Here is a 41610-nt window from a genome sequence, read left to right on the forward strand (position 1 = left end):
CCATCGGTGAGTCGCTTGCGGACGACCACGCAGAATCCCCTGAAGTGCTGATTCACGGTGCTGAAATCGAAACGCTGTTGCGCACCTGGATCGACATGCTCAACGAGAAGCAGCGTCTGGTCATCCGTCACCGCTACGGCATCGACGAATGCGAAATGCTGACCCTCGAAGAACTCGCCGCCCGGCTTGAGCTTACGCGTGAGCGGGTGCGCCAGATCCAGCTCGAGGCGCTGGGGCAGCTCCGGCGCACGCTTCGGCGCCGCGGCATCTCCAAGGACGCCCTGTTCTGAGCGTTTGCGCGCCAGCGCACCGTGCCGGCGCGCCCGCCGAGGCGGGCACCTTCCGTTCATGTTTGCTGTGGCGCGCTCCTGCGGCCCGGAACTAGCCTGAGACCGCCAGGTTGCGGGCCAGTCTGCGCGCGCGGATGGTCTGCGCGAGCTCGAAGACCGACATTGCATAGAAGCTGCTGCGGTTGTAGCGGGTGATGACGTAGAAGTTGCGGTAACCCAGCCAGTATTCGATATCCGCGCCCGGGGTTTCAAGGTCGACAAGCGTGACGGGCGCAGTGACCGCTTCGCCATCGGCTGCCATGATGCCCGCGTCGCGCAGCATGTCGGCACTCAGGGTCGGTTCGATTCCCGCAGCCACCAGCGGAGCGGGGCTTGCGTCCAGACTCAGGCGGGCACGCACCGCCACCGGCGCCTGCGGCTGCCATCCGTGGGCGTGGAGATAGTTGGCCACGCTACCAATGGCGTCGAGCGGGTTATCCTCGAAATCGATCACGCCGTTGGCGTCAAAGTCCACAGCGTAGGCACGCATGCTGCTGGGCAGGAACTGCGGGTAGCCGAGTGCGCCGGCATAGGAGCCCGAGTAGCTCGTCGGCTCGCGCCCCTGTTCCCGAGCGAGCAGGAAGAGCTGCTCGAGTTCGCGGCGAAACAGGTCGGCACGCGGCGGGTAGTCGAATGCGAGCGTGGTCAGCGTCGACAGGGTTTCGAAATTGCCGGTATGGCGGCCGTAAACGGTCTCCACACCGATGATGGCGACGATGATCTCGGCCGGTACGCCATAGCGTTCTTCGGCAGCCTGCAGGATGGGTGCGTACTCATCCCAGAAGTCGAGTCCGCGCTCGATGCGAACGCGCTCAATGAACCGCGAACGGTAGCGTTCCCATGAGCGCACGCCACGTTTGGTGGGTGGGGTGATCAGCGAGATTACACGGGGGAGCTTCTGGGCCTGGCCGATCGTCCTGCTCAGCTGCCCGGCATCGAAGCCATGGCGCGCGGACAGGTCGCTGATGAAAGCCTGCACATCCTCGCGTTCTGCATAGTTTTCGGTATCTGCGCTGGCGCTGCCGAGTCCGAATGACAGGCTCAGTGCGAGGGTGCAGGCGAGGCGGGAGAGGGGCAGGTGTGCAGTGATTCCAGTCATGTCAGTTTCAGTATCCGGATGCGTCGTTTCAGTTCGCGAACAGCCTCGGGGCTGGCAGGCGGTCGGTAGCGTAGGTTTGCATAGCGCGTCGTAATGTCGGTGATCTCGGCTGCGTGGTCCGGCAGGGCCAGCGCAAGGCGGCGACCGTAATCGAGCGGACCTTCGGCCGGATGCCGGCTCAGTCCGCGGCGGGCAAGCCTGGCGGAAAACGCGGCCCAGGCCCGGTCAAGCGGGTCGGCCGCACGTGCCTGTCTGAGCGCCCATGCAAAAAGCAGCCCCATCAGACCGGCAGCCGTGACGCCCAGAACACCGATCCAGGTCGACCAGCTGAGTTCGCCCAGGCCCAATCGTGACAGAAATTCGCGCTGCCGTTCAGGATTGTAGCCAAGAACCCATTGGTTCCAGCTGTTCGACACGGCTTCCCAGCGGAAACGCAGATCACGCAACCACGAAAGATGTGGGCGCATGAACAGCGGGAGAACTTCGCCTGCCGGCAGCGCGCCAGCCATGCCGGACTCGATGCGTCCGGGGGCGGCAAGTGCGGTGGGGTCGACCCGCATCCAGCCGCGCTGTGGCAGCCATACCTCGGCCCAGGCGTGCGCATCCGACTGGCGCACGATCATGCTGCCGTCCACCGGATTGATCTCGCCGCCCTGATAGCCGGTGACCACGCGCGCCGGGACGCCGGCGGCACGCATCATGAACGTGAAGGCCGATGCGAAGTGCTCGCAGAAACCGCGACGGGTGTCGAACAGAAAGGCGTCCACGCCATTGCTGCCGGTCAGTGGCGGGCGCAGGGTGTAGGTGAGGTCGATCTCGCGCATGCGGGTCAGCGCCCGCGCGAGGATGTCTTCGGGCGATGTCGATCCGGCGGCGAGTTGCTGCGCCAGCGCCCGGGTGCGCGGGTTGCTGTCGGGCGGCAGGCGCAGCGCGGTGTCGAGTACTTGGTCATGTTCATTGAGGCCGACGACGGTTTCCGGGTAGGCAACCAGGTCGAGTCGTGTGCGGCTGCGCAGCGGTTGCCTGTACAAGGCCTGGAAGGTGCTGCTGTAGCGCACGCCGTCCGGGGTCTCGGCAGGAAAGTCGAGTGCCAGCAGCCAGCGCTGGTTGTGGGCTTCGAGCGTGATGCGGTAATCAAGCCGCGGCCCGGAGGGCTCATAGGGTGGGCGGTCGCTTTCGAGGTGGCGTGCGGCGCGCCAGGTGGTGCCATCGAAAACGCTCAGCACAGGACCGCGCCAGTAGCGCTGCGCAGGCTGGGGCGGGGTGCCCGCGAAATCGGCCCTGAAGGCGATCGCTTCGGACAGGCTGAGGTCGCTGATGGACCCCGGAGCCATGGTGTTGGAGAGGCCGCTCATGCCGCTGTGGGCGTCGGCAGGAAGGCCCCATAAGGGCCCCTCGATACGCGGAAACAGCACGAAGAGCACCAGCATGAAGGGCAGCCCCTGCGCGAGCAGCAGCGCGCTGGTGCGCAGACGCTCGCGGGTGCTGGCCGCGGGGTCGGACAGCGACAGCAGGGCGCCGATCGAAAGCAGGCTGGCACAGAGGGCGAGCCCCGCAACCGGCAGGCTCTGGTTGTCGAAGAACACGCCCAGTTGCAGGAAGAAGCACAGCAGGATGGCCGCCCGGATGTCGCGCATGCTGCTCGTTTCCAGCAGCTTCAGTCCGAGCAGGAGCGCCAGAAAGGCGAGGCCGGGATCCTTGCCAAAGAAGTGTCCGAAGGCCACACGCACACCGATGCCTGCGGCGACGGCAATCAAAAGGATGAGGTAAGTGTTTGGTGTGCGGCCGCCCTGCCACAGCAGGCTGGCGCGCCAGCCCAGCAGGAGCACACTCAGCGCCGACACCCAGAGCGGCAGGGTGAGGAGGTGGGGCGCGAGGGTCAGTGCCGCCGCGCTCAGCAGCCATGCACCCTGGTCCCGGCGCAGCGCGGCTTGGCCGCTCGAGTGTGGCGGTGTTCCGGCCCTGCGCCTAAACATCGCTGCTCCCGGCATGCGGCTGGCCATGCAGCGCCAGCACGCGCAGGCACTGATGAAGATGCGCGCGTCCGCTGCCGCGCGGAAAGTAGCGCGACGGCAGTTGCAGGGCATAGCGCTGTCCGCTGCGTTCGGCCATCAGCAGCCAGGCGGTCAGTCGTGACAGCCTCTCCTCGTCGTCGAGCGTCGGCGGTAGGGACGACCATTCGAGGGACACGTCGCCGCCTTCGAGCGAGGAGAACTGTTTGGTCATCAGGGGCCCGCCGCGGGCGAGCACCTTCCACGCCAGGTGTTGTGGCGAGTCCGACTGCTGATGGTTGCGCAGGCCGGCGAAATCGTCGTCGCCTGCCCGCAGGCTGCGCTGACCGTGGGCGTCGCCGGCGGTGAGGCCGGGCAGTGGCGGCGGGTCGGCTTCGGGCGCAGGATAGACGAGGCCGGTGGTGTCCGGAATGAATACGCTCCAGGCGCGGATCAGTCCGAGCGGCCAGCGGGTTTCGAGTGTCGTGCGCCCGAGCGGAAAGGGCCCGCGGGTCTTCGTCGGCAGGGCAAGGCTGACTTCGGTGACAGCGCCGGGCGGCAGGTCGAAGGTGGTCGATCCTCCCTGTGCACGCAGGCACAGTGCGGGTCGTCGCGCCGGGCGGTGGTTGTCGATGAGGAGATGGAAGACGATATTGTCGCCACAGAACGTGGGTTCGGTGCGGCCGTTGCGGATGGAGAGCTGGAGCAGATTGCGAAAGGCATGGACGATGCTGGCGACAGCCACGCCCCCGATCAGGAAGGTCAGGCCGTAACCCAGGCTGAGGTTGTAGTTGATCGAGGCGATCAGCATCACCAGCAGGGCGAGGGCGAAGGCGTATCCGGCCGCGGTCGGCAGAACGTAGATGCGGCGCTGATAAAGAATGATCGGCGCGGCTTCCGGCCGCCGCAGGCGGAACAGCCAGCGGTCGACCAGTCGCCGGGCGCCGCCGGTCAAGGCGTCGACGCCCATCTTCAACTCACCGGAACGGATTGCAGCAGACGGTCGAGGGCGGCGGGGGCTGGCGGGCGGCCATCGCCGGCGAGGTGGAGGCGGTGCCCGGCGACATGCGGGAACATGCGCTGCACGTCTTCCGGCAGCACGTGGTCGCGTCCTTCGATCAGCGCCCAGGCGCGCGCCGAAGCCAGCAGGCCGAGTCCTGCGCGCGGGCTCAGGCCGCCCGCGAACTCGTTGCTCTGGCGTGTGGCCGCGAGCAGGTTCTGCACGTAGTCGATCAGGCGGTCGGCCACCTGAAGCGCCTGTGCGGCATGCTGCAGTTCGATCAGGTCGTCGGGCGTGATCACGGGCTGCTGGCGTTCGATCAGCTCGCGCCGTGCTTCGCCCATCAGCAATGCGCGCTCTGCTGCGCGGTCAGGGTAGCCGAGGCGAATGCGCATCAGGAAGCGGTCGAGCTGGCTCTCGGGCAGGGGAAAGGTGCCGATCTGGGTCGAGGGGTTCTGCGTGGCAATGACGAAGAACGGGTCGGGGAGCGGCAGGGTGGCGCCGTCGGCGGTGATCTGGCGTTCTTCCATGGCTTCGAGCAGGGCGCTTTGCGTCTTTGGCGTGGCGCGATTGATCTCATCGGCCAGAATCAGCTGGGCGAACACCGGCCCGGCATTGAAGCGAAAGCTGCTGGTCTCGCGGTCGAATATCGATACCCCGACGATGTCTGCCGGCAGCAGGTCGCTGGTGAACTGGATGCGCTGGAAATGCAGGCCGACCAGACGCGCGAAGACATGGGCAAGCGTGGTCTTGCCCACGCCCGGCATGTCCTCGATCAGCAAATGGCCGCGCGCGATGAGGCATGACAGGGCCAACTGCAATTCATGCTCCTTGCCGAGGATGATCTGGCTGGCGGCTTCAAGGAGTCTGCTTGCATGGCGTTGGGGCATGAGCTCGCACATTGTGAAATTGGCTGGGAAGCGGTGATAATAGACGACAAAGACAGCGAGCCCGTAACATGGGCCATCACCGCAGCCCGTTTGAATCGGGCTGTCAGGGAAAGTTCGCCCGTTTCAGGAGAGGAGGGGTATGACAACAACGGCGTTCATCACGCACCGCGATTGCTGGTTGCATGACATGGGGGCTCATCACCCGGAATGTGCGGACAGGCTGGGGGCGATCAACGATCGTCTGATTGCCGCAGGGCTTGATCTCTACCTGTCCTTCTTCGATGCGCCGCTGGCGACCGCCGAACAGATCACTCGTGTTCATCCGGCGAGCTACTTCGACGAATTGATGAACAGCGTGCCGGAGCACGGCATCCGCCACCTCGATCCTGACACGGCCATGAGCCCCAACACCATGAAGGCCGCGCTGCGGTCCGCCGGGGCGGGCGTGCTGGCGACGGATCTGGTGCTCAAGGGCGAGATCGAGAATGCATTCTGTGCCGTGCGCCCGCCCGGTCATCACGCCGAGCGTGCGAAGGCAATGGGGTTCTGCTTTCTCAACAACGTCGCGATCGCGGCGCGGCATGCGACGGATTTTCATGGACTGGAGCGGGTGGCCATCGTCGACTTCGACGTGCACCACGGCAACGGTACCGAAGAGGTGTTCCGCGATGATCCTCGTGTCATGATGGCGAGCATCTTCCAGCATCCGTTCTATCCATACAGCGGCACCGAGAACCAGCCCGCACACTTCTGCAACGTGCCGGTCCCTGCAGGTACGCGCGGTGATGCGTTCAGGCAGGTCGTGAGCGACATCTGGGTGCCTGCGCTGCGCGAGCACAACCCCCAGGCCATCTTCATTTCGGCGGGTTTTGATGCGCACTATGAAGACGACATGGGTTCGCTCGGCCTGGTCGAGTCCGACTACATCTGGGCGACCCAGCAGATCAAGGGGGTCGCGGAAGATTGCGGCCACAAGCGCATCGTCTCCGTTCTGGAGGGAGGCTACTCGCTGAGCTCGCTCGCCCGGTCGGTCGTTTCCCACATCAAGGCACTGGCCGACCTCTGATCCGCCTCCGGTCAGCCCCGCATCACGCGTCGTGGGGCTGGCTGTGTTGCGGCGATCGGTTAGAATCAGGTTTTTACTGTTTTGGCCCCTGCCATGATTACCGGATCGATTGTCGCCATCGTCACGCCGATGAATGAGGATGGCAGCCTGGATTTCCCCCGCTTGCGCAGTCTGATCGACTGGCACGTTGCCGAAGGCACCGACGGGATTGTTATTGTGGGCACCACGGGCGAGTCGCCCACGGTGAATGTCGATGAACACTGCGAGCTGATCCGCACGACGGTCGAGCATGCGGCCGGTCGCATTCCCGTCATCGCCGGCACCGGTGCCAACTCGACAGCCGAGGCCGTCGAACTTGCGCGCTACGCCCAGCAGGCCGGCGCTGCCGCCCACCTGTCCGTGGTTCCCTATTACAACCGCCCGACGCAGGAAGGCCTCTATCAGCACTTCCGTACCATCGCCGAGGCGGTCGAGCTGCCGCTGATCCTGTACAACGTGCCCGGCCGTACCGTCGCCGACCTGGCCAATGACACCACGATCCGGCTGGCCGAAATCCCGAACATCATCGGTGTCAAGGATGCGACCGGCAGCATCGATCGCAACTGCGACCTGATCGCGCGTGCGCCTGAAGGCTTTGCCCTGTACAGCGGCGACGACATGACTGTTGCCGCCTTCATGCTGCTCGGCGGCCATGGAACCATCTCGGTGACGGCAAACGTCGCCCCCCGTGCGATGCACGAGATGTGTGCGGCGGCACTTGCCGGCGATGCGCTCAAGACGCGCGAAATCAATGCGCGCCTGCTCGGCCTGCACCGCCACCTGTTCTGCGAAGCCAACCCGATTCCGGTCAAGTGGGCGGTTGCCCGCATGGGTCTGATGGGCGACGGCATCCGCTTGCCGCTGACGCAGTTGAGCGACACCTGTCACGAACGTGTGCGGCAGGCCATGCGCCAGGCCGGCATCAATTTCTGATCTGCAATCTTCCACCAGGAACCTCATGAATCGCTCCTTGCGCACTAATGCTTCCCTGCTTGCGCTTTCGTTGCTGCTCGCAGGCTGCTCCAGTTCCCTGCTCGAATCCAAACGTATCGATTACAAGAGCGCCAAGAACAACCAGATCGCTCCGCTAGAGATTCCGCCCGATCTGACCGCGCCCACGCGCGACGACCGTTTCGCCGTACCGGACGTGGCACCGCGTGGCGTGGCAACCTTCTCGGCCTACAACGCTGACCGCGCCGGACAGTCGGGTGTCCGCGCCTCCAATGACGTCATGCCCGTGCCCGATCGCATGCGTATCGAGCGTGCAGGCAGCCAGCGCTGGCTGGTCCTGCCCGGCAATGCAGCCGACCTGTGGCCACAGATCAGGAATTTCTGGCTCGAACTCGGCTTCATCCTGAATGTCGACAGCCCCGAAATCGGCGTGCTGGAGACGGACTGGGCGGAAGACCGCGCCAAGATTCCGCAGGATTTCCTGCGCTCGTCGCTGGGTAAGATCATCGACGGCCTGTACTCCACCCCCGAGCGCGACAAGTTCCGTACGCGCCTGGAAGAGGGCAAGGAGCCGGGCACGGTCGAGATCTACATCAGCCACCGCGGCATGATGGAGATCTATCCGACCGAGGCAAAGGACTCGACCATCTGGCAACCGCGTCCGGCTGATCCCGAACTCGAAGCCGAGATGCTGCGCCGACTGATGATCAGCCTGGGTGCAGACGAGGCCCGTGCGCAGGCAGCACTTGCCGTGGCGCCGGTGGAAGAGCGCGCCAAGATGGCAACCGTCGATGGCCAGATGAACCTGCAGGTGCAGGAGCCGTTCGATCGCGCCTGGCGTCGCGTGGGTCTGGCGCTCGACCGCATCGGCTTCACGGTTGAAGACCGTGATCGTGCCCAGGGGCTTTACTTCGTGCGCTATGTCGATCCCGATGCGGACAGCCGTAGCGGAAAAGATGAGGGCTTCTTCTCCAAGCTGGCGTTCTGGCGCAGCAGCGACAAGCCTGCCGTCGGTGGCAGCGAGTACAAGCTCAGGGTGCAGGGGCAGGCCGAAGGGTCGACCGTCACCGTGCTGACCAAGGAAGGCGCGGTGGACAAGTCGGCCACGGCCAAGCGCATGCTTGGATTGCTGCAGCAGGAATTGCGTTAAGCCGATTGATGCCGGCCTGTCCGTCCTTGGTGACGGCGGCCGGCATCCAGTTTGGTGAATGCCCGATCGTCGGGCAAAAAAAAGCCGGTCTGCAAAGACCGGCTTTTTTGCATCCGTGCTGAAGAGTTACTTCGGCATGGCGTCCTTCACAGCGTCGGAAGCGGCAGCAGCGCCTTCCTTGGCAGCTTCCACAGCGTTGGCAGCGCCTTCCTTGGCGGCTTCAACGGCAGCAGCAGCGCCTTCCTTGGCAGCTTCAACGGTATCGGCAGCGCCTTCCTTGGCGGCTTCAACGGCGTCAGCAGCGCCTTCCTTGGCTTCTTCAGCTGCGGCGGCAGCTTCTTCCTTCGCTTCTTCAACAGCAGCGGGCTGCTCGGTCGGTGCGACCTGCTCAACCGGAGCCGGTGCCGGCTCTTCCTTGCTGCAGGCGGAAAGGGCGAAGGCCATCATGGCGGCGACGAGGAGAGAAAGCTTCATTCTGTTTTCCTTTTTTGACTTGGGTGAAGACAGCAGTTGCCCGGCGTTTCGACGATGAATATCGGATACCGGAAGCACAACAATGCTAGCACGTTACGATTGCGAGCATCCACCCGAATGGTGCATTGCGAAATGCATTGAAATCGGCCTAGAGCCCAAGCTGTACGCCATTCGGACCCGTTTCGCCGCTTACCCAAAGTGTTTCAAATTGTGCGATATGCACTGAAGTGGACTGTGGATCGTCGGTGCAGTGTTTCCCGCGCGCACGTTCGTGGTGAAAGCGGGTGACGAGATGCTTTCCATCCGCTATCGCAAAGGGGGCGTCGGGCACCGCCCGCACGTCGCTCGCCACCCTCACCACCATGCGCTGGCTGAACCATGACAGCAGGCCGAGCAGGCGGGGGCAGCGCTGTTCGAGATAGCCCGCATCCTTGAGCAGGATGCGAATGGCCAGCGGCTGGGCCGAACGTTGCAGGAAGGCGGTGAGCGCTTCGATGCCGGCGCTGCTCTCGAAGCCGGTTTCGTCGAGATCGGGGTCCGAGAGCAGCAGGGTGGACTGCGCCTGGCCGACGAGTTCGAGCAGCGCGCCCCGGAAGTCGGACCAGGTGTCGAAGTTGTGTGTGACGGGCTCAGTCATGATCGGACGAGGGATGAGCGAATCCGTCCTCGTGCCACTGATGCAGCAGATCGAGGAAGCTGGCCGAAAGCGTCTGGCCCCGCTCCAGCTTGCGGCGGTGGGCGAGATCCGCGAGTGCAGGATGGTCAGCCGGATCGAACTCGACCGGCTCGCCATTGAGGTAGAAGCCGGTTTCGGACCACAGCAGCAGGGTGCGGGCATCGAGCGCATACCCGTGCTTGTTGACTGCGGTCTCGAAACGCTTGCGGCTCAGGGGTTTTTCCGGCGGGTCGAAAAAGATGTGCGCTTTCGGTTCGGTGAGGTACTCGCCAATGAACTCGGTGACGTCTTTTCGCGACCAGCGGATTGCGGAAAGCATGCTCTCGATCTGGTCGATCATCTTCGGTCCGATCTCGGCCGAATTCTCCTGCAGCGTCAGGTCGGGGTCGGCATACAGGCCGTCGAGGCAGATGCGCTCCTGCATCCAGCCGAGGAACTCTGCGCCCAGCTCCTGCGCCGTGGGCGAACGAAAGCCGATCGAATAGGTGGTGCATTCGCCGATTGCGGTGCCGTTGTGGGCCCAGTGAGGCGGCAGGTAGAGCATGTCGCCGGGCTCTAGCACCCAGTCGTGCGCAGGCTGAAAGTTTTTCAGGATACGCAGCGGCGCGTCCTCGACCAGGCTGCGATCCTCCTGATCGGCGATCTGCCAGCGGCGCTTGCCGACGCCCTGCAGCAGGAACACGTCGTAATTGTCGAAGTGCGGACCGACGCCGCCGCCATCGACTGCGTAGCTCACCATCAGGTCATCGAGGCGTGCTTGCGGAATGAAGTCGAACTGGTGCAGCAGTGCGTCGCCCGCGGGCGACCACAGGTTCAGGCCCTGGACCAGAACCGTCCACGGCTGGCGCTTGCCGCGCAGACGGCCGCGCGTTTGCGGCCCGCGTTCAAGCACCCACTCGCTGCCCGGCGTGTCGGGCAGGTAACGCACATAGCGGGATTCGACATCGGCGTCACAGGCGAGGTCGAACAGTTCGTCGCGCGATACGACGCCGGTGAAGCCGGGCACGGCCTGGCGCACGAGGAGGGGTTTCTTTTGCCAGTATTCCTCGAGAAACTGGCGGGGCGACATGCCCCCGAGCAGGGTTTTCATCATGGGCTGCATTATAGGCTTCGGGTATCTCCGGCGCAGCCACCGTCAGCAGTGCCGAATGCAGGCGAACGTCCGGCAATGCTCGCCGGCAGATCGTGCGCATGCGTTAAAATCGCTGGCTTTTCTCCATCGGGAAGCATCATGCCGATTGCAGTCATCGAGTCACTCGACCATGAAGGCCGTGGCGTCACCCATGTCGATGGGAAGGCGGTCTTCGTCGAGGGGGCATTGCCGGGCGAAATCGTCGAGTACGCGGTTCACCGCAGCAAACCCACCTACGAGCAGGCCGAGGCGGTGCGCATCATCAAACCGAGCGCGCAACGTGTAACGCCGCGATGCTCGCTGTACGGTGTCTGCGGCGGTTGTTCGATGCAGCATCTCGACCCGGTGGCGCAGGCGGCGGTCAAGCAGCGCGTCATGGAGAATGCCTTCAGGCATATCGGAAAGATCAAGCCGGAGACCATCCACGCCGCCATTCACGGCCCGTCCTGGGCCTACCGCTACCGGGCACGGATCAGCGTGAAGATGCTGCCGGGCAAGGGCGGTCTGCGTATCGGCTTTCACGAGCGGCGCTCGAGCCATATCGCCGACATACGCGCTTGCGATGTCCTGCCGAAGCAGATTTCGGCGCTGTTGCCGCGTCTGCGCGAACTCATCGCCGGGCTGTCGAGGCCGGAGCGCGTGGCACAGATCGAACTGGCCGTCAGCGACACCGGCACCGCGTTCGTCTTTCGTAACCTGTCGCCCATGTCGGCCGCTGACGAGTCCCGTCTGCGTGCGTTTGCCGACGAGGCGGAGGTGCAGGTGTGGTTGCAGCCGGGTGAGCCCGAAACCGCGTATCGTTTCCACCCCAAGGATGCACCCAGCCTCGCCTACACCCTGCCCGAGTTCGATGTGAGCATGGACTTCAGGCCGACGGATTTCACCCAGGTGAATGTGCATATCAATCGCCTTCTGATCCGGCGCGCCATGCAGCTGCTCGATCCCCAACCGGGCGAGCGGATTGCCGATCTGTTCTGTGGCCTGGGCAATTTCAGCCTGCCGATCGCGCGCTCGGGCGCAACCGTGGTCGGGGTCGAGGGCAGTGAGTCGCTGGTGCAACGCGCGCTGGAAAACGCCCGCAGCAACGGGCTGGCCGAGCGCACCGAGTTTCATGCCGCCAATCTCTTCGACACCACCGAAGACAGCCTTGCCGCGCTGGGCCGCCTGGACAAGCTGCTGATCGACCCGCCGCGCGAAGGCGCGATTGCGGTGGTCCGCGCGCTCAGCCCGCAGCAACTTCCCGCCCGCATCGTGTACGTGTCCTGCAATCCGGCCACTCTGGCGCGGGATGCAGCCGTGCTCGTGCACGAAAAGGGCTACGCCCTGCGCGAAGCCGGCATCGCCAACATGTTTCCGCAAACCTCGCATGTGGAGTCGATTGCGCTCTTCGAACGCTGCTGAAGCGGCTCCATTTTTCGCGTCGAGTGATATACTGCGCGCCTTCCGGAAGCTTGGCAGAGTGGTCGATTGCACCGGTCTTGAAAACCGGCATACCGAAAGGTATCCAGGGTTCGAATCCCTGAGCTTCCGCCAGACCAAAGAAAAAGCCCCTTGCTCAAGGGGCTTTTTCATTTTCTGCGCGCGGTGTTGCTTCGTTCTGCTCCACCACCGGAACGACAGCCGCCGCACATCGCTTACACCCGCAGCAGCGCCATCTTCAGTGGCGGGTTGCCGTCCGGGCTGGGGAAGTCGCTTTCGGGTTCGATCCATTCCATTTCGCGGATCGGGCGGCCGGCCTTTGTTGCGCTGCGCTGGAGCTGGTCCAGCCATTCGTCGCGCTTCACCTGCGCCACGTTGTTGCAGCAGATCAGCGTGCCGCCTTCGGCCGTCGACAGCAGGGCGGGCTTGAACAGGGCGGGGTAGTCCTTGACCAGATCAACCACGCCGAAGGGGCTGCGGGCGTAGCGTGGGGGGTCGAGAAAGACGAGGTCGAACTGGTGCGCCTCGAGTTCGGGGAAGGGAGGCATGCGCTTGCCGCGCACCATCTTCGGCTGACCGATGCCGGAATACTGGCGCAGCGCGGCGAAGGCATCGCTCTTGATGAAGCGCACGCGGATCGGCAGATCGTTGAGGCGGGCGTTCTCCTTGCCCACTGCGAGGCTCGATTCGGAGAAGTCCACGTTGATCACGTGGCGCGCACCCGCGTGGGCTGCAGCGACGCCGACGCCGCAAGTGTAGGCAAAGACGTTGAGCAGCGACTTGCCGGCCGCTTCCTGCATCACGCGCCGGCGTCCGGCGCGCATGTCCAGAAAGAGCCACGGGTCCTGACCGGCGTGGCGGGCCTGGAAGCGGTACTTGACGCCGAGCTCGCGAAACTCGCGCGGTTGTTGTGCGATCTCGATCTGCTCGGGCGTGAGCTCATTCACGATGCGCGAATTTGCCGGGCTGCGGTCGTTCAGGATCAGCGGCAGGCCGGGAAAGGCGTCGGCGTAGAAGGCTTCGAGTTCGGCACGCTCTTCTGCACTGAGCGAGCGGTGAAAGGTCTGCGCGAGCAGGGCGTCGCCGTAGCGGTCCACCGTCAGCCCGGAGAGGCCTTCGACACTGCCGTGAAAGAGCCGGTAGGCATCGGTCTGTTCGGCGGTGAGCTGGGCGATGAGGGGCGCGCGGGCGGTGAGCGCGCGGTCGAGGCTGGAAGTCAGGGCAGAGGACATGAGTGGCGGGTGTGCGGCGCGCGGGATCGCTCGCGGGCGGCCGGATGTGATTAGAGTCGCTGGCCCGAGAGTATGCATCACTCTGCCGTCCTTCCGTGCCTGAATCGGGCATGGCGTGGTTCATAAGTTTCGACTGAGTGAAACTTCAGTGACGCAGACAGTCGTTTTCTGCACGTTTGCTCATGGCTAGGATGAAGACATGTCATCAACGGTGCCCACCATGAATCACGATCAAGCTTTCTGGCTGCCCTACACGGCCAACCGCGCCTTCTGGAAATCCCCCCGCGTCATCAAGGCGGCACGCGGTCACTACTACACGGCCGACGATGGCCAGCAGTTGCTGGATGCGTTCTCCGGCCTGTGGACTTCGGGTCTGGGTCACTGCCATCCTGCAATCGTGTCGGCGGTGCAGGAGCAGGTGGCCACGCTCGACTACAGCATGGGCTTTCAGGTAACGAACGACCGCGCGATTGCACTGGCGCGTGAAGTGGCGGATCTGGCGCCGGCCGGGCTCGACCGGGTGTTCTTCACCAACTCCGGCTCGGAGTCGGCCGATACCGCACTCAAGATCGCGCTGGCCTATCACCGTGCGCGTGGCGAGGGCCAGCGTACGCGGCTGATCGGGCGCGAGCGGGGTTATCACGGCGTGAACTTCGGTGGCATGTCGGTGGGCGGTATTCCTGGCAACCGCAAGGTGTTCAGCGCTGTCATGCTGCCGGGCGTGGACCACATCCGGCACACCTACAGTCATGCAGACATGGCCTTCAGCCGCGGTCAGCCGACCTGGGGCTGCGATCTGGCAGAGGATCTCGAGCGTCTGGTCGGCCTGCATGATGCGTCCAACATTGCGGCGCTGATCGTGGAGCCGGTGTCGGGCTCGACCGGCATCCTGGTGCCGCCGATCGGTTACCTGCAGCGCCTGCGCGAGATCTGCGACAAGCACGGCATCCTGCTGATCTTCGACGAAGTGATCACCGCTTTTGGCCGCGTCGGCGCACCCTTTGCCTCGGCCCGGTTCGGCGCGACGCCCGACATCATCACCACCGCCAAGGGCCTGACCAACGGCGTGGTGCCGATGGGTGCGGTCATTGTGCGCGAGGAGATCTATCAGGCGCTGATGCAGGGCCCGGACAACGCGGTCGAGCTCTTCCATGGCTACACGTATTCGGGCCATCCGCTGGCTGCAGCGGCGGGTCTGGCGGCGATGAAGGTCTATCGTGAAGAAGACAGCTTTGCCCGCGCGCTTGCGCTCGAGCCGACCTTCGAAGAGACGATTCATGCGCTGAAGGGCGAACCGCATGTGATCGATATCCGAAACTTCGGCCTCATGGGTGGCATCGAACTGGCACCGCGTCCGGGTGCGCCGGGTGCGCGCGGTTACGAGGTCTTCCTCAAGTGCTTCGAAGCGGGCGTGGTGATCCGCAATGGTGGCGACATCCTGCAGTTCTCGCCCTTCCTCGACTCGACGCCGGACGAACTCACCCGTATCTTCGAAACCGTACGCGATGCGCTGCGCGCGGTCGCCTGAACCCAGAATAATTCAGAGAGACAGCAGATGAACACGATTGGTCATTACATCAATGGTCAGACGCTCGCCGATAGCGGACGTCTGCAACCGGTCTTCAATCCCGCGCTGGGCGAACCCGTGCGTCAGGTGGCGATGGCCAGCCGCGCCACGGTGGAGCAGGCGATTGCCTCGGCCGAGGCGGCTTTCCCTGCCTGGCGCAAGACGCCGCCGCTCAAGCGCGCCCGCATTCTCTTCGCCTACAAGGCGCTGCTCGACAAGCACGCCGACCGCATCGTCGCGGCCATCGTGGAAGAGCACGGCAAGGTGTGGGAAGACGCGCATGGCGAACTGCAGCGCGGCATCGAGGTGGTGGAATACGCCTGCGGTGCGCCGGAGTTCCTCAAGGGCGAGCACAGCCGCGACGTCGGCCCCGAGATCGATTCGTGGTCGGAGTTTCCGCCGCTGGGCGTGGTGGCCGGCATCACGCCGTTCAACTTCCCGTCCATGGTGCCGATGTGGATGTTCCCGATGGCGATTGCCTGCGGCAACTGCTTCATCCTCAAGCCCTCGGAGAAAGACCCGTCGGCGGCGATGATCCTGGCCGAACTGCTGACCGAAGCCGGCCTGCCGCCGGGCGTGTTCAACGTCGTCAATGGTGACAAGGAAGCGGTCGACACCCTGCTGACCGATGCACGGGTGAAGGCGGTGAGCTTTGTCGGATCGACCCCGATTGCCGAATACATCTATGCCACCGGCACCGCACACGGCAAGCGCGTGCAGGCACTGGGCGGCGCCAAGAACCATGCGGTGCTGATGCCCGACGCCGACCTCGACAACGCGGTCAACGCCATCATGGGCGCGGCCTACGGCTCCTGCGGCGAACGCTGCATGGCGATCTCGGTGGTGGTTGCGGTGGGCGATCAGGTCGCCGACGAGCTGGTGAAGCGCCTCAAGCCCAAGGTCGAGGCACTGGCCATCGGCAACGGCCAGACGCGCGGGCTGGACATGGGCCCGCTGATCACCGGCGTGCATCGCGACAAGGTGAAGAGCTACATCGACCTCGGCGCGGAAGAGGGCGCCGAACTCGTGGTCGACGGCCGCGCGCTCAAGGTGGCAGGCTGCGAGAACGGCTTCTTCCTCGGCGGCACGCTGTTCGACCACGTCAAGCCCGGGATGCGGGTGTACAAGGAAGAGATCTTTGGCCCAGTGCTGGCCATCGTGCGTGTCGCAAGCCTGGACGAGGCGATTGCGCTGATCGACGCACACGAATTCGGCAACGGTACCTGCGTGTTCACCCGCGACGGCGCGGTTGCGCGTCACTTCACCGACAGCGTTCAGGTCGGCATGGTCGGGGTGAACGTGCCGCTGCCGGTGCCGGTTGCGTGCCAGAGCTTCGGCGGCTGGAAGCGTTCGCTGTTCGGCGATCTCTATGCCTACGGGCCGGATGCGGTGCGTTTCTATACGCGGCGCAAGACCCTCACCCAGCGCTGGCCCAGCGCCAGTATCGAGAAGGCGCAGTTCGCCTTTCCCAGCAACGGCTGATCGGAGCCTATTGAATGAATGATCGTCTTCCCGCTGCCGGCGCTTCGGCGTCCGGCCTCGCCATCGACGGCTCGCGTCTGTGGCAGTCACTGATGGATCTGGCGCAGCTTGGCGCCACCGCAAAGGGCGGCGTATGCCGTCTGGCGCTCACCGAACTCGACGGCAAGGCGCGCGACCTCTTCGCCGCCTGGTGTCGTGCCGAAGGCTGCAGCATCCGCATCGACCAGATCGGCAACATCTTTGCCCGCCGCGCGGGCACCCGCGACGACCTGCCGGCGATCGCCACCGGCAGCCATATCGACACCCAGCCCACCGGCGGCAAGTTCGACGGTAATTACGGGGTGATGGCCGGGCTCGAGGTGATTCGCACGCTCAACCAGCACAACATTCGCACCGAGGCGCCGATCGAGGTCTGCGTGTGGACCAATGAGGAAGGCTCGCGCTTCGTGCCGGTGATGATGGGCTCGGGTGTGTATGTCGATGCCTTCACGCTCGACCATGCGCTGAGCCGCGCCGACCACGACGGCATCACCGTGGCGAAGGCGCTGGCTGACATCGGCTATGCCGGTGACGCGCCGGCGTCGGTCAGTGCCGGCGCACCGCGCTTCGGCGCCTACTTCGAGGCGCATATCGAGCAGGGCCCGGTGCTTGAGGATGCCGACACCACGATCGGCGTGGTGACTGGCGCACTCGGCCAGCGCTGGTACGACGTCACCGTCACCGGTATGGAGTCGCACGCCGGCCCCACCCCGATGCGCTTGCGCAAGGATGCGCTGTTTGCGGCGACCCACCTCATGCAGAAGGTGGTGGAGATCGCCCTGGCGCATCAGCCTGACGGGCGCGGCACGGTCGGCTGCGTGCATGTGTACCCGAACTCGCGCAACGTGATTCCGGGCAAGGTCAGCTTCACCGTGGATTTCCGTCACGGCAACGACGATGGCCTGCTGGCGATGGATGCGGCATTGCGCGCAGCCGCCGACCTGCTGCAGAAGGACTTCCCGGTCAGCGTTGCAGTGGAGCAGGTGGTGTACTTCGAGCCGGTGGCCTTCGCCCCCGAGCTGGTCGATGCCATCCGCGGCGGCGCCGAGCGGGCGGGTTGCAGCCATCTCGACATCGTCAGCGGTGCGGGTCACGACGCGGTCTATGTCGCCGGTACGGCGCCCACGGCAATGATCTTCGTACCGTGCAAGGACGGCATCTCGCACAACGAGATCGAGGACGCGGACCCCGAGCACCTGGCTGCAGGTGCCAATGTGCTGCTTCATGCGATGCTGGCGCGGGCGGGCACGGTGAGCTGAGTTCCGTCTCCAGTCGCGCGGTGCAAAGCACGACAGGGCGCCCGGCGAGTGATTCGCCGGGCGCCCTGTTTTCTGTCGTTTGCAGCGGTCTGAGGATCAGCCCTCGGCGGCAATCCTCTGCGCCATCGCGATCAGGCTGCGGTCGCTGCCGGCGGGGCCGAGCAGCGACAGGCCGAGCGGGGCGCCGTTGCGCTTGACCAGCGGCATCGACAGTTGCGGGAAACCGCTCAGTCCGGCCAGGCACAGGAGCTTGATCGCATTGTTGCGATAGTCCTCGAGCCCGGCCTCGTCGGTGGTGAGCAGGGGGGCGATGTCGGGCATGGTCGGCAGCACCATGACGCCATCGCTGCCGAGGATCTCAGCCAGTGCGGCGCGGACCTCGTCGCGGATCGCCACGCTTTCTTCGACCTGGGCATCGGTCACCAGCTTGGACCACGCAAAGCGGTCGCGCACGCCGGGGCCGAGGGCGAGGCCGTGACGCTCGATCATGTCGCCGTCGGTCTGCCACGCCTCACGTCCCTGGATGTAGCGGAAAGCCCAGTAGTTGCGATCGAAACCCTTGGGTGCCATGCGCATGAAGGCCGCTTTGCCGAACAGCGCCTCGACGCGGTCGAGGGCCGGCTGCAGTGCATCGGACACGGCACCGTCGAGCAGGCTCCAGCCGTCTTCCGGATAGAGCAGGCGGGGTTGTGCGGGCAGCGGTGAAGCGTCGGTGCCGAGCAGCACATCCGCCACCCGGCCAAAGGTCTCCGCATCGCGGGTGAAGAAGCCGCAGCTGTCGAAGCCCGGTGCGAGGTCCAGGCAGCTTTCCAGGCTGATGCGGCCGTGGGTCGGGCGCAGCCCGAAGAGGCCGCAGTGACTGGCGGGACAGCGGACGGAGCCGCCGGTGTCGGTGCCGAGGGCGAAATCCACCAGTCCGTTGGAGACCGCCGCCGCTGAACCCGAGGACGAGCCGCCGGGGATGCGGTCGGGTGCGCCGCCATTGACGGGTGCGCCGAAGTGGGCGTTGATGCCGTTCATCGAGAACGCGAGTTCGTCGGTATAGGTCTTGCCGACAAAGCGAGCACCGCTGTCGAGCAGGCGCTGCACGGTGGGCGCGGTGCGGGTCTTGATGCCCGACAGCGCCAGCACGTGCGGGTTGCCGCCGCCGGTCGGATAGCCTGCAACGTCGAAGAGATCCTTTACCGCAAAGCTGAGGCCGTCGAGCGGACCGCCCGGCGTATGGGGCAGCGCGACTGCGGGGTAGGGAACGAAGGCGTGGGCGGGGTCGTGTTCGATCAGCATGAAATGTCCGTTGTGGCTGTGGCGTGAGGGCTGTGCGGGCTTGCCCGCTCAGGCGATTTCGGTGACGGGAGGGGGTACGTCCGCTGCGGCTCGCGTCATGACCTGGGCCGTGGCGTCGGTGCGCAGGCAGCGCGCACGATGGCTGCCGCCAAGCTCGACGGCATCGGGCTGGGTCTGCAGGCAGGCGGGCTGGACGAAGGTGCAGCGTTCGGCAAAGGCGCAGCCGGCGGGCAGGTTGGCGAGGTCGGGCGGCGCGCCGGGAATGCTCGCCAGGCGCGCGCCCTTTTCCATCGCGCCGTCGGCACGGGCCTGCATCAGTGCCAGGGTATAGGGGTGGCGGGGGTTGCGGATCACCTCGCGGGTGGGGCCTTCCTCGACGATGCGGCCGGCGTACATGACCGCGAAACGGTCGGCAACTTCCACCGCAGCGCCCATGTCATGGGTGACGAAGATGATCCCCAGACCCAGCTCGCGCTGCAGTTCGCGCAACAGCAGCAGGATCTGGATCTGCACCGTGGCGTCGAGCGCGGTGGTGGGCTCGTCGGCGAGCAGCACCTGGGGCCGGCAGGCCAGCGCGAGCGCAATCATTGCACGCTGGCGCATGCCGCCCGACATCTCGTGCGGGTAGGCGTCGAGGCGGCGCTCGGGGCTGGGAATGCGCACGCGCTCGAACAGCTCCAGCGCACGCTTGCGTGCGTCTGCCGGGCTGATGCGTTCGTGGCGGCGGATGGACTCCACGATCTGCTGGCCGACGGTGTAGACCGGGTCGAGGGCGAGCAGCGGCTCCTGAAAGATCATCGACGCGACGCGACCGCGATAGTCGGCGAGCGCGCGGCTGCCCATGGCGAGCACGTCGGCGCCGGCAACGTCGACCTTGCCTTCGATGCGGGTGCGGCGCTCGGGGTGCAGGCGCAGCAGCGAGCGCAGAGTGACGCTCTTGCCCGAGCCGGATTCGCCGATCAGGGCCACGGTTTCACCGCGGGCAACGCTGAGGTCGACGCCATTGACGGCTTTGACCGGTTTCTTGCCGCCGGTGAAGGTGACGCGCAGGTCGCGCACCGACACGATCGGCGTGCGATCGGTTTGAGTGTCTGTATTCATGTCGGCTCCGCTCATGATGCGTGGATGACTGCGCCTGCTTGCGAGTGGCCGCTGTCGGGTTCATGGATCAGGCAGGCGGTTTCGCGCTGGTCGCGGTCCTCGAGGGTGGGCACACGCTGCGAACACACGGCCTCGGCGAGCGGGCAGCGGGTGTGAAAGCGGCAGCCCGGCGGCGGGTCGATGGGGTTGGGCGGATCGCCCGCGAGGGCGGCCTCTTCGGTGCGGCGGTCGGGGTCCATCGACGGCATGGACGACAGCAGCGCCCGGGTGTAGGGGTGATGCGGCTGCTGGAACAGGGCTTCGGCGGGGCCGGTTTCGGCCACCTTGCCCAGATACATCACCATGACGCGGTCGGAGATGTAGCGCACCACGTGAAGGTCGTGGCTGATGAAGAGGTAGGTCAGGCCGAACTCTTCCTTCAGGTCCATCAGCAGGTTCAGCACCTGTGCTTCGACCGATTTGTCGAGCGCCGACACGGCTTCGTCGAGGATCACCAGACGCGGCTCGCAGGCCAGCGCACGGGCGATATTGACACGCTGACGCTGACCGCCGGACAGTTCGTGCGGATAGCGCCCGGCAAAGCGCCGCGGCTCGAGGCCGACGCGTGCGAGGAGATCGCGGGCGCGGGTGATGGCGACCTGCTTCGGTACGCCATGCACCTGGGGGCCAAAGGCGATCGAGTCCTGAATGGTGAGGCGGGGGTTCAGGGACGAGTAGCTGTCCTGGAACACCATCTGCACCTGACGGCGGTATTCGCGCAGGGGCAGGGCGGCGGAGCCGACGGTTTCGCCGTTGAAGACGATCTCGCCCGCAGAGGGTTCGATCAGGTGCATCAGCAGGCGTGCGGTGGTCGACTTGCCGCAGCCGGACTCGCCCACCACGCCAAGCGTCTCACCCTTCATGATCTTGAAGTCGACACCATCGACCGCGCGCACGACCTTGCCGCCGCCGATCAGGGTTTCCACAAAACTCTTCTTGAGGTCGAAGTGCTTGACCAGTTTGCTGACGGTCAGCAGGGGCTGCGCGGGGCCGCCGCGGTCGCTGCCCGCTGGTGCGCCGATATGTTCGATGCTGATTCCGGTACTCATGACGGACTCCCTGGATTAGCTCTTGACGTCCATCGCGGAGCGCAGGCTGTCGGACAGCAGGTTGAAGGAGATCGAGGTGATGAAGATCATCACGCCGGGAAGGGCCGCCACCCAGGGCTGGGTGTAGATTGCGGTGCGCAGGGTGTTGAGCATCAGGCCCCATTCGGGTTCGGGCGGGCGTACGCCGAGGCCGAGGAAGGACAGCCCGGAGGCGAGAATCATCGACACCGCGATCAGGCTGGTTGCAAAGACGAAGATCGGCCCCAGCACGTTGCCCAGCACATGGACCCGCACGATGGTGAAGGGGCTGGCGCCCGAAGCGCGTGCGGCTTCGACGTAGTCTCGCCCCCTGACCTGGGTGGTGACGCTTTCTGCCACCCGCGCGATCTGCGGGATGAAGACGATGGTCAGCGACAGCAGCGCGTTGCCGATGCCGGCGCCGAGCGCGCCCGACAGGGCGATGGCGAGCAGCACCGACGGGAAGGCGTAGAGGATGTCGATGGTGCGCATGATCAGCGTGTTCACCAGGCCGCCCGCGTAACCGGCGAGGATGCCGATGCCGCTGCCGATGACGAAGGCGATCAGCACCGGGGTGATGCCCATGAACAGCGACAGGCGCGTGCCCAGCATCAGGCGCGACAGCATGTCGCGGCCGAGTTCGTCGGAGCCCAGCGGGAAGCCTTCGAAGCCGATCGGTTTCAGGCGCTTGAACATCGAGGTCGCGTAGGGGTCAGACGGCACCAGCATGGGGGCGAAGATCGCCATCACGATCAGGATCAGCAGCACGGCGCCGGCGCCCAGTGCAACCGGGTCGCGCATGAGTTTGCGCCCGACGCCGGACCAGAAGCCGGGCGAGCGCTCGAGAGGTTCGGCGGCAGCGGGCACGGGGGCGAGGCTTGCGGCAGTCGCAGTCATGTTCATGATCTCTGGATCCTCGGGTCGAGGGTGGTCTGAAGCACGTCCACCAGCAGGTTGAGCACGACGAAGAAGGTGGCCAGCACCAGGATCGTGCCCTGCAGCAGTGGCATGTCGCGCTGGAAGATGGCGGAGTTGAGCAGGAAGCCGGTACCCGGCCACGAGAACACGGTTTCGATCAGGATCGAGCCGCCGAGCAGGTAGCCGAGTTGCAGGCCCATCACTGCGAGTGCGGTGGGGGCGGCGTTCTTGACCACGTGCAGGAATATGCCGAAGTCGGTCAGGCCCTTGGCGCGCAGGCCGACCACGAATTCCTGCGCCAGGATGTCGGCTACCAGGGCGCGGACGGTACGGGCAATGATGCCCATCGGTATGACTGACATCGTGATCGCGGGCAGCACCATGAACTGGACGTGTGCCCAGTCCCAGGCCCATTCACCCGATCCGCCGGGGCCGGCGCCGGTTGCGGGCAGCCACATCAGCTGCGACGAGAAGATGATGACCAGCACCATGCCCAGCCAGTAGTGCGGCACGCTCACGCCGAGCACCGACAGTGCGGAGGCCACACGATCCACCCAGGAGTCGCGGAAGTAGCCGGCAACAAAGCCGAACAGGCTGCCGAACAGGAAGCCGATCAGGGTGGCCATGCACGACAGCATCAGGGTGTTGCCGACTGCACGCATGACTTCGATCGAAACCGAGCGGCCGGAGGCGATCGAGGTGCCGAGGTCGCCGTGCAGCGCACGCCAGAACCAGTTGGCAAATTGTTCGTACCAGGGACGGTCGAAACCGTAGAGCTTCATCAGCTGATGTTGCAGTTCGATCGAGGCATCGGGCGGCAGGATGGAAACCAGCGGGTCGCCCGGCGAAATATGCACCAGCAGAAAGCAGAAGAAGGCGACGCCGATCATGATCGGAATCGTGTAGATGATGCGGCGCAGGAGATAGAAGATCATCGTTCGGCCCTGTGGGTCGTTAAACAAAAACCGCCGGCGCGCCGGCCGGCGGCAAACCCGGTTCGCGCCGCGATGCCGCGGCGCGATTCGGGACAATCAGTCCATCTTCATCGTGGCGATGTCGATGAACCAGCTCTTCGGTTGCACCACGTTCTTGACCTTGGCCGACATTGCGCGCGGGCCGACGTCGTGGGCGACGAAGATGAACGGTGCCTCTTCCACGATGCGTGCGTGCAGCTTCGCAAGGGCGGCATCGCGCGTCTTGTCGTCGAAGCTGGTGCGGGCGGTCGCGATCAGAGCGTCGAACTCGTCATTGCCGAAGTAGCCCCAGTTGTTGGAAACCGGGGGGAAGGTCTTGGTGCTGACGAAGCGCACCATGGCGAAGAACGGGTCCATCGCAGCGGCGGACACGTTAATGCCGTTGGCGCCGTTGGCCGACGGGTCCTTCGCGCCCTTGCGCCAGTTGGTGAACAGCGTGTTCCACTCAAGCACGTCGAGCTGAACGTCGAAGTTGCACTGCTTCAGGCTTTCCTGGATGTACTCGTTCATCGGCAGCGGCTGCATCTGGCCGGAACCCGAGGCCGAAACCTGGATCTTCACCTTCAGCGGCTTGTCGGCGGTGTGGCCGGCTTCGACCATCATCTTGGTCGCTGTTGCGGGGTCGAACTTGATGTCGAACTTCGGGTTGCCCCACCACGGATGGTCGGGCGACACGATGCCCTTGGCTTCACCCATCATGCCGCCGAGGAAGGCCTTCAGCTCGGCGCGGTTGATACACAGGTTGGCGGCCTGGCGCACGCGCTTGTCCAGCCACGGCGAGCCTTCGGCGAAGGACAGCTGCCACGGCCAGATGTGCGGTTGCGGGTTGGAGTAGATCTTGAAGCCACGGCTCTTGATCTGGTCCATGGCGTCCGGTGCCGGCGCCTCGATCCAGTCCACCTGGCCCGAGAGCAGGGCGGCGGTACGGGCGTTGGCTTCGGGCAGCGGCAGCATCACGACCTTGTCGATCGTCGGCGTGCGCTTCGGATCCCAGTAGCCGGTGTTCTTGGCGACTTCAAGACGCTCGCGCGGCGCGAAGGAAACCATCTTGAACGGGCCGGTGCCGGAGGCATCTGCAGCAAAGGCAATCCATGCCTGCTTGCTGCGCTCTGCAACGTCGGTGACGCTGGCCGGTACGGCCTTGAACTTGGCTTCCCACTGTGCGGGCGAGGCCATGAACAGGTTGGTCAGGTTGATCGGCAGGAAGGCATCCGGCTCGGAAGAGGTGAGTTCGACGGTCAGATCGTCGATCTTCTTCGCGCTGCGCAGGGTGGGCATGCGCGAGGCGGTGACGCCAACCTGGCTGGCGTCGAAATGCTTTGCCGTCTTGTCCAGCACCTTCTGCACGTTCCACACCACGGCGTCAGCGTTGAAGGCGGAGCCGTCATGGAACTTCACGCCGGGCCGCAGCTTGAAGATCCACTTGGTCTTGTCAGCCGCGTCGACAGCCCACGACGTTGCCAGGCCGGGGATCAGCACGCTCGGTGCATCGGCCTTGGACAGATCCCACTGCGTCAGCGAGTCGTACATGGGGATGCCGGTGAAGCGGTTGCCCTCGAAGCCTTGGTCGGGCTGGCCCAGGGTGCGCGGAATGTCGGCCGCGGTCATGCCGATGCGGAGCACCTTTTCCTGTGCCATCACGGCACTGGAAGCGAACGACAGCGCAAGAAGCGTGCTGCCGATCAGGGCGGTTAGCCGACGGGTGGGCCGATTGCATGTGCTCATGGGGTGAATCCTCGCTAGGGTTGAGATGAAGATGAAAGCGTTTCTGGCTGGGGCTTCAGGCTGGCATTCCGCAAGCGTCATGCCAGGACTGAAGTGTTTCTACTAAATAAGTCGTATGTCGCTGATTCCGCTTGGTTCGGGCTGTGATGGAGGTTCAGTTCCGTTATGTGACAGTCCTTACCGTTATACGAAACGCTTTTTCGTATGCACCAATTTGGGGACTTGGCTTCAGTTTGGTGCCCGCAGCACTTCGAACAAGATTCGTTCCGCGTTTGTGGCTACCTTAGAGACAGCGTTTGGTGCAGAAAACTACAAATAGCGAAATTAACGTTTCAGGTTTATGAAACAATCGCGCCATGAAATCCCGCGCACTCCTGACCAACCTCGCCGAAGCCGACCTTCGTCTGCTCCGGATATTCATTGCGATTGCCGAGTCCGGCGGACTGGCTGCAGCCGAGCTGAGGCTCAACATCAGTCGCTCGGTGATCAGCCGTCACCTCAAGGACCTCGAAACCCGGCTCGGTGTGCGCTTGTGCGAACGCGGGCGCTCGGGTTTTGCGCTCACCGAGGAGGGCGGAACCGTGCTCGATGCGGCACGCAGGCTGCTGTCGCAGATCGAGGGCTTCAGGCGCGAGGTGGCGGGGCTGCACGGTGGCATGCGCGGCGAGCTGAACCTGGCGGTTTTCGACAAGTTCGTGACAAATCCCGAGTGCAAGCTGGCGGATGCCATCGCCGCCTTCGGCGCGGAGGCGCCCGGGGTGAATCTGAACCTGCATGTGGCCGGGACGATTCCGATCGAGAAGGGCTTGCTCGAAGGTCAGTTTCAGGTCGCCATCCACCCCTTTCACCGCGCCAGTGAAAGCCTGCTGAGCTGGCCGCTGTTCTCCGAGCAGATGTGGCTGTATGGCGCGCCCGACCATCCGCTGCTGCGCGGTGGTGCGACGCCCGATGACGCGGTTCTGCGCACTGCGGCCTTCGTCGGCCTGGGCTATCACTCGCCCAACATGGAGCATTTCTGGCGTCTCGGACTGCAGCCGGCGGCGCGTGCGCATGAGCAGGAGGGCAGCGTGGTGCTGATTCGCTCGGGACGCTATCTCGGCTTTCTCCCCGAGCACTATGCGCAGTCCTTCGAGCAGGCGGGCGTACTGCGGCGGATTCCCTCGGATACGTTGCAGTACCGCTGCGACTGGAACGTGTCGATCGCGCGCAGCCCGGCGCCGGGGCGCATCGCCCGTCACTTCACCAGCCGGCTGCGCGAACTGCATGGCGCCGAGGTCGAGCCACGGTGAGCTGGCGTGTCTTCAACATGGTTGTCGCCGGCGCTCGCGTGCGCTGCGGTGCAGCCAGTGATCAAGCAAACGGGTGGGCAAGGTGTCGCGACTGATTCTGCTGAACAAGCCCTACGGGGTGCTGTGCCAATTTACCGACGAGACCGGGCGCGCCACGCTCAAGGATCATGTCGCCGTGCCCGGCGTGTATGCGGCCGGACGACTCGACACCGACAGTGAGGGCTTGCTGCTGCTCACCGACGACGGCGCGCTGCAGCACCGCATTGCCGATCCGCGCCACAAGCTGCCCAAGACCTATCTGGTGCAGGTCGAAGGTGAGCCGGACGAGGCCGCGCTTGCGCAGTTGCGCGCCGGGGTGGATCTGGGCGACTTCGTCACCCGGCCGTGCGAGGCGCGCAGCGTAGCGGAGCCCGACTGGCTGTGGCCGCGCGATCCGCCGGTGCGTTCTCGCAAGACGGTGCCGACATCATGGCTGGAGATCGTACTGCGCGAAGGCAAGAACCGGCAGGTGCGGCGGATGACGGCGAAGGTGGGCCTGCCGACCCTGCGCCTGGTGCGCGTGGCGATCGGGGGCTGGTCGCTGGATGGCCTGCTGCCGGGGCAGTCGCGCGAGGTGCCGGTGCCCGCCGGTCTGGTGCAGACCACCGCTGCAGCGCCGCCGCGCAAGAAAGGTGGGCGGCGGAACATGCCCCGCAGGCGGTAGAATCGCCGCCAACGCATTTAGCCGACGGAAACGAGCGATGAGCATGATGGGCGTGGTTGGGCAGGTGTTGCGGATTGGCGGGCTGATGGCGGCACTCGTGCCGGCGATCGCGGGCGCGCAGATGCAGGTCGCGGAACTCGGCGCCGGCATGTTCCGCATCGAGACCGAAGTGGCCTACACCGGCCCGGATCGTCAGCTCGGGCTGATGAACCGCAAGAGCATGCCTGCGCATCACGGCATGGTTTTCGTCTTTCCGCAGAATGCGCAGCACTGCATGTGGATGAAGAACACCCTGTTGCCGCTTTCGGTGGCCTTTCTGGACGAGAGCGGGCGCATCCTCAACATCGAAGACATGCAGCCGCAGACCGAAGACAACCACTGCGCGGCCGCGCCAGCGCGCTTTGCGCTGGAAATGAATCTGGGCTGGTTTCGCGAGCGCGGGATCAAGGCGGGTGACCTGATCCGCGGTACCGAGCGTCTGCCGGCGCCGCGCTGAGCGCGCGCGCAGTCGCTGCACACAGTCTGACAGCACGTTTCGCAGCGCCGGAATTGCGCGGTTTTCTCCGCGCTTATCCGGCTTCGGGTCTTGTTCGCTGCCGGCGATAATTGCCCCACGTCGTCCTGCGTCCATGCTGATTCCTGCATGGCAGGGCGTTACCGGAGCCGATCGTGGCAGAAGAGAGCGATCTCGAGAAAACCGAACCAGCGTCACCACGACGAATAGAGCAGGCCCGCGAGGAAGGGCAGGTTCCGCAGTCGCGCGAGCTGTCGACCTTCTTCATCACCATGACCGGTGTGGCGACGCTGTGGCTGCTCGGCGACTGGATGGCGGATCGTCTGTTCGGGCTGTTGCGACGCTCGTTTGCGTTCGAGCGCGAGATGGCCTTCGACCACGTGCTCATGCTAGACGGCTTCAATACGCTGCTCAGCGGCGCGCTGCTGACCATGATGCCCTTGTTTCTGACCCTGCTCGTGGCCGCGGTGGCGTCCCCCATTGCCCTCGGCGGTCTGGTGTTTTCCCCCAAGGCGCTGGGGCCCAATTTCGGCCGCATGAATCCCCTGCAGGGGCTGGCGCGGATGTTCTCGGTGCATGGCCTGGCCGAGATGGTGAAAGCCATTCTGAAATCCTTGCTGGTGGGCGGCGTGTCGGCCATTGTGCTGTGGGTCAACAAGGATCACCTGTTCGATCTGATGGTCGAGCCGCTGGAAGTGGGCATGCCCGACTTTGCCGACACCGTGGCCTTTGCGGCGCTGATGATCACCACCAGCCTGGGTTTGCTGGCGCTGATGGATGTGCCTTTCCAGCTGTGGCAGTACCACAAGAAACTGCGCATGACCAAGGAAGAGGTCAAGCGCGAAGGCAAGGAGCAGGAGGGCGACCCCCAGGTCAAGGGCCGCATCCGTGCGATGCAGCGCGAGATGGCGCGCCGGCGGATGATGTCCGAAGTGCCCAAGGCCGACGTGGTGGTGACCAATCCGACGCACTTCTCGGTGGCGCTGAAGTACGATGCGAGCCGCATGGCTGCACCCATCGTCGTGGCCAAGGGGCGCGGCGATCTGGCGCTCAAAATTCGCGAGATCGCGCGCGAGAACAAGGTGGCCATGCTCGAAGCGCCGCCGCTGGCACGCGCACTGTATGCGCACTGCGAACTGGAGCAGGCGGTGCCCGCAACCCTGTTTACTGCCGTGGCCGAGGTGATGGCCTACGTCTATCAGCTCAATAACTGGGTGGCTGAGGGCGGATTGCCGCCGCAGCCGCCTGCCGAATTGCCGGTGCCCGAGGGGCTTGACCCCGGCGCCCCCGAAGAGTGAATGCCTGACCCATGGCCTCGAACGATACCCTGAACCTGCGCGCGCTGATCACGCCAGAGAACCTGCGCACGCTGGCGGCACCGATCCTCATCATCATGATTCTGTCGATGATGGTGCTGCCCTTGCCGGTGTTCCTGCTCGACGTCTTCTTCACCTTCAACATCGCGATCTCGGTGATGGTGATGCTGGTGGCGATGTACTCGAAGAAACCGCTCGATTTCTCGGTGTTTCCGACCGTGCTGCTGGTCACCACCTTGCTGCGGCTGTCGCTCAACGTGGCCTCGACCCGGATCGTGCTGCTCGAAGGCCATGGCGGCGGCGATGCGGCAGGCAAGGTGATCGAGGCCTTCGGCAGCTTCCTGGTCGGCGGTAATACAGCGGTTGGCCTGGTGGTGTTCGTCATCCTCACCCTGATCAACTTCGTCGTCATCACCAAGGGTGCGGGCCGCATCGCCGAAGTGAGCGCGCGCTTCACCCTGGATGCGATGCCGGGCAAGCAGATGGCGATCGACGCCGACCTCAACGCCGGTCTGATCGACGAGAAGACGGCAAAGAGCCGACGCAAGGAGATCGGGCAGGAGTCCGACTTCTACGGCGCGATGGACGGTGCGTCCAAGTTCGTTCGTGGCGATGCGGTCGCCGGCATCCTGATTCTGGTCATCAACATCATCGGCGGTCTTTTCGTCGGCGTGATGCAGCACGACATGGCGATTGGCGAGGCGGGTCGCACCTATACGCTGCTCACCATTGGTGACGGCCTGGTGGCGCAGATTCCGGCGCTGATCATCTCGGTTGCGGCCGGTCTGGTCGTGTCCCGCGTCGGTGACGAGGGCGATATCGGTGGGCAGGTCATCAACCAGGTGTTCTCCAACCCGCAGGTGCTGGGACTGACTGCCATCATCATCGGCGTGCTCGGCCTGATCCCGGGGATGCCCAACGTGGTGTTCATCCTGCTTGCGGCCATGTTCGCCGCGCTGGCGTGGATGCGGCACAAGCGCATTGGCGAGGAGTCGCAGGCGGCAGAGGCGCCCGCGGCGGCGCAGGCGGCTGCGGCGCAGCAGCCGGCCGAATCGCAGGAGGCAAGCTGGAACGACGTGGCGCCGGTCGATGTGCTCGGGCTGGAGGTGGGTTACCGCCTGATTCCGATGGTGGACAAGGGGCAGGATGGCGAACTGCTCAAGCGCATTCGCGGCCTGCGCCGCAAGTTTGCGCAGGAGGTGGGGTTCCTGTCCTCGCCAGTGCATATCCGTGACAACCTCGAGCTCAAGCCCAATGCCTACCGGATTGCGCTCAAGGGGGTCGAGATCGGCACTGGCGAAGCGTATCCGGGGCAGTTCCTGGCGATCAATCCGGGTCGTGTGTCGGGGCCGCTGAGCGGTCGCGAGACCAAGGATCCGGCCTTCGGTCTGCCCGCATTCTGGATCGAAAGCGGTGGTCGGGAGCAGGCGCATGCGCTTGGCTACACCGTGGTCGACGCGAGCACGGTGGTGGCCACCCACCTCAATCACGTCATCCTCAACCATGCCGCCGAGCTGCTCGGGCGGCAGGAGACCCAGTCGCTGCTCGACCATATCGGAAAGGACGCGCCCAAGCTCATCGAGGATCTGGTGCCCAAGCTGCTGTCGGTTTCCACCGTGCAGCGAGTGTTGCAGAACCTGCTCGACGAGGGCGTCAACATCCGCGACATGCGCAGCATCATCGAGGTGCTGGCCGAACATGCGCCGCGCATTCAGGATCCGGTCGAGCTCACCGCGAAGGTACGCGAGGCGCTGGGGCGCGCGATTGTCCAGAGCCTGTTCCCGGGCAATGCCGAAGTGCAGGTGATGTCGCTCGAGCCCGGTCTCGAGCGCATCCTGCTGCAGGCCATGAGTGCGAGCGGCGAGGGCGGGGCAATTGAGCCGGGTCTGGCCGACACCCTGCTGCGTCAGACGGCACAGCTTGCCCAGCGCCAGGAAGACATCGGCCTGCCGCCGGTGCTGCTGGTTCCGGCCCAGCTGCGCATGCTGCTGTCGCGCTTCCTGCGCCGTGCCGTGCCTTCGCTGAAAGTCATCTCCAATGGCGAAGTGCCGGAGTCGCGCACCATCCGCATCACCGGCATGGTTGGTACTCCGACCTGATCGAACGCCCGTCGCGCAGCCCTCCGGTCTGCGTGCTGCGCCTGACGGCAGCAATCGCCTTATGACTTTCCGGCAAGGGGAATAAGCGGGGGAAAACCGGTTTATTCCGCCCATGCCGCACAGCTGGTCCGCCGCATAATCGTCTCCAGGATGCGCGCAAAGCGCTGTAGTCGGGAGACTCATCATGAACGTTAAGCGCTACTTTGCTCCAACTGCCCGTGAGGCACTGCGAGTCTTGAAGGAAGAGCTCGGTGCCGATGCCATCGTACTGTCCAACCGGGCAGTCGAGGGTGGGGTCGAGATTCTGGCGCTGCCTGCCGATGCCGTGGGGGCGCTGCAAAACGTGCGTCCGGCGCCTGCTGCTCCGCGTGCGCCCGCTCCGGCGCCGACGCGCCAGATGGCGGCACCGATCGATGATGAAGACTTTCACCTCAGTCTGTCGGGACTGGCCGCCGGCGTGGTGCCACGCAATGCCGCCCCGCAGCCGCCGCGTCGCAATCCCGATCCGGTGATGCGCCCCTTCAATCCGCCGCGTATTGATACCAGCGCGCACTCACCGCGCAGCAACGCTGCGCCGGCACCTGAGCGTGCAGCGGTGATGCGCTCGCGGGTGACGGTGGAAGAGGGTGGTCGCCAGGCTGCGCCCCCCGTTGAGCGTCCGTCTGCTCGCGCCGCCGAAGACGCCCGTGTGCGGGAACTGCAGGAAGCCAATAACAAACTGATGGCCGAGCTGACGGGCATCCGCGGCATGATCGAACGCCAGCTCGCAGGCTTTGCCTGGGGTGAAACCCGCCGCCATGCACCTGCCCGCGCGGCCATGCTCGGAGAGCTGCTCGAAGCCGGCTTCTCCGGTACGACCGCACGCCAGCTGGCGGAAGCGATTCCGGAGGATGCGACGCCCGATCAGGCGCATGCCGTCGTGCGTGCCATGCTCGACCGCAAGCTCAATGCGCGTTCGACCGACGATGACCTCATCGATCGTGGCGGCGTCTATGCGCTGGTGGGCCCCACCGGTGTCGGCAAGACCACGACCACCGCCAAGCTCGCTGCGCGCTGCGTGCTGCGTCATGGTGCGGGCAAGCTGGCGCTGATCACCACCGACGGCTATCGGATCGGTGCACAGGAGCAGCTGCGGATCTATGGCCGGATCCTTGGCGTGCCGGTGTTTTCGGTGCGCGATGCATCCGACCTGCGTCAGACGCTTGGCGAGCTGCGCAACAAGCACATCGTACTCATCGACACCATGGGCATGAGCCAGCGCGACCGCATGGTGGCCGAGCAGGCGGCCATGCTCAGCGGCGCCGGCGACGTCCGTCGCCTGCTGCTGCTCAACGCCACCTGCCGCGGCGACACGCTGGACGACGTCGTGCGTGCCTACGCCGGCCCCGATCTGGCGGGCTGCATCTTTACCAAGGTGGACGAAGCCGCTTCGCTGGCACCGGCCATCGATGTCGCCGTGCGCCGCGCCCTGAATGTGTTCTACGTGACCAATGGCCAGCGCGTGCCGGAAGATCTGCACCTTCCCAACCGCGCCTACCTCCTTCATCGCGCTCTGCGAGAGCAGGGGGGCGAGTCACCCTGGCATCTCAACGGGGATGAGGCCGGCATGATGCTCGCAGCTGCGGGCCAGGGAGCCTGACATGATCGACGGACGCGAAGACCAGGCGGCGGGACTGCGGCGTTTGTTCCGTAACGCACCACCGGGCGTGGTTGCGCTGTATGCCACCGGTCGCTACCGCACGCACAATGCGGTGCGTGCTGCCCATCGCATTGCCGGCCATGCGCACCGCGTGCTGCTGCTCGACGAGGCGACCGGCGACGAGGCCCTGACCGCTGCGCTGGAGCTGCCGGCGGGCCCGGATCTGTTGCAGATGCTCGATGGCCGGCTGACGCTCGCCGGCCTGCTGCAGCCGGTGCCCGGTCTGCTCGGACGTGTGCCCGCTGCCGCCGCCGCACTGGCCTTGCCCCTGCTCGACGATGCGCGTCGCGCATGTCTGGTCGAAGCGCTGCGGGTTCTGCACCGTCATGCCGGTTTCGTGCTGATCCACGCCGGTCAGAGCTCGGCCAGCGACCCGTCGCCCTTTGTGCATGCGGCGCCGCGTCGGCTGCTGGTCGCAGAGGCGAGCGCGAGTGGCGCGACCGAAGCCTATCAAGTCATCAAGCAGCTCGCGGCCGCCGGTGCCGGGTCGCTGCACGTGGCCGTCTGCCGTGCCCGCAACCGGGCCGATGCGGAGCGCTTCTTCACCAGCCTTCAAGGCCTGGTGCGCCGCCATGTCGGCGTGCCGCTTGCATGGCTGGGCGAAATCGAGCGCGACGACATCGCAGAAGGTCTGTCGCAGCCGCAGTCAATGTCCTCGCCGCGCGAGCCGGAGGCCGCGTTTCTGCGTCGTCTCTCGGTGATGGCACGTAGCCGGCCGGCCGGGCAGGTGCGCAGGGAGTGAGTATTGTGATGCCGCTGACCTATCCTGCTAGCAATGCGAACGCCAGTGCGGGAAAATGGACCTCCTTGAACGCGCCTGCGGTCACGCCCGAACGGTCGCGTCGCAAAAAAATACAGGTCCAATGGATGTACGACGCTGACGGACAACTCGATACCGATCACCTGGTGGTGTCCTATGCGCCTCTGGTCAAGCGCATTGCCTATCAGCTCATGGCCAAGCTGCCTGCGAGCGTCGACGTCGAGGATCTGATCCAGAACGGCATGATGGGCTTGCTCGACGCGATCGGCCGTTTCGAGGAAGGCATGGGCGCGCAGTTCGAAACCTATGCGGTCCAGCGCATCCGTGGCTCGATGCTCGATGGTCTGCGCGAGAACGACTGGGTACCGCGCAGCCTGCGCCGCGACATGCGCCGCATCGAATCCGCCATCAACGATCTCGAACAGCAGAACGGTCGCGCACCGAGTGAGACCGAGCTTGCCGAGTCCCTCGGCGTGTCGCTGTCCGAGTACCAGCACATGCTGCAGGAGGCGCGCGGTCACCAGCTCGTCTATTTCGACGACTTCGCCCGTGACGAAGGCGAGGATTTCCTCGAGCGTCATTTCGGCGAGCATGAAACCAACCCGCTGGAACTGCTCGAGAGCGCGGACAACCGTGCCAGCCTGGTACGCGCGATCGAGGCGCTGCCCGAGCGCGAGAAGATGATCATGGCGCTGTACTACGACGAAGAGCTGAACCTGCGCGAGATCGGCGAGGTGCTGGGTGTGACCGAATCGCGCGTGTGTCAGCTCCACAGCCAGGCCATTGCGCGCCTGCGTGTGCAGGTGGTCGGGGCTCGCCCGGCGGGCAGCACGCCCGGTGCGCGCCGCGGTCGCCCGCCCAAGAACCCGCCCGCAGGGGCCTGACGGCCACAGGATGGAATCCAATGGATAGCATCAGCCTCGTTGGCATCGCGCTCGGACTTGCTGCCATCCTCATCGGGCAGGTTCTCGAGGGTGGGCACCTGTCTTCGCTGATGCAGCCCACCGCGTTCCTGATCGTGGTCGGCGGCACTGCCGGTGCGGTCATGCTGCAAAGCCCGCTGCGCGTTTTCGTCGACGGCCTCAAGATGGCCAAGTGGGTGTTCGTGCCGCCGATGAGCAGTCATGAGGCCATCATCGAGCAGGTGTCGGCGTGGAGCACGGTTGCGCGCAAGGAAGGCCTGCTCGTACTCGAAGGGCAGATCGACGGTCTGAATGATCCCTTCATGCAGCGCGGCCTGCAGATGCTGGTCGACGGTGTCGAGCCGGGGCGTCTGCGCGAAGTGCTCGAGGTCGAGATCGATACCTGGGAAGGACAGCTCAAGCAGAAGGCCAAGATCTGGGAAGGCGCCGGCGGTTACGCGCCGACGATCGGGATTCTGGGTGCGGTGCTGGGCCTGATCCACGTCATGGAAAACCTCTCCGATCCATCCAAGCTCGGCGCCGGCATTGCGGTCGCCTTTGTTGCGACCATCTACGGTGTCGGGCTCGCCAACCTGATCTTTCTGCCGGTCGCCAAGAAGCTGCAGGCCCATATCGGGACCATGGTGTCCCAGCGCGAGATGTTCGTCGATGGTCTGGTGGGCATCGCGAGCGGTGACAATCCGCGGATCGTCGAGAGCCGCATGCAGGGCTACCTGGTCTGACGGGCCACAGCGGAACCCGCCATGGCACGCCGACGCAAGGCTCCTGAAGAACACGAAAACCACGAACGCTGGCTGGTGTCCTACGCCGACTTCATCACCCTGCTGTTCGCCTTCTTTGTCGTGATGTACTCGCTGAGTTCGATCAACGAGGGAAACTACCGGGTGTTGTCGGATTCACTGGTGCAGGCGTTTCGCAGCATCAACGTGAACGAGAGCGGACAGCAGATCATCATGCCGCCGATCGCCGTGGTGACGGGCCCCATTTCGCCGGCCCTGCAGAAACCCAAGATGCAGGCCCCGACTGCCGAAGAGAAGAAAGCCGAGGAAGAACGCCAGCAGAACGCCGCGCGCATGCGCAACATGGCCGAGGAAATCCGGCGTGTGCTCGGGCCGCTGACACGTGATGGACAGGTCAGTGTGTCCGAAGGGGCGTTTGGCATTACCGTCGAGATCAACGCCAGTCTGTTGTTTGCACCCGGAGAGGCGGTGCTCGGTGACGAGGCGGTTGCGGCGCTGCGTGCAGTGGCAGGCGTGATTGCGCTGGCGTCGTTCCCGGTGACGATCGAGGGGCATACCGACAACATCCCGATCAGCACCTTCCGCTTCCCCTCAAACTGGGAACTCTCTGCAGTGCGGGCGTCGTCGGTGGTGCGCCTGTTCGTGGATTCGGGGGTGTCGCCCGAACGCCTGACGGCGGCCGGTTATGCCGACCAGCGCCCGGTGGCGGACAACACGACCGAAGAGGGGCGCACGCGCAACCGGCGGGTCGCGATCCTGATCGAATCACGCGTGGGCGACCCCCCGCCCGAAGCGCCCGGTACGATCCCGGCCAACGACCCGATCCGCTCCATCCTGCCGCCGATCGAACCCGTCGCGCCGGGCTGATTCGCTTTCCTCAATACATGTTTTCCGGCTTGAGCCGGATTGCGAGCTGCATGCCCTTGCGCGCACGGCGGTGACGCATGGTTTCGCGCTGTGCCGGCTTGAGCGTGACCGAAGTCTGCTTGCTGCCGCGGCCGATGCCTTCGACGGTGAGAATCGCGTCGTCCGCAGGTACGGCCACCGCGACCAGGGTCTCGTCTTCGTCCATGCCCATCACGATCACGCCGCGTCCGCCCGACTGCACCTTCATCTCGGCACGCGGGAACACCAGCACACGGCCGCCAGCCGATGCGGCGGCAATCCAGTCGCCCTGCACCCGCGCCGGACGCAGCACGGTTTCGCCCTTTTCCATGGCCATGAAGGCCTTGCCCGCACGCTGGCGGCTGGTGGCGTCGCCCACGCTGCAGATGAAGCCGTAGCTGCCGCTGTTGGCGAAGAAGTAGTTTGCATCCGGCGCGTCGGCTACGACCTGGGCCAGTTTGCCGCCGTCCTGAAACTCCACCAAGGTGGTGATCGGCACGCCGTCACCGCGTCCGCCTGGCAGCTCCGCTGCCTTGACGGTATAGGCGCGGCCACGCGTGTCGATGACGACAAGCGGCCAGGTCGTGCGCGTTTCGAGCACGGCAAAGCCGAAGTCGCCCGCCTTGTAGCTGATGGATGCGGGGTCGATACCGTGGCCCTGGCGCGAACGGATCCAGCCGTTTCGGGACAGGATCACCGTAATCGGTTCGTCGGGCACGCTGATCTCTGCCGGGGCAACGGCGGCCACGGTTTCGATCAGGGTGCGGCGGTCGTCGCCGTACTTCTTCGCGTCGTCCTGGATTTCTTTCAGGATCAGCTTGGTCATCGCCGAACGGTTGTCGAGGATGTGCTGCAGGCCAGCGCGCTCGTCGCGCAGTTCGCCCAGCTCCTTTTCGATCTTGAAGCCTTCCAGGCGTGCGAGCTGACGCAGGCGGATTTCGAGGATGTCCTCGGCCTGGATGTCGGTGAGGCCGAAGGCGGCGATCAGCGCAGGCTTCGGTTCGTCCGATTCGCGGATGACGCGGATCACCTCCTCGATGTGGATGAAGGCGATCATGCGGCCTTCGAGGATGTGGATGCGACGATCCACTTCGTCCAGCCGGTGCCGGGTGCGGCGCTCGACGGTGACGTAGCGGAAGTCGATCCACTCGCGCAGCACCTGCACCAGGTTCTTCTGCTGCGGCCGGCCGTCGCGGCCGATCATGGTCATGTTGACCGAGACCGAGGTCTCGAGGCTGGTGTGGGCCAGCAGCACCGCCATGAATTCGTCGCGGCTCTGGCGGCTGGAGCGTGGCTCGAGCACGATGCGGATCGGCGACTTGTCGCTCGACTCGTCGCGCACGGTTTCCACTGCGCCCAGCACCAGCTGCTTGAGGTTCTTCTGCTCCTGGCTGACTTCCTTCTTGCCCGAGCGCGGCTGCGGGTTGGTCAGGGTTTCGATCTCGGCCAGTACCTGCGAAGCCGAAACACCGTGCGGCAGCTCTTCGACGATCACCCGCCACTGGCCGCGCGCGAGTTCCTCGATGCGCCAGCGTGCGCGCATGCGCAGGCTGCCACGGCCGCCGGTGTAGGCGTCGCGGATCGCCTCGGGCGAGGAGATGAGCTGGCCGCCGCCGGGGAAATCCGGTCCCGGCATGCGTTCTAGCACGTCTTCCAGTCCGGCTTCCGGGTGGCGGATCAGGTGGCAGGTGGCCTCGGCGACTTCACGCAGGTTGTGCGGCGGAATCTCGGTGGCCATGCCGACCGCGATGCCTGAGGCGCCGTTGAGCAGCACGAAAGGCAGGCGCGCGGGCAGCAGTTGCGGCTCTTCGAAGGCGCCGTCGTAGTTGGGGATGAAATCCACCGTGCCGCGATCGATCTCGGACAGCAGCAGTTCGGCGATCGGGGTCAGGCGGCATTCGGTGTAGCGCATTGCCGCGGCGGAGTCGCCGTCGCGCGAGCCGAAGTTGCCCTGGCCGTCGACCAGCGGATAGCGCAGCGAAAAGTCCTGTGCCACCCGCACCATGGCGTCGTACACCGAGGTGTCGCCGTGGGGATGGTATTTACCGATCACATCGCCGACCACACGCGCCGACTTCACATGCTTTGACGTCGACGACAGCCGCATCTCGCTCATGGCGTAAAGGATGCGGCGCTGGACCGGCTTCATGCCGTCCTCGACCTGAGGCAGGGCGCGCGACTTCACCACGCTCATCGCATAGGCGAGATAGGCGCGCTCGGCATAGTGGTCGAGGGCGAGGGTGCCGTCGTCAACAGGAGGCTGGTCTGCCGGGGGCAGGGCGGCGGAATCGCCGAACGGATTGGATATGTCGTTGCTCATCGGGAGTAGGCCAGGATCAGGCGGATATCCCGGCGACGGGCCGGAAAGGGGGCGATCTTAACCCGTCAGGGCCATTCGGCGCGAGCCGATCTTCCCGCGAACTCGTGAGAGACACGACGTCGGGCGCTGCCTTGTCGCAATTCCGACTCAGTCGGCGGCCTCATCGGCATCGTCGTCAAGCAGGGCCGAGATCACCGAGTGGCCGACGCCGTCTTCGGGGTCAAGAACCTGCAGGCGGGCGACGATGTGGCGACTGGCCTCGGGGTTGCCCCGGCGCAGTTCGATGAAGGACAGCGCCTTGAGAAATGACAGCAGGAAGCGCTGTGCAACCGTGCGCAGCTTGTCGTCCCCGACGTCCTCGGGCGTCCAGTGCCGCCAGTCCTGGCTGACCCGCGCCTGGTGCGCGGCTTCGGCGAGGCCATCGAGCGCAACGACCAGTGCATCGTCGAACTCGCGCTGCTGATTCTGCAGCTTGAACAGGCAGCGGTAGGCGGGCAGGGAGGAGGGTGAGATCTCGATGGCATGGCGGAACAGCGCACGCGCACGCGCCGGATCGCTGCGGTGACAGCTGACGCCTTCCTGCAGGAGCGTATTGATATGGGCGGGCAAGGGGCCGAAGGCGATAAGGTTTTCCTGCGGTTTCGAACGGGCCATGGCAGTCGGGTGAAGAGTCGGGGTAGCGTGCTCAAGCAAATAGCATTCCGAGCGGGGCGCGTGATGGCACTGAATCTGCTTTCCGTGTGGTATCGAACCGGAGTCCCAATGTGAAAATTGCAATCGCTACCAATCATTTCACCACCGTCGCAGGCCATGCCGGCAAGTCGCATCACTGGCTCGTCTACGACTGCAGGCGCGACGCGCCAGTCCCGCCGCCGACCCGGGTCACGCTGGAGAAGGCGCAGCTGATGCATTACTGGAAGGACGACGGACCGCATCCGCTCGATGGGGTAGAGATCGTCGTTGCGGCAAGCGCCGGCGACGGCTTCGTGCGCCACATGCAGGCGCGGAATGCGCAGGTGCTGCTGACCGGGGAGTCGGTTCCGGCGCTTGCGCTGGCGAGCATCATGAAAGGCGAGGCGCTGCCCGAGACGCGCTTCGACATTACGACGGCGCTGTGCAAGCTGAAGGATGTGTTTTCGCGCTACTAGCGCATGGGAAATTGCGTGGGTGCCCGGTACGCTCAGTCAGGCGTACTCCTCATGCACGTAACGTCGGCGTTCGAGTGAGCGCAGAACCTCAATATCGCGAAGGTTCCTTTGGTGAAATGTGGGGCCCGGCTTAGCGGGAAATCTCATCGTCGCGTTCGCGCAAGCCGGTGGAGAGTGCAGTTGCCGCAGACCAAGAGTGTGCAGTCTGCGGCAAGTGTTCCACGGTTAGCGCAGAGGCGCTTAGCCGAAAGTCAGATATCCGCTTCGACCGAGTCGCCCTTTTCTTCCATCCAGGCGCGGCGCCCGGAGGCTTCGCCCTTGCCCATCAGCAGGGTGAACATCTTCAGCGTGTCGTCGAAAGCGCCAGCGCGCACGTGCACCGGCAACACGCGGCGGGTGGCCGGGTCCATGGTGGTTTCGCGCAGCTGATCGGGGTTCATTTCGCCCAGACCCTTGAAGCGGCCGATCTCGATGGCCTCGGGCTTGAAGCCTTCGGCGGCGAGACGATCGCGCATCGCGGTGAGTTCGCCTTCGTCCAGCGCATACAGCCGGCGGGGCGGGCGCTTCTTGCCCTGGGCGGGTACGTCCACCCGGTACAGCGGCGGCTGCGCGACATATACGTGGCCATGTTCGATCAGCTTGGGGAAGTGACGGAAGAACAGGGTCAGCAGCAGGGTCTGGATGTGCGCGCCGTCGACGTCCGCGTCGGACATGATGACGATCTTGCCGTAGCGCAGGCCGCTGAGGTCAGGCGTGCTGTCGGGGCGGTGGGCATCCACGCCGAGGGCGACGGCAATGTCGTGAATCTCGGCATTGGCCAGGATGCGGTCGGGGTCGATCTCCCATGCGTTCTGCACCTTGCCGCGCAGTGGCAGGATGGCCTGAGTTTCCTTGTTGCGCGCCATCTTGGCCGAGCCGCCGGCGGAGTCGCCCTCGACCAGGAAGAGTTCGTTGTGCGCGATATCCTCTGACTCGCAATCGGAGAGCTTGCCCGGCAGCACGGCCACGCCGGAAGTCTTCCGCTTTTCGACTTTCTGCGCGCTCTTCTGCCGCGACAAGGCCTGTTTGATCGACAGCTCTGCAATCGCCTTGCCGGCTTCGACGTGATTGTTGAGCCAGATCTCGAAGGGGTCGCGGATCTGGCTGGAGACGAGCTTCACCGCTTCGCGCGAGTTGAGCTTTTCCTTCACCTGGCCCTGAAACTGCGGGTCGAGCAGACGCGCCGAGAGCACGAAGCTCATGCGCCCGCACACGTCCTCCTGCTGCAGTTTCACGCCGCGCGGCAGCAGGGTGTGATGGTCGATGAAGGATTTCATCGCATCGAAGACCCCGGCGCGCAGGCCGGACTCATGGGTGCCGCCGTTGACGGTTGGAATCAGGTTGACGTAGGACTCGCTCGGGACGGCGGATTCGAACCAGGCCAGCGCCCAGCTCGCGCCTTCGCCCGGCGCAAAGCTGGTGTCGTCCTTGCCGGCGTACTTCTCGCCGGTGAAGATCGGTGCCACCGGCTCGATATCGCCCGATACCTCGTTGAGATAGCCTGCCAGACCTTCCGGGTAGGACCAGGTCTTGGTCAGCATCGGGCCGTTGGCCTGCTCGATGTCGAGCCGCACGGCCACGCCCGACAGCAGCACGGCCTTGGAGCGCAGCAGACGCTCGAGTTCGTTCATCGGCACGCGGGGCGACTCAAAATACTTCGGGTCGGGCCACACGCGCACACGGGTTCCGGTCTGACGCCCGCAATCGCCTTCGATGCGCACCGGGCTGATGGTTTCGCCGCCGTCGGAGAAGTCGATGCGGTGGATCTTGCCGTCGCGCTTTACTTCCACCTCGATGCGGGTGGACAGCGCATTGGTGACCGAGACGCCCACACCGTGCAGGCCGCCAGAGAACGCATAGGCGGAATTACCCTCGCGCTTGTCGAACTTGCCGCCCGCGTGCAGCCGCGTATAGGCCAGCACGACCACGGGCACGCCTTCGACCGGATGCAGGCCGACCGGGATGCCGCGACCGTCGTCGGCCACCATGACCGAGCCATCGAGGTGAAGGGTGACGTGAATCTTCTTGGCGAAACCGGCCAGCGCCTCGTCTGCGGCGTTGTCGATGACTTCCTGAATGATATGGGTGGGGCTGTCGGTCCGGGTGTACATACCCGGGCGCTCGCGCACCGGCTCGAGTCCCTTGAGAACGCGAAAGGAGGATTCGTCGTATTGCGTGCCTGCCATGACGGGCCCTGAAATTTCCGGAAGGGCGCAAGGATAGCAGAGACGAACAGCGGTTCAACGATGGTTCAAAGGGCGCAAACGCTTTC

Annotated in this window: 36 protein-coding genes and 1 tRNA gene (1 of these 37 only partly in view); 20 read left to right on the plus strand and 17 right to left on the minus strand. The window is 65.0% G+C overall.

What is annotated here, in order from left to right:
* On the plus strand, window positions 1–290 hold the 3' portion of the coding sequence (gene rpoS, locus AC22G6_RS12840; RefSeq protein WP_108947650.1) for an RNA polymerase sigma factor RpoS. The gene continues 646 nt to the left of window position 1, outside the view; only the last 290 of its 936 coding nucleotides appear in the window; its start codon lies beyond the left edge, outside the window; the stop codon is at window positions 288–290.
* 91 nt (window positions 291–381) lie between these two features.
* On the opposite strand, the gene mltB is transcribed toward rpoS, so the two are convergent.
* From mltB to AC22G6_RS12860, 4 genes are read right to left on the minus strand one after another with little or no spacing between them, the layout of a single operon-like run.
* On the minus strand, window positions 382–1428 hold the full coding sequence (gene mltB, locus AC22G6_RS12845; protein WP_487367087.1) for a lytic murein transglycosylase B: 1047 nt from the start codon (window positions 1426–1428) through the stop codon (window positions 382–384).
* Window positions 1425–3404 (minus strand): transglutaminase TgpA family protein, encoded by a 1980-nt coding sequence (locus AC22G6_RS12850; RefSeq protein WP_487367088.1) that lies wholly within the window; start codon window positions 3402–3404, stop codon window positions 1425–1427. The genes mltB and AC22G6_RS12850 overlap by 4 nt, the downstream gene beginning before the upstream one ends.
* Complete coding sequence (locus tag AC22G6_RS12855; protein WP_487367089.1) at window positions 3397–4389, minus strand: DUF58 domain-containing protein; 993 nt, start codon at window positions 4387–4389, stop codon at window positions 3397–3399. Before AC22G6_RS12855 ends, AC22G6_RS12850 begins: the two co-directional genes overlap by 8 nt.
* Before the next feature lie 2 nt (window positions 4390–4391).
* The gene (locus AC22G6_RS12860; RefSeq protein WP_487367090.1) at window positions 4392–5309 is read right to left on the minus strand and encodes an AAA family ATPase; all 918 of its coding nucleotides are present in this window, start codon (window positions 5307–5309) and stop codon (window positions 4392–4394) included.
* Window positions 5310–5448: 139 nt separating this feature from the next.
* On the opposite strand from AC22G6_RS12860, the gene AC22G6_RS12865 reads away from it, so the two are divergent.
* From AC22G6_RS12865 to bamC, 3 genes are all read left to right on the plus strand, one after another.
* A complete protein-coding gene (locus tag AC22G6_RS12865; RefSeq protein WP_487367091.1) occupies window positions 5449–6375 on the plus strand; it encodes a histone deacetylase family protein in 927 nt (308 codons plus the stop codon).
* A 93-nt stretch (window positions 6376–6468) separates the two neighbouring features.
* Complete coding sequence (dapA, locus tag AC22G6_RS12870) at window positions 6469–7347, plus strand: 4-hydroxy-tetrahydrodipicolinate synthase (RefSeq protein WP_108947654.1); 879 nt, start codon at window positions 6469–6471, stop codon at window positions 7345–7347.
* Window positions 7348–7372: 25 nt separating this feature from the next.
* Entirely contained in the window at window positions 7373–8515 is a 1143-nt protein-coding gene (gene bamC, locus AC22G6_RS12875) for an NlpB/DapX family lipoprotein (RefSeq protein ID WP_487367092.1), read from the plus strand.
* A 126-nt stretch (window positions 8516–8641) separates the two neighbouring features.
* Here the strand turns inward: bamC and AC22G6_RS12880 are convergent, their stop codons facing one another.
* The 3 genes from AC22G6_RS12880 to AC22G6_RS12890 form a co-directional block, all read right to left on the minus strand.
* The gene (locus AC22G6_RS12880; RefSeq protein WP_487367093.1) at window positions 8642–8989 is read right to left on the minus strand and encodes a hypothetical protein; all 348 of its coding nucleotides are present in this window, start codon (window positions 8987–8989) and stop codon (window positions 8642–8644) included.
* 148 nt (window positions 8990–9137) lie between these two features.
* The gene (locus AC22G6_RS12885; RefSeq protein ID WP_487367094.1) at window positions 9138–9626 is read right to left on the minus strand and encodes a DUF7931 domain-containing protein; all 489 of its coding nucleotides are present in this window, start codon (window positions 9624–9626) and stop codon (window positions 9138–9140) included.
* Complete coding sequence (locus AC22G6_RS12890) at window positions 9619–10755, minus strand: JmjC domain-containing protein (protein ID WP_487367095.1); 1137 nt, start codon at window positions 10753–10755, stop codon at window positions 9619–9621. Before AC22G6_RS12890 ends, AC22G6_RS12885 begins: the two co-directional genes overlap by 8 nt.
* Window positions 10756–10896: 141 nt before the next feature.
* Between AC22G6_RS12890 and rlmD the strand changes: the two genes are divergently transcribed.
* Both rlmD and AC22G6_RS12900 read left to right on the plus strand, forming a co-directional pair.
* Window positions 10897–12198 (plus strand): 23S rRNA (uracil(1939)-C(5))-methyltransferase RlmD, encoded by a 1302-nt coding sequence (gene rlmD / locus AC22G6_RS12895; protein ID WP_487367096.1) that lies wholly within the window; start codon window positions 10897–10899, stop codon window positions 12196–12198.
* A 44-nt stretch (window positions 12199–12242) separates the two neighbouring features.
* A tRNA-Ser gene (locus tag AC22G6_RS12900) sits at window positions 12243–12330 on the plus strand.
* 101 nt (window positions 12331–12431) lie between these two features.
* Here AC22G6_RS12900 and AC22G6_RS12905 read toward each other — a convergent pair.
* Window positions 12432–13448, minus strand: coding sequence for a class I SAM-dependent rRNA methyltransferase (locus AC22G6_RS12905; RefSeq protein ID WP_487367097.1), 1017 nt, complete (start codon window positions 13446–13448; stop codon window positions 12432–12434).
* 220 nt (window positions 13449–13668) lie between these two features.
* Between AC22G6_RS12905 and aptA the strand changes: the two genes are divergently transcribed.
* Genes aptA through AC22G6_RS12920 form a run of 3 tightly spaced genes read left to right on the plus strand, consistent with a single transcriptional unit; the run spans window position 13669 to window position 17795 of the window.
* Window positions 13669–14976, plus strand: coding sequence for an omega-aminotransferase AptA (gene aptA / locus AC22G6_RS12910; RefSeq protein ID WP_487367098.1), 1308 nt, complete (start codon window positions 13669–13671; stop codon window positions 14974–14976).
* A gap of 27 nt (window positions 14977–15003) precedes the next feature.
* Window positions 15004–16497, plus strand: coding sequence for a CoA-acylating methylmalonate-semialdehyde dehydrogenase (locus AC22G6_RS12915; RefSeq protein WP_487367099.1), 1494 nt, complete (start codon window positions 15004–15006; stop codon window positions 16495–16497).
* 14 nt (window positions 16498–16511) lie between these two features.
* Window positions 16512–17795 carry a Zn-dependent hydrolase gene (locus AC22G6_RS12920; protein WP_487367100.1) on the plus strand — a complete coding sequence of 428 codons (1284 nt, stop codon included), beginning with the start codon at window positions 16512–16514 and terminating at the stop codon, window positions 17793–17795.
* Between the two features lie 96 nt (window positions 17796–17891).
* On the opposite strand, the gene AC22G6_RS12925 is transcribed toward AC22G6_RS12920, so the two are convergent.
* The 6 genes from AC22G6_RS12925 to AC22G6_RS12950 form a co-directional block, all read right to left on the minus strand.
* Window positions 17892–19079 carry an amidase gene (locus tag AC22G6_RS12925; protein WP_487367101.1) on the minus strand — a complete coding sequence of 396 codons (1188 nt, stop codon included), beginning with the start codon at window positions 19077–19079 and terminating at the stop codon, window positions 17892–17894.
* 48 nt (window positions 19080–19127) lie between these two features.
* Window positions 19128–20180: an ABC transporter ATP-binding protein gene (locus AC22G6_RS12930; protein ID WP_487367102.1), complete on the minus strand. Its 1053-nt coding sequence runs from the start codon at window positions 20178–20180 to the stop codon at window positions 19128–19130.
* Window positions 20181–20191: 11 nt separating this feature from the next.
* Window positions 20192–21268, minus strand: coding sequence for an ABC transporter ATP-binding protein (locus AC22G6_RS12935; protein ID WP_487367103.1), 1077 nt, complete (start codon window positions 21266–21268; stop codon window positions 20192–20194).
* Between the two features lie 15 nt (window positions 21269–21283).
* The gene (locus tag AC22G6_RS12940; protein WP_487367104.1) at window positions 21284–22189 is read right to left on the minus strand and encodes an ABC transporter permease; all 906 of its coding nucleotides are present in this window, start codon (window positions 22187–22189) and stop codon (window positions 21284–21286) included.
* Complete coding sequence (locus AC22G6_RS12945; protein ID WP_487367105.1) at window positions 22186–23139, minus strand: ABC transporter permease; 954 nt, start codon at window positions 23137–23139, stop codon at window positions 22186–22188. Before AC22G6_RS12945 ends, AC22G6_RS12940 begins: the two co-directional genes overlap by 4 nt.
* A gap of 96 nt (window positions 23140–23235) precedes the next feature.
* Window positions 23236–24903 (minus strand): ABC transporter substrate-binding protein, encoded by a 1668-nt coding sequence (locus tag AC22G6_RS12950; protein ID WP_487367106.1) that lies wholly within the window; start codon window positions 24901–24903, stop codon window positions 23236–23238.
* 356 nt (window positions 24904–25259) lie between these two features.
* On the opposite strand from AC22G6_RS12950, the gene AC22G6_RS12955 reads away from it, so the two are divergent.
* From AC22G6_RS12955 to motD, 10 genes are all read left to right on the plus strand, one after another.
* Window positions 25260–26192, plus strand: coding sequence for a LysR family transcriptional regulator (locus tag AC22G6_RS12955; RefSeq protein ID WP_487367107.1), 933 nt, complete (start codon window positions 25260–25262; stop codon window positions 26190–26192).
* A gap of 82 nt (window positions 26193–26274) precedes the next feature.
* Entirely contained in the window at window positions 26275–26895 is a 621-nt protein-coding gene (locus AC22G6_RS12960) for an rRNA large subunit pseudouridine synthase E (RefSeq protein ID WP_487367108.1), read from the plus strand.
* An 85-nt stretch (window positions 26896–26980) separates the two neighbouring features.
* Entirely contained in the window at window positions 26981–27391 is a 411-nt protein-coding gene (locus tag AC22G6_RS12965) for a DUF192 domain-containing protein (RefSeq protein ID WP_487367119.1), read from the plus strand.
* Between the two features lie 173 nt (window positions 27392–27564).
* The gene (flhB, locus tag AC22G6_RS12970; RefSeq protein WP_108947667.1) at window positions 27565–28707 is read left to right on the plus strand and encodes a flagellar biosynthesis protein FlhB; all 1143 of its coding nucleotides are present in this window, start codon (window positions 27565–27567) and stop codon (window positions 28705–28707) included.
* 11 nt (window positions 28708–28718) lie between these two features.
* A complete protein-coding gene (flhA, locus tag AC22G6_RS12975; RefSeq protein WP_487367109.1) occupies window positions 28719–30824 on the plus strand; it encodes a flagellar biosynthesis protein FlhA in 2106 nt (701 codons plus the stop codon).
* A 184-nt stretch (window positions 30825–31008) separates the two neighbouring features.
* On the plus strand, window positions 31009–32463 hold the full coding sequence (gene flhF, locus AC22G6_RS12980; protein ID WP_487367110.1) for a flagellar biosynthesis GTPase FlhF: 1455 nt from the start codon (window positions 31009–31011) through the stop codon (window positions 32461–32463).
* A 1-nt stretch (window position 32464) separates the two neighbouring features.
* Window positions 32465–33265 (plus strand): MinD/ParA family ATP-binding protein, encoded by an 801-nt coding sequence (locus tag AC22G6_RS12985; RefSeq protein WP_108973814.1) that lies wholly within the window; start codon window positions 32465–32467, stop codon window positions 33263–33265.
* Window positions 33266–33390: 125 nt separating this feature from the next.
* On the plus strand, window positions 33391–34167 hold the full coding sequence (locus AC22G6_RS12990; protein WP_108947671.1) for an RNA polymerase sigma factor FliA: 777 nt from the start codon (window positions 33391–33393) through the stop codon (window positions 34165–34167).
* A 20-nt stretch (window positions 34168–34187) separates the two neighbouring features.
* The gene (locus AC22G6_RS12995) at window positions 34188–34928 is read left to right on the plus strand and encodes a flagellar motor protein (RefSeq protein ID WP_487367111.1); all 741 of its coding nucleotides are present in this window, start codon (window positions 34188–34190) and stop codon (window positions 34926–34928) included.
* 21 nt (window positions 34929–34949) lie between these two features.
* Window positions 34950–35813: a flagellar motor protein MotD gene (motD, locus tag AC22G6_RS13000; RefSeq protein ID WP_108973818.1), complete on the plus strand. Its 864-nt coding sequence runs from the start codon at window positions 34950–34952 to the stop codon at window positions 35811–35813.
* A 10-nt stretch (window positions 35814–35823) separates the two neighbouring features.
* Here the strand turns inward: motD and parC are convergent, their stop codons facing one another.
* Window positions 35824–38151 (minus strand): DNA topoisomerase IV subunit A, encoded by a 2328-nt coding sequence (parC, locus tag AC22G6_RS13005; protein WP_108947674.1) that lies wholly within the window; start codon window positions 38149–38151, stop codon window positions 35824–35826.
* A 147-nt stretch (window positions 38152–38298) separates the two neighbouring features.
* Window positions 38299–38805: a hypothetical protein gene (locus AC22G6_RS13010; RefSeq protein WP_487367112.1), complete on the minus strand. Its 507-nt coding sequence runs from the start codon at window positions 38803–38805 to the stop codon at window positions 38299–38301.
* 110 nt (window positions 38806–38915) lie between these two features.
* Here AC22G6_RS13010 and AC22G6_RS13015 point away from each other — a divergent pair, with 110 nt between their 5' ends.
* Window positions 38916–39299 carry a NifB/NifX family molybdenum-iron cluster-binding protein gene (locus AC22G6_RS13015; protein ID WP_487367113.1) on the plus strand — a complete coding sequence of 128 codons (384 nt, stop codon included), beginning with the start codon at window positions 38916–38918 and terminating at the stop codon, window positions 39297–39299.
* Between the two features lie 251 nt (window positions 39300–39550).
* Here AC22G6_RS13015 and AC22G6_RS13020 read toward each other — a convergent pair whose 3' ends face one another.
* Window positions 39551–41524, minus strand: coding sequence for a DNA topoisomerase IV subunit B (locus tag AC22G6_RS13020; protein WP_487367114.1), 1974 nt, complete (start codon window positions 41522–41524; stop codon window positions 39551–39553).
* Window positions 41525–41610: the final 86 nt, after the last annotated feature.

It is taken from the genome of Parazoarcus sp. PS-13 R2A (genome assembly GCF_057621855.1).

What these genes read in the sequence shown, in the direction of transcription:
- mltB (WP_487367087.1), bottom strand. Translation starts at nt 1,428, where the DNA reads ATGACTGGAATCACTGCACACCTGCCCCTCTCCCGCCTCGCCTGCACC.
- AC22G6_RS12850 (WP_487367088.1), bottom strand. Translation starts at nt 3,404, where the DNA reads ATGTTTAGGCGCAGGGCCGGAACACCGCCACACTCGAGCGGCCAAGCC.
- AC22G6_RS12855 (WP_487367089.1), bottom strand. Translation starts at nt 4,389, where the DNA reads ATGGGCGTCGACGCCTTGACCGGCGGCGCCCGGCGACTGGTCGACCGC.
- AC22G6_RS12860 (WP_487367090.1), bottom strand. Translation starts at nt 5,309, where the DNA reads ATGCCCCAACGCCATGCAAGCAGACTCCTTGAAGCCGCCAGCCAGATC.
- AC22G6_RS12865 (WP_487367091.1), top strand. Translation starts at nt 5,449, where the DNA reads ATGACAACAACGGCGTTCATCACGCACCGCGATTGCTGGTTGCATGAC.
- dapA (WP_108947654.1), top strand. Translation starts at nt 6,469, where the DNA reads ATGATTACCGGATCGATTGTCGCCATCGTCACGCCGATGAATGAGGAT.
- bamC (WP_487367092.1), top strand. Translation starts at nt 7,373, where the DNA reads ATGAATCGCTCCTTGCGCACTAATGCTTCCCTGCTTGCGCTTTCGTTG.
- AC22G6_RS12880 (WP_487367093.1), bottom strand. Translation starts at nt 8,989, where the DNA reads ATGAAGCTTTCTCTCCTCGTCGCCGCCATGATGGCCTTCGCCCTTTCC.
- AC22G6_RS12885 (WP_487367094.1), bottom strand. Translation starts at nt 9,626, where the DNA reads ATGACTGAGCCCGTCACACACAACTTCGACACCTGGTCCGACTTCCGG.
- AC22G6_RS12890 (WP_487367095.1), bottom strand. Translation starts at nt 10,755, where the DNA reads ATGAAAACCCTGCTCGGGGGCATGTCGCCCCGCCAGTTTCTCGAGGAA.
- rlmD (WP_487367096.1), top strand. Translation starts at nt 10,897, where the DNA reads ATGCCGATTGCAGTCATCGAGTCACTCGACCATGAAGGCCGTGGCGTC.
- AC22G6_RS12905 (WP_487367097.1), bottom strand. Translation starts at nt 13,448, where the DNA reads ATGTCCTCTGCCCTGACTTCCAGCCTCGACCGCGCGCTCACCGCCCGC.
- aptA (WP_487367098.1), top strand. Translation starts at nt 13,669, where the DNA reads ATGAATCACGATCAAGCTTTCTGGCTGCCCTACACGGCCAACCGCGCC.
- AC22G6_RS12915 (WP_487367099.1), top strand. Translation starts at nt 15,004, where the DNA reads ATGAACACGATTGGTCATTACATCAATGGTCAGACGCTCGCCGATAGC.
- AC22G6_RS12920 (WP_487367100.1), top strand. Translation starts at nt 16,512, where the DNA reads ATGAATGATCGTCTTCCCGCTGCCGGCGCTTCGGCGTCCGGCCTCGCC.
- AC22G6_RS12925 (WP_487367101.1), bottom strand. Translation starts at nt 19,079, where the DNA reads ATGCTGATCGAACACGACCCCGCCCACGCCTTCGTTCCCTACCCCGCA.
- AC22G6_RS12930 (WP_487367102.1), bottom strand. Translation starts at nt 20,180, where the DNA reads ATGAATACAGACACTCAAACCGATCGCACGCCGATCGTGTCGGTGCGC.
- AC22G6_RS12935 (WP_487367103.1), bottom strand. Translation starts at nt 21,268, where the DNA reads ATGAGTACCGGAATCAGCATCGAACATATCGGCGCACCAGCGGGCAGC.
- AC22G6_RS12940 (WP_487367104.1), bottom strand. Translation starts at nt 22,189, where the DNA reads ATGAACATGACTGCGACTGCCGCAAGCCTCGCCCCCGTGCCCGCTGCC.
- AC22G6_RS12945 (WP_487367105.1), bottom strand. Translation starts at nt 23,139, where the DNA reads ATGATCTTCTATCTCCTGCGCCGCATCATCTACACGATTCCGATCATG.
- AC22G6_RS12950 (WP_487367106.1), bottom strand. Translation starts at nt 24,903, where the DNA reads ATGAGCACATGCAATCGGCCCACCCGTCGGCTAACCGCCCTGATCGGC.
- AC22G6_RS12955 (WP_487367107.1), top strand. Translation starts at nt 25,260, where the DNA reads ATGAAATCCCGCGCACTCCTGACCAACCTCGCCGAAGCCGACCTTCGT.
- AC22G6_RS12965 (WP_487367119.1), top strand. Translation starts at nt 26,981, where the DNA reads ATGGCGGCACTCGTGCCGGCGATCGCGGGCGCGCAGATGCAGGTCGCG.
- flhA (WP_487367109.1), top strand. Translation starts at nt 28,719, where the DNA reads ATGGCCTCGAACGATACCCTGAACCTGCGCGCGCTGATCACGCCAGAG.
- flhF (WP_487367110.1), top strand. Translation starts at nt 31,009, where the DNA reads ATGAACGTTAAGCGCTACTTTGCTCCAACTGCCCGTGAGGCACTGCGA.
- AC22G6_RS12985 (WP_108973814.1), top strand. Translation starts at nt 32,465, where the DNA reads ATGATCGACGGACGCGAAGACCAGGCGGCGGGACTGCGGCGTTTGTTC.
- AC22G6_RS12990 (WP_108947671.1), top strand. Translation starts at nt 33,391, where the DNA reads ATGTACGACGCTGACGGACAACTCGATACCGATCACCTGGTGGTGTCC.
- AC22G6_RS12995 (WP_487367111.1), top strand. Translation starts at nt 34,188, where the DNA reads ATGGATAGCATCAGCCTCGTTGGCATCGCGCTCGGACTTGCTGCCATC.
- motD (WP_108973818.1), top strand. Translation starts at nt 34,950, where the DNA reads ATGGCACGCCGACGCAAGGCTCCTGAAGAACACGAAAACCACGAACGC.
- parC (WP_108947674.1), bottom strand. Translation starts at nt 38,151, where the DNA reads ATGAGCAACGACATATCCAATCCGTTCGGCGATTCCGCCGCCCTGCCC.
- AC22G6_RS13010 (WP_487367112.1), bottom strand. Translation starts at nt 38,805, where the DNA reads ATGGCCCGTTCGAAACCGCAGGAAAACCTTATCGCCTTCGGCCCCTTG.
- AC22G6_RS13020 (WP_487367114.1), bottom strand. Translation starts at nt 41,524, where the DNA reads ATGGCAGGCACGCAATACGACGAATCCTCCTTTCGCGTTCTCAAGGGA.